Source organism: Bartonella sp. MR110HLJHH (assembly GCF_042194225.1).
Lineage (GTDB): Bacteria > Pseudomonadota > Alphaproteobacteria > Rhizobiales > Rhizobiaceae > Bartonella > Bartonella grahamii.
In genome coordinates this window covers 288358-346028 of sequence record NZ_JBHIMQ010000001.1, presented here as the reverse complement: position 1 = coordinate 346028, position 57671 = coordinate 288358, and the positions used below count along the sequence as shown (strand labels likewise).

At 37.4% G+C, this 57671-nt stretch carries 27 protein-coding genes, 3 tRNA genes and 1 pseudogene (1 of these 31 running past the window's edge); 10 read left to right on the top strand and 21 right to left on the bottom strand.

Annotated features, from left to right (window positions below; all coding sequences use genetic code 11):
* Positions 1-6130 (bottom strand): annotated as a pseudogene (locus ACFIKB_RS01275) (hypothetical protein); its annotated part reaches 1439 nt to the left of the window's first position; the annotation flags it as partial.
* Positions 6131-7529: 1399 nt separating this feature from the next.
* On the opposite strand from ACFIKB_RS01275, the gene ACFIKB_RS01270 reads away from it, so the two are divergent.
* Complete coding sequence (locus tag ACFIKB_RS01270; protein WP_375652674.1) at positions 7530-7679, top strand: hypothetical protein; 150 nt, start codon at positions 7530-7532, stop codon at positions 7677-7679.
* Positions 7680-7757: 78 nt separating this feature from the next.
* Here the strand turns inward: ACFIKB_RS01270 and ACFIKB_RS01265 are convergent, their stop codons facing one another.
* The 10 genes from ACFIKB_RS01265 to ACFIKB_RS01220 form a co-directional block, all read right to left on the bottom strand.
* Positions 7758-13223 (bottom strand): Vomp family autotransporter, encoded by a 5466-nt coding sequence (locus tag ACFIKB_RS01265; RefSeq protein ID WP_375652611.1) that lies wholly within the window; start codon positions 13221-13223, stop codon positions 7758-7760.
* 842 nt (positions 13224-14065) lie between these two features.
* Positions 14066-14200, bottom strand: a complete 135-nt coding sequence (locus ACFIKB_RS01260; protein WP_375645021.1) for a YadA-like family protein — start codon at positions 14198-14200, stop codon at positions 14066-14068.
* A 98-nt stretch (positions 14201-14298) separates the two neighbouring features.
* Positions 14299-14610 (bottom strand): hypothetical protein, encoded by a 312-nt coding sequence (locus ACFIKB_RS01255; RefSeq protein WP_375645022.1) that lies wholly within the window; start codon positions 14608-14610, stop codon positions 14299-14301.
* A complete protein-coding gene (locus tag ACFIKB_RS01250) occupies positions 14585-14908 on the bottom strand; it encodes a hypothetical protein (RefSeq protein WP_375652673.1) in 324 nt (107 codons plus the stop codon). Before ACFIKB_RS01250 ends, ACFIKB_RS01255 begins: the two co-directional genes overlap by 26 nt.
* A gap of 146 nt (positions 14909-15054) precedes the next feature.
* A complete protein-coding gene (locus ACFIKB_RS01245; RefSeq protein ID WP_375652609.1) occupies positions 15055-15405 on the bottom strand; it encodes a hypothetical protein in 351 nt (116 codons plus the stop codon).
* A 400-nt stretch (positions 15406-15805) separates the two neighbouring features.
* Positions 15806-16363 (bottom strand): hypothetical protein, encoded by a 558-nt coding sequence (locus ACFIKB_RS01240; protein ID WP_375652608.1) that lies wholly within the window; start codon positions 16361-16363, stop codon positions 15806-15808.
* On the bottom strand, positions 16363-16515 hold the full coding sequence (locus tag ACFIKB_RS01235; protein ID WP_375636678.1) for a hypothetical protein: 153 nt from the start codon (positions 16513-16515) through the stop codon (positions 16363-16365). The genes ACFIKB_RS01240 and ACFIKB_RS01235 overlap by 1 nt, the downstream gene beginning before the upstream one ends.
* A gap of 758 nt (positions 16516-17273) precedes the next feature.
* Positions 17274-23108, bottom strand: coding sequence for a YadA-like family protein (locus tag ACFIKB_RS01230; RefSeq protein ID WP_375652607.1), 5835 nt, complete (start codon positions 23106-23108; stop codon positions 17274-17276).
* A 634-nt stretch (positions 23109-23742) separates the two neighbouring features.
* Entirely contained in the window at positions 23743-29451 is a 5709-nt protein-coding gene (locus tag ACFIKB_RS01225; protein WP_375652605.1) for a Vomp family autotransporter, read from the bottom strand.
* A gap of 939 nt (positions 29452-30390) precedes the next feature.
* On the bottom strand, positions 30391-30894 hold the full coding sequence (locus ACFIKB_RS01220) for a helix-turn-helix transcriptional regulator (RefSeq protein ID WP_375652604.1): 504 nt from the start codon (positions 30892-30894) through the stop codon (positions 30391-30393).
* 147 nt (positions 30895-31041) lie between these two features.
* Between ACFIKB_RS01220 and ACFIKB_RS01215 the strand changes: the two genes are divergently transcribed.
* On the top strand, positions 31042-31323 hold the full coding sequence (locus tag ACFIKB_RS01215; RefSeq protein ID WP_375652603.1) for a hypothetical protein: 282 nt from the start codon (positions 31042-31044) through the stop codon (positions 31321-31323).
* Positions 31324-31843: 520 nt separating this feature from the next.
* On the top strand, positions 31844-32113 hold the full coding sequence (locus tag ACFIKB_RS01210; RefSeq protein WP_375635456.1) for a hypothetical protein: 270 nt from the start codon (positions 31844-31846) through the stop codon (positions 32111-32113).
* Between the two features lie 320 nt (positions 32114-32433).
* Here ACFIKB_RS01210 and ACFIKB_RS01205 read toward each other — a convergent pair whose 3' ends face one another.
* The 3 genes from ACFIKB_RS01205 to ACFIKB_RS01195 all read right to left on the bottom strand — a co-directional run bounded on the left by ACFIKB_RS01205 (position 32434) and on the right by ACFIKB_RS01195 (position 35676).
* A complete protein-coding gene (locus tag ACFIKB_RS01205) occupies positions 32434-33645 on the bottom strand; it encodes an MFS transporter (protein ID WP_375635455.1) in 1212 nt (403 codons plus the stop codon).
* Between the two features lie 480 nt (positions 33646-34125).
* On the bottom strand, positions 34126-34776 hold the full coding sequence (gene tmk, locus ACFIKB_RS01200) for a dTMP kinase (RefSeq protein WP_375646996.1): 651 nt from the start codon (positions 34774-34776) through the stop codon (positions 34126-34128).
* Positions 34777-35358: 582 nt separating this feature from the next.
* Positions 35359-35676: a hypothetical protein gene (locus ACFIKB_RS01195; RefSeq protein ID WP_375635453.1), complete on the bottom strand. Its 318-nt coding sequence runs from the start codon at positions 35674-35676 to the stop codon at positions 35359-35361.
* A 180-nt stretch (positions 35677-35856) separates the two neighbouring features.
* Between ACFIKB_RS01195 and ACFIKB_RS01190 the strand changes: the two genes are divergently transcribed.
* The 3 genes from ACFIKB_RS01190 (at position 35857) to ACFIKB_RS01180 (ending at position 41368) form a co-directional block, all read left to right on the top strand.
* Complete coding sequence (locus ACFIKB_RS01190) at positions 35857-37047, top strand: hypothetical protein (protein WP_375652672.1); 1191 nt, start codon at positions 35857-35859, stop codon at positions 37045-37047.
* A complete protein-coding gene (locus ACFIKB_RS01185) occupies positions 37044-38249 on the top strand; it encodes an ATP-grasp domain-containing protein (RefSeq protein WP_375652601.1) in 1206 nt (401 codons plus the stop codon). Before ACFIKB_RS01190 ends, ACFIKB_RS01185 begins: the two co-directional genes overlap by 4 nt.
* Positions 38250-40147: 1898 nt before the next feature.
* On the top strand, positions 40148-41368 hold the full coding sequence (locus ACFIKB_RS01180) for an MFS transporter (RefSeq protein ID WP_375652600.1): 1221 nt from the start codon (positions 40148-40150) through the stop codon (positions 41366-41368).
* Positions 41369-41829: 461 nt separating this feature from the next.
* Here ACFIKB_RS01180 and ACFIKB_RS01175 read toward each other — a convergent pair.
* The 4 genes from ACFIKB_RS01175 to rplU form a co-directional block, all read right to left on the bottom strand.
* A tRNA-Ser gene (locus tag ACFIKB_RS01175) sits at positions 41830-41919 on the bottom strand.
* 477 nt (positions 41920-42396) lie between these two features.
* Positions 42397-44928 carry a phosphoenolpyruvate--protein phosphotransferase gene (gene ptsP, locus ACFIKB_RS01170; RefSeq protein WP_375635450.1) on the bottom strand — a complete coding sequence of 844 codons (2532 nt, stop codon included), beginning with the start codon at positions 44926-44928 and terminating at the stop codon, positions 42397-42399.
* 1412 nt (positions 44929-46340) lie between these two features.
* Positions 46341-46610: a 50S ribosomal protein L27 gene (rpmA, locus tag ACFIKB_RS01165; protein ID WP_273787451.1), complete on the bottom strand. Its 270-nt coding sequence runs from the start codon at positions 46608-46610 to the stop codon at positions 46341-46343.
* A gap of 12 nt (positions 46611-46622) precedes the next feature.
* Positions 46623-47102 carry a 50S ribosomal protein L21 gene (gene rplU, locus ACFIKB_RS01160; protein WP_375635449.1) on the bottom strand — a complete coding sequence of 160 codons (480 nt, stop codon included), beginning with the start codon at positions 47100-47102 and terminating at the stop codon, positions 46623-46625.
* A 285-nt stretch (positions 47103-47387) separates the two neighbouring features.
* On the opposite strand from rplU, the gene ACFIKB_RS01155 reads away from it, so the two are divergent.
* Positions 47388-47477, top strand: a tRNA-Ser gene (locus ACFIKB_RS01155).
* A 315-nt stretch (positions 47478-47792) separates the two neighbouring features.
* Here the strand turns inward: ACFIKB_RS01155 and pgi are convergent.
* The 3 genes from pgi to ACFIKB_RS01140 all read right to left on the bottom strand — a co-directional run bounded on the left by pgi (position 47793) and on the right by ACFIKB_RS01140 (position 53917).
* Complete coding sequence (gene pgi / locus ACFIKB_RS01150; protein ID WP_375644403.1) at positions 47793-49457, bottom strand: glucose-6-phosphate isomerase; 1665 nt, start codon at positions 49455-49457, stop codon at positions 47793-47795.
* Positions 49458-49646: 189 nt separating this feature from the next.
* The gene (locus ACFIKB_RS01145; protein WP_375652599.1) at positions 49647-52781 is read right to left on the bottom strand and encodes an efflux RND transporter permease subunit; all 3135 of its coding nucleotides are present in this window, start codon (positions 52779-52781) and stop codon (positions 49647-49649) included.
* Complete coding sequence (locus tag ACFIKB_RS01140; RefSeq protein ID WP_375652597.1) at positions 52778-53917, bottom strand: efflux RND transporter periplasmic adaptor subunit; 1140 nt, start codon at positions 53915-53917, stop codon at positions 52778-52780. The genes ACFIKB_RS01145 and ACFIKB_RS01140 overlap by 4 nt, the downstream gene beginning before the upstream one ends.
* A gap of 368 nt (positions 53918-54285) precedes the next feature.
* Between ACFIKB_RS01140 and ACFIKB_RS01135 the strand changes: the two genes are divergently transcribed.
* The 3 genes from ACFIKB_RS01135 (at position 54286) to rpsU (ending at position 57135) form a co-directional block, all read left to right on the top strand.
* Positions 54286-54362 (top strand) — tRNA-Arg (locus ACFIKB_RS01135).
* A gap of 679 nt (positions 54363-55041) precedes the next feature.
* Positions 55042-56715, top strand: a complete 1674-nt coding sequence (locus ACFIKB_RS01130; protein ID WP_375635445.1) for a formate--tetrahydrofolate ligase — start codon at positions 55042-55044, stop codon at positions 56713-56715.
* Between the two features lie 186 nt (positions 56716-56901).
* A complete protein-coding gene (gene rpsU, locus ACFIKB_RS01125; RefSeq protein ID WP_012754552.1) occupies positions 56902-57135 on the top strand; it encodes a 30S ribosomal protein S21 in 234 nt (77 codons plus the stop codon).
* Positions 57136-57671 lie beyond the last annotated feature (536 nt).

The following is a 57671-nucleotide window of genomic DNA, read 5'->3' as shown; positions in this document are numbered from 1 at the left end:
TCCGATCCGCACCAGCCTTATTAGCAATAGTGATGCTCGTACCTTCTACTTCGCCACCAATATTGATAACCTTTGTCGTTTCATCCTGCTTAACAAGGCTATCGCCTACGACTTTGCTAATCTCCTTGTTAATCTCGTTATGAATGTTCGTGAAAGAACTGCCAACGCCTGCAAAAGCTTCCGCTACACTATCATAACTCTGCTCTTCAACAGTACTCCCATCTTCATTGATTGTTTTAACCTTGAATGTAGGAGCGGTCCATTGACCATTCTCATACTTGGCGCCACCACCTAAAGACGTAGCAACCCCTGTGCCAAAGCTATGAAGCTGTGAGCCATTAACGGCATCATGTGAATCCTCGGCAATATTACCATTGCCAACATTATGCAATCCAACAGTACCTGTTTTGGGATCTCCAAAAGTCACATTGCTTTGTTTCGCTTTAGGTGCTGTTCTGGTAAGTGTACTGACCTCTTCTGTATCTTCTTCCTCATCATAAAAAACTGCTACAGAGCGCACTTCTTCAATTTCATTCGTAAGTGCATCCACGTTCTCATCAAGCTGACCTTTGTTAACAGCTTCATTAGCATGCTCTGCATCCTTCACGCCAGAAAGTATTCTATCCTTACTTTCCTTATCAGAAATACTGATATTCGTACCTTCTTTTTCACCACCTATCTTGATCAGATTGGACTTTTCATCAAACTTAACAAGACTATCACTTACCACATTGGTAATATCGTTTTTAATATTCGTGAAAGATGTACCAACATCAGCCAAAGCTTCTGCTACAGTATCATACTTCTTCTCTTCTTCAGTACCATCATCCTTAACAGTCTTAACCTTGAATGTAGGAGCGGTCCATTGACCATTCTCATACTTGGCGCCACCACCTAAAGACGTAGCAACCCCTGTGCCAAAGCTATGAAGCTGTGAGCCATTAACGGCATCTGTGGAAGTTTCACTGATAGATCCAGCTGCAAGAGACGTGATCTTGCTGTTTTCTTGTGTCACTACAACTGTGCCGTCTTCTTTTTCTTCCTTCTTTTCATGCTGCGCGACAAAGGCATGGAATTTATCATTCCATAACAAGGAATCATGCGCAACTCCTTGAGACACTTCCTTAATGCGCGCATTCACAGTCTTGATATTTGTATCAAGACCTGCAAAAGCAGTTCCAACACCTTGGAACGAACTCTCTGTCACAACGCCATCTGTGGCAATGTGTGATAATTTATAGGTTGGCTGTGTAAGAGCTCCATTTGTAAATGCAGCATCTCCACCTAAAAATTTGGCAACATCCTCACCGATTGTGTTAACCTGACCACCTGTGATTGCATCATGTGAATCCTTGGCAATCTTACCATCAGCAACATTATGGAGACCTACAGCTGTCTTATCTTTACCACCCAAGGTGATATTCGCATAATCAATTTTATCATCCTTTTTATCGTAATGAACAACTGCTGATTCATCAGACTGAAGACTGTTGGAAAGATCCGTTAAACCTTTCTCAAGCTGTCCTTTGTTAACGGCTTCATTATCCTTGGTCGCTGCCTTCACACCAGAAAGTGTCCGATCCGTACCAGTCTTATTGGCAATATTGATTTCACTGCCTTCTACTTCTTTACCAATATTGATAACCTTTGTCTTTTCATCCTGCTTAACAAGGCTATCGCCTTTCACATTGGCAATTTCATTGTTAATTTGTTTGGTAATCTCGTTTTTAACATTCGTGATAGAACTACCAACTCCAGCAAAAGCAGATGCTACATCAGAATAATCCCCTTCTCCAGAGCTGCCATCTTCCTTGATTGTTTTAACCTTGAATGTAGGAGCGGTCCATTGACCATTCTCATACTTGGCGCCACCACCTAAAGACGTAGCAACCCCTGTGCCAAAGCTATGAAGCTGTGAGCCATTAACGGCATCTGTGGAAGTTTCACTGATAGATCCAGCTGCAAGAGACGTGATCTTGCTGTTTTCTTGTGTCACTACAACTGTGCCGTCGGCTTGCTCTTCCTTCTTTTCATGCCGCGCTACAAAGGCTTTATCAGTTTTGCTCCACAACAAAGCATCGCCTTGGACTGCTTGCGTAATATTCGTTAGTTTGTCATCAAACTTTTTAACCTCATTCATTAGATGTGTATTCACATTCTTGACACTCGTATCAAGACCAGCAAAAGCTGAACCAACATCGTTATATGAACTAGTCGTTACTGTACCATTGTCAGTAATATTAGAGATCTTATAAGTCGGAGCTGTAAAAGAACCTTCTTTAAATGCCGAACCACCACCAAGATAGGTAGCAACCTTATCATTTGTCTCAAAAAGCTGTGAGCCATTTATGGCATCATGTGAATCCTTAGCAATCTTACCAGTTCCAACATTATGTAATCCAACAGGGCCTGTTTTGGGATCACCAAAAGTCACATTGCTTTGTTTCGCTTTAGGTGCTGTTCTGGTAAGTGTACTGACCTCTTCTGTATCTTCTTCCTCATCATAAAAAACTGCTACAGAGCGCACTTCTTCAATTTCATTCGTAAGTGCATCTATATTTTTATCAAGCTGGGCTTTATTAACCGCTTCGTTGCCCTTTTCTGCATCCTTCACGCCAGAAAGTATTCTATCCTTACTATCCTTATCGGCAAGAGTGATTGTCGTACCATCTTTTTCGCCACCAATCTTGATCAGTTTCTTCTCTTCATTCCACTTAACAAGACTATCACTTCTCATAGTGTTAATCTCATTATGAACACTCTGGAAAGAATTACCAACACTAGAAAAAGCATCCGCTACATTCTGATAAGTCTCATCAGTAATATGGCCATCAGAACCGATTTGTTTGACCTTGAAAGTAGGAGCTATCCATGCGCCTTCTTTATTATATCCAGCGCCACCGCCAAAATAACTACCAACCATTTCACTCATAGAATAAATCTGAGAGCCATTAATGGCGTCCGTTGAATCTGCTGTAATCTTGCCAGCCGCAAGCGATGTGATCTTGCTGTTTTCTTGTGTCACTACAACTGTGCCGTCTTCTTCTTTTTTCTTCTTTTCATGCTGCGCGACAAAGGCATGGGATTTATCATTCCATAACAAAGCATCGCCTTGGACTGCTTGCGTAATATTCGTTAGTTTGTCATCAAACTTTTTAACCTCATTCGTTAGATGCGTATTCACATTCTTGACACTCGTATCAAGACCAGCAAAAGCTGAACCAACATCGTTATATGACGTTTCTGTTGCCTTACCATCTTCAGCAACATTTGAGATCTTATAAGTCGGAGCTGTAAAAGCACCATCTGCAAATGTTGCACTACCACCAAAATAGGTAGCAACGGTATTGCCTAGTGAATGAAGCTGTGAGCCATTAATGGCATCTGTGGAATCTTTCGTAATAGCTCCTGCTGCAAGAGACGTTATCTTGCTGTTTTCTTGTGTCACTACAACTTTGCCGTCTTTTTCTTCCCTCTTTTCATGCTGCGCTACAAAGGCATGAGCAGTTTTGCTCCAGTTCAAAGAATCATGCGCAACTCCTTCTGAGACTTCCTTAATGCGTGCATTCACATTCTTGATATTTGTATCAAGACCAGCAAAAGCGGTTCCAACACCTTGGAACGAACTCTCTGTCACAACTCCATCTGTGGCAATGTGTGATAATTTATAGGTTGGCTGTGTAAGAGCTCCATTTGTAAATGCAGCATCTCCACCTAAGAACTTGGCAACATCCTCACCGATTGTGTTAACCTGACCACCTGTGATTGCATCATGTGAATCCTTGGCAATCTTACCAGCGGCAACATTATGGAGACCTACAGCTGTCTTATCTTTACCACCCAAGGTCACACTACTATAATTAGTTTTACCATCTGAACCTTTATCGTAATGAACAACTGCTGATTCATCAGACTGAAGACTGTTCGAAAGATCCTTTAAACCTTTCTCAAGCTGTCCTTTGTTAACGGCTTCATTGTTTTTTGTCGCGTCCTTCACGCCGGAAAGAGTCCGATCCGCACCAGTCTTATTGGCAATATTGATTTCACTGCCTTCTGATTTAGCACCAATAGTGAGGAGATGCGTTGTTTTATCTTGCTGAACAAAGCTTTCGCTTTCCACTTTGTTAACCACATTGTTAACCTGCTCAGTCAATTTATTCTGAACATTCGTGATAGAACTACCAACTCCACTCAAAGCAGATGCTACATCAGAATAAACCTTATCTTCAGAAACACCATCATCCTTAACCGATTTAACCGTGAATGTAGGAGCGGTCCATGTGCCACCATCATACTTGGCGCCACCGCCAAAATACTTAGCAACCTCGCTGCCAAGCGAATAAAGCTGACTACCATTAACAGCGTCCGTTGAATCTGCTGTAATCTTGCCAATTCCAACATTATGCAATGCAACAGTGCCTGTTTTGGGATCACCAAAAGTCACACTGCTTTGTTTCGCTTTAGGTGCTGTTCTGGTAAGTGTACTGACCTCTTCTGTTGTATCTTCTTCTACATCGTAGAAAACTGCTATAGAACGCACGTCTTCAATATTTTTAGAAAGAGTGGTTACGTTTTCATCAAGCTGACCTTTGTTAACAGCATCAGTATCATCAGTACCTTTTGCCAATCCTGTTATCTTTTTACTGCCAGCACCAATACCAGCCGTCGTTATTTGCGGACCACCCGTAATTACTAAGCCGGTGGCATCTAGGGTATTTGTGCCTGCCTTTAAGCTCGTTAATGTAACATCTTTAGCCAAATCAAATTTTAGCTTATTATCCTTATCACCTTTTGCAATCTGAAGATTTGTACTTCCAGCAGAAAAATCTACATCACTATCCATAAGAACAGTTGTAGCATTTGCACCGCCAGCAGAGAGTTTCCAACCGTTTTTTCTTACAACATCTTCTAAGTCTCTCAACTGCCTAACATTCACAGCATCGGCAACCTCAGAACCAGCTGCTACGCCTGTAATTTGTCTGGTTATACCCTTACTATAATCACCAACACTCACTGCGCCCCGCGTACTTTTCCATTGCGATGAGGTATTTGTTGCAGGACCCTGCAGCAAAGGAGTATAACCAAAAACACCAGCAGCCCTATCAGCTACAGAATCGCTTCCTAGAGCAACACTATCTTTAACTGATGCTTTTGCTCCACTACCAAAAGCAAGCGCACCGCTAGAGAGTTTACTAACGCTGGTCTTGCTACCAAGAGCGACTGAATTTTCTGCATCAGCTATAGCATCTGCAAAATCTTTGCCAGTAGTGTTAATTTTTAAACCTTTTATAACCGCTGCTTCTTGTGCGGCTTTTAACTGTGCAAAATTTACTGCATCAGTCTCTTCAGTACCCGTTGCAACTCCTATTATCTTTTTACTACCAGCATTAACACCATCAGTCGTTATTTTTGGGCCATTGGCAATCACTAAGCCTGTTGCATTTAAGGTATTTGCGCCTGTCTTTAAGCTCGTTAATGTAACATCTTTAGCTAGATCAAATTTTAGCTTATTGTCTTTTTCGCCCTTTGTAATATTTAAGTTGCTACTTCCAGCAGAAAAGTCTACTCCGCTATCCATAAGAACAGTTGTAGCATTTTTATCTCCAACAGAGAGTTTCCAACCGTTGTTTTTCACAACTTTTTCTAAGTCTTGTAACTGCCCAAGATTTACAGCGTCGTTGCCTTCAGTACCCTTTGCCACTCCCGTTATCTTTTTACTGCCAGCGGTAATACCACCCGTTGTTATTTTCGGACCATTAGCAATCACCAAGCCTGTTGCATCTAAGGTGTTGTTTCCTGTTTGTATTTTATCGATTACAATGCTCCGAGCGAGATCAAATTTTACATTATTATCCTTATTGCCTTTTGTAACCTTTATGTTATTACTTGCAGCAGCTAAATCTACCAATTTATTCGATTCAACCGTTGTAGTATTTGCTCCCGAAACAGAGAGTTTCCAACTTCCGGCAGCCTTTTCCAATGCTTTCAACTGCGCTACATTTACTGCATCAGTATCTTGAGTACCACCTGCAACACCTACAATTTGTCGTGTTATACCCTGTCCTACGCTACCAATACTAAGCGCACTTTCAGTACTGCGCCAAGCGAGAAAACTTTCCGGTGTCGGCATAACGCCGAATGGCCTATATGCATCAATCTTATCGCCTACAAAAGCTTCACTCTTATTCCCTAAAGCAATTCCACCCGAGGTCGACTTCGTACTAGAACCAATAGCAATTCCACCAACTGTAGTTGTCACCGCTGCCTTGTAACCAATAGCAATACCATGTTGCATATTTACTTGCGCACTACTACCTATCGTCACAGTATTAGTTCCGACACTAATCCCGCTATCCCTAGTATTTCTAAGCAGTGAGTTCACATCAACTCTAGCCTGTGGTCCCATATTAAATGTTGTTACATCATTATTGAATCCAGTAGATTTATAAGTGCTCTCTAAAGCAGGTATAGCAAAAGAACTCTCATCACTCGTCCCTGGAAGAGTTCTGGTTAAAAAATTTGCATAATCATCAGCAGCATTAATCTTTTCTAATCCGGCTTTATTGAGTGCTGTTAAATAATTGTCTTTTGAAACAGAAGAGGCATTCAAACCAGCAACAGAGATGATGCTTTGCGGATGAGAAACACCAGCACTGTTAACACCCTCAAGAAATGTGTTTCTAAAATCAGAATTTGCTGAAAAAACAGGTGTAACATTCGATAAAAATGTAGCCGCTGCAGCCAACGAAAGAACTTTAACAAAAGAAAAACGAGAACGTTTTAATTCACTCGCTGCTTGTGGGGCATATAATTTTTTCATAACAAAATCTCCAATGAAAAAACTTAAAAACACCTCCAAAACATAAAAAAGACACATTTTAGCATTATTGACCTCTTTGGAATTGAGAATAGAGGATTATTGCCTAGAGTGTGAACATTTTGAGTCTTTAATCTTGTTTTGTTTGTGCTTTCTGTGTTGAGACCTAAATGTTTGTTTTTTGATTATGTTTTGTGGACATAAAAATAACACATTTAGAGTCTAAGGGTTTAATCTGCTGTTTTTTTCTAACTAAAAAAGAGGTCTTGAATATTTAATCTTACTTTTTACTTGGTCGTCGTTACTATAAAATCTTTCAAAAAAGGTTTTAGTATGTGTTTTCCTAGTTATATACTTTAGTTTTATTAAAAAGCATTTTTTGTTAATAACAAGTAAAGTAAAAAAAGATTGTAATATGTTCGAAATCTAGCTTGCCTCGGATAATCGGCTTTTTAGTTAGGTTTTCTCTTTTTAAAGTATCATATAATGATATATGCGCGGTCTTGTGATGTACCTTCTATCTTTACGCACTACTTATCCCCCCTTTGAAAGTTATTTTATCAAAATGAGTCTTACTAATATACATTTCCGCATTACTATAGACTGTTCAAGAAAATAGCAACATAAAAATATGACTTTTTAGCAATATGGATTCTACTGTGATCTTTTTTCAACAAAATATAGAAAAAGCTTCTATAAAACCTCAAAGTTTATAGCCTCATCTGTTGCTTTAGGTCCATCAGCTACTGCGGAGGGTCTAAGTTCTATTGCTGTAGATTGGAATGCGCAGAGCAAAGGAGATAATTCAGCTGCTTTTGGTGATCTTGTATATGCATCAAATATTATGCTTATCTCTAGATAAATACTGTAGCGTCTTAAAAAAATCACCCTCATTTCAATCAATAAGGGTGAAAATTTTATTAAGTTTTCGTTGTTCTTATTATTTTATTTTCAGAGTGATTGCACCACCTATTCCCCAATGACCACCAGCACTCGTGGCAGAGAGATTAGAGCGGATTTTTCCGTTTTCAGATGTATAACCAGCACCAAGAGCAAATGCGGATTGTCCACGCCATGCGCCGCTACCAAATGAGACACTCAAAGATCCTGGTTCGTCGAAGTAACGTAGGTTGGACGCTGCTAGACCAACAGCTGCTGCTTGCCTTGCTTCTTTGCGTACGCTCTTAATGTCATAACTTAAAATATTAAACTTCATATCTGTATATTGGTGAGCCCGATCAACGGCATCATCAATAGCATCGATAACGATATTATTCACTCGTTGATCTGTGTAATGCTTTGATTGATCAAGAACGATCTTCATCTGCTCTTGGGTATAGTCGTGAAGTTGACCACCATTTACAGCTTCTTTCGAACCTTGTTCAATACGACCATCCGCAACATTATCAATCATAACAGGTTCGCTTTCATTCCCACCTTTTAGAGTGATCTTATTGGTCTTTTTACCATCAGCATCTTTATCATAGTTAACTGCGCCATCAGAAAGATTATTAACCGTGTTTTCAATATTATCAACTCTGTTTTCAATATTAAAAACCGTTTTACCAATATCCGTAACCGTAGTGGAAATATTGTCGACTCTGTTTTCGATATGTTTAATATCTTTCTCAACGCCCTTGACACGTTCGTTGGTCTGCCAAAGCTGTCCGCCATTGACTGCATCTTTTGAACCTTCTGCAATTTCACCATTTGCTACATTGATAATATTACTTGGTTGACCATCATGGCTAGCATCATAGGCTTTTTCCTGCTCATTCCAATTTAAACCATTGGACGAAACATTGTTTTCAACATTTTGAATGCGATTGTTTATCTTGGACATACTCTCACTTACGCCGTCAAAAGCATTGGCAACGTCATGATATGTCTTCTTCTCACCAGAACTACCGTCATTATTGAATTGTGCTATCTTGAAATTAGGAGCAGTCCATTTTCCATCATTATAGCCAGCGCCACCACCAAAATACGCAGCAAGCTGATTACTCATCAAATAGAGTTGCGAACCATTTACAGCATCGGTTGAGTTAGCAGAAATGTCTCCATTAGCAAGAAACTTAATTTTGCTATTGGTTTTTCCCTCTCCATGCTGTGCTACAAATGCCTTTTCTTCTTTGCTCCACAACAAGGCATCGCCTTTAACTTCTTGAGTAATATTATTGATTTGTTGTGTAAAATCATTTGTCACATTTGTCAGATGGGTATTCACATTCTTTACATTTGCATCAAGCCCACTCAAAGCTGAGCCAACATCAGTAAAGGTTTTCTGAACCACCTCACCATCCGCAGAAACTGTAGATAAATTATACTGTGGTCCTTTAAAGTTACCATTCTCGAATGAGGCATCACCACCAAAATAGTTTGCAATATCTCCAGATATTTTTTCAATCTGGCTGCCATTGATCGCATCATGCGAATTTTTAGCAATTGTACCAGCTTTGACATTAAGGAGAGCTACTGGCTCTTTATTTTTATCGCCACCTAAAGTTATACTACCATAATTAACGGCACCATTTTCTTTATCGTAGAGAACTGCAGCAGCAGTTGTGAGATTAATATCCTTAGAAATCTTCTCTATACTTTTATCAAGCTGTTCTTTGTTAACAGCTTCATTGTTCGCAACAGCTGCCTTCACACCGGAAATTATACGAGCATCACCCGATTTGTTCGCAACATTGATTTTAGTCCCACCTGTTGCTTTACCAACAGTGATAGTACCTTCATTTTCCTCCTGCTTAACGAGGCTATTTTTTGTCGCATTAGTGATTTGATTTTGGATATTCGTGATAGAATTATCAACAGTACTAAAAGCAGATTCAAAATCATTATGTGACTTACCCTGAATAGTGTAAGTGGGAGCTTTACCGTTAGATACATCTGCACCACCACCAAAATAACTTGATATATTTTTAGAAATTGTTGAGAGATTATTTGTAACAGTGGTAACATTCTGATTAGTAGCAAAGAGCTGCGAACCATTTACAGCATCCGTTGAATCTTCAGTAATATCTCCTTTGGCAAGAAACTTAATTTTGCTATTGGTTTTTCCCTCTCCATGCTGTGCTACAAATGCCTTTTCTTCCTTGCTCCACAACAAGGCATCGCCTTTAACTTCTTGAGTAATATTATTGATTTGTTGTGTGAAATCATTTGTCACATTTGTCAGATGGGTATTCACATTCTTTACATTTGCATCAAGCCCACTCAAAGCTGAGCCAACATCAGTAAAGGTTTTCTGAACCACCTCACCATCCGCAGAAACTGTAGATAAATTATACTGTGGTCCTTTAAAGTTACCATTCTCGAATGAGGCATCACCACCAAAATAGTTTGCAATATCTCCAGATATTTTTTCAATCTGGCTGCCATTGATCGCATCATGCGAATTTTTAGCAATTGTACCAGCTTTGACATTAAGGAGAGCTACTGGCTCTTTATTTTTATCGCCACCTAAAGTTATACTACCATAATTAACGGCACCATTTTCTTTATCGTAGAGAACTGCAGCAGCAGTTGTGAGATTAATATCCTTAGAAATCTTCTCTATACTTTTATCAAGCTGTTCTTTGTTAACAGCTTCATTGTTCGCAACAGCTGCCTTCACACCGGAAATTATACGAGCATCACCCGATTTGTTCGCAACATTGATTTCAGTACCACCTGTTGCCATACCAATGGTGATACGACCTGCATCTCCTTCCTGTTTAACGAGGCTATTTTTCGTTGCATCCGTAATCTGATTTTGGATATTCGTGATAGAATTATTGACAGAACTAAAAGCAGAACCCACATCGTGATATTCAGTGTTCTGAATCGTATAGGTTGGTGCTTTATTAGCAACCACATCTGCACCACCGCCCAAATAACTTGATATATTCTTATTTGCCCCATTAAAAGCCGTAACTAAATTAACAACTGTCTGATTGGTGTTAGCAACTGTCTGATTGGTCTCAAAGAGCTGCGAACCATTTACAGCATCCGTTGAATCTTCAGAAATATCTCCATTGGCAAGAAATTTAATTTTGCTATTGGTTTTTCCCTCTCCATGCTGTGCTACAAATGCCTCTTCTTTCTTGCTCCACAACAGAGAATCTTTAGAGACACCCTCAATTTTCTGAGTAAATTCATTGGCTACATGTGTTAAGCGGCTATTCACATTGTTGATATTATCATCAAGCCCTGTCAAAGCAGAACCAACATCAAAATGGTCCTTATTTACTGCTACACCATTTTCAGAAATTTGCGATAAATGATAGTGCGGACCAAACAAGATACCGTCCTGAAAGTCCGCATCACCACCAAAAATGGCTGCTACACTTCGATATATTTTTTCAATCTGGCTACCATTGATCGCATCATGCGAATCTTGGGAAATTGCACCATCTTGTACATTATGGAGAGCAACTGGTGCCGTAGTCTTATCACCACCCAAAGTTACACTATTATAATTAACGGCACCATTTTCTTCATCATAGAGAACTGCAAAGCTATTTGCTTCTTTAATGACCTTAATACTGTCCGTGATATCTGCAATTTCACCATCAAGTTGTTTTTTATTAACAGCTTCATCATCCTTAACTGCTGCTTTCACACCGGAAATTGTACGAGCACCATCTGATTTGTTTGCAATGTTAATCTCTGTACCTTCTATTTCCTTACCGATGGTAATACGATTTGTCTCTTTTTCTCGCTTAACAAGGCTATTGCTTTTTATGGTGTCAACAACATCTGCAATCTGACCATCGAGTTGTTTTTTATTAACAGCTTCATCATCCTTAACTGCTGCTTTCACACCGGAAATTGTCCTATCTTCACCCAATTTGTTTGCAACATTGATTTCAGAACCACCTGTTGCCATACCAATGGTGATACGACCTTCTTCTCCACCATCTTGCTTGACAAGACTATTTCCTGCTATTTGATTTTTTATCTCTTGTAGCTGCGCAAAATTCACTGCATCATCAGCTTCTTTCCCAGCTGCTACTCCTGTAATCTTTTGTTCGCCAGCATCAATACCATCCACAGTTATTCTAGCCCCACCAGCAAACAGAAAGCCATCACTACTCATAGAGGCGTTCCCTGCAGTGACACTTGCCACTGTAATATTCTTAGCTAGATCAAATGTTACATTATTGTTTTCCGTACCTTTTGTGATCTTAAGGTTGTCACTTGCAGCCGACAAATCTACAGTATCTTTTATACCAACGGCTTTAGCATTTTCACCTCCAACAGACAAATTCCAACCTTTGTCGACGTAAATTTCTAACGCTTTTAGCTGTGCAACATTAACGGCATCATAAAATTCAGTACCAGCTGCCACTCCTACAATCTGGCGCGTTTTTTTTGTGTTAACATCACCAACACTCACTGCAGCTAGCGTACTTTTCCATGCAAAGTTGTCAGAAGTTGCAGAACCTTTAGCTAAAGAACTATAACCAAGTTTACCAGCAGCAACATCAGCTACAGACTCGCTCCCAATCGCAACACCTGAATCTACATTCACTTTTGAATAAGCACCAAAAGCTACAGATTTCACACTGTCCGCCTTAGCACGATGTCCAATAGCAATTGATTCTTCGCCCGTCGCTATTGTACGTCCCTCAGGGGGGGTCGGGTTATCACCCCATCTACCTTCACCACCTATTGCGATACTTTTTTTACCTACAGCGTACGCCAAATGACCTACAGCAACAGTAACGCTATTATCCACCTGCGCACCATAACCAACAGCAACCGAATCTGAGGCGTTTACTATTATCTTGGCACCAAGAGCAGTAATATCACTCCTTGCATGGAGTTTTTCGAGCTTTGTTATATCATTACCAAATATGACATTAGTACCCTCTACGTCACGTTGCAGTCCGGTACCGCGCTGCATTCTAGCCATAGAGTCATTGCGCAAAGGATTCAATGCATCAATAATCGCTGTATTCTCACCACTCTGTGAACTGATGATCAATTTTTTATATTGCCCGCCTGTATCTAATGTTCTTTCCAATGAGTTTTTGCCATCTGTCCTCAAAACATTCACAATAGGATCATCATTACTTATACCAGAAAGGGTTTTGGTTAAAAAATTTGCATAGTCATCAGAAGCGTCAACTTTTGGCACCATTGCCACATTCAATGCTGTTAAATAATTTTCCTTATCACCATCATAGTAATCATACGCAGAGATAATGCTTTGCGGATAAACCACGGCAGCATTCTTCACATTTTCAAGAGATTCTTTTGTTAAATCGAGATTTGCTGAAAAAACAGGAGAAGCATTCGATAAAAACAATGCCACCGCAGTTCCTAACGAAGCCACTTTAAACAATGATGATCGATGATGTGAACGAGAAAAACTCAAATCACGCAGATTTTGTGTAGTATATAATTTTTTCATAATACCCCCCTTCATAATAATAGATTAACAACACAAAAAAGGTATGCTCTAGAACTCTAAAGCTTTCTTATTTCCTTTGCGTGTTCCTGCTTTTACAGCGTGTTTTAGGACATAAATAAAATTAAGACATAAGCTGTTGTTTCTACAGCGCCTTTAGAGGGTAGTTAGAGGCAAGTTCGTGAAAGTCAATTTAAGGAAGGTAAAAAAAACGCTTAATATTAGAATTAATTTCGTTTTTTCTATCAAAGGTTGTGTGCCGTTTTTAGCTTTGACCTCTTTGAAAGAGGTATAATTTTTGTGCCTATTGATCATCCGCTTAGGCATCAGTTTATTTTTCGTGAATAAGATTTTTTATTTCATTAGAGGATTGATGAAAGATTTTTACTAAAATGCCCCTGCTTTGATGAGGCAAGGGCAAAGAGCATATTTAAAAAAGTTTTTTGCTTATCAGTTCAGTATTAAATTAAGCCTAACACCTACACCCTAATGACCACCAGAACTCGTTGCGGAGAGATTGGAGCCAATTTTTCCATCTTCTGACATATAACCGGCTCTGATAGCAAAGACGGATGCACTACACCAATGCATCCGTACCAAATGAAATGCTTAAAGACCAAGGGTATCTTCATAACTTAAATTCGATACTGCTAAACCAACGGAGGCCGTCTGTCTTACTTCTTTCTGAACTGCCTTACATCATAAAATATTGTAACTCATGTTAATTGCTGCTTATGTTCACCGTAACGGTACCTCATGCGCGCACCTACTATACTCTCCCATCTCTCATTAAGACCAATAAAAACAAAATGTTAATAAAGTTAATGGTTAGAATTTGTTTATTGTCAATTCACTATTGCTCTCAGTCCTATACCTATCCCAAAATGATCTCCAGCACTCGTTAATGATATATTTGAGCGAATTCTTCCACTTTCAGACATATAACCAGCGCCAAAGGCAAAAGCTAATTGACTCTGCACAACCCCTTACCAAAAGAAAAACTTATTTTTCCAAGAGTATCTTCATAGCTTAAATCAGACACTGCCAAACCTATGGCTGCGGCTTGTCTTTCTTCTTTTCAGATATCCTCAACAGCATAACTTAACGTTACAAACTTCATATCCGTATACGAATAAACCTCTTTAACACCATCCTTTACAATATTAGACACTTTCTCATCCGTATATTCTTTCGCTTTATCGAGAATCGTATATGTCTGCTTTTTCGTATAATCATGTAACTGATCACCGTTTACTGCTTCTTTCGAGCCTTCTTCTACCTTTCCACCCTCTACATTGATAATCTTACTCGCCTTCTTATTCTTATCAACGCCACGACCTGCATTAAATGCATTAGCAATATCGTTATAGCTTTTTTTCGTCTTTTCCATGCCGAGCCACAAATGCCCCTGCTTCATTACTCCATAACAAAGCATTTTTCTCGATGTTGCCAGAAATTTCATTATGAAGCTTCGCGAAAACACTATTTATGCCAGCAAAAGCTGCTGCAATATTATCATAGCTGTTCTCTTCAAAGGTTCCATCATCTTTGAAAACTTTCAGCTTGGAACTTGGTGCTGTCCATTCTTCATTCTCATATCTAGCACCACCGCCAAAATATTTTGCAAGCGTTTGATTTAGTGAATAAAGCTGACCACCATTGACAAAATCAGTGGAATTTTCCGTAATTTTATTTGCTACATTATGAAGTGCAACGGGAGCTGTAGTTTTTCCAAAAGTTATACTTTCATAATTAATAGTGCCATTTTCATCATTTGCTTTATCATAATGAACAACAGAAGAATCATCAGATTGAAGATCATTAGCAAGTTTCTCTAAACTTTCTTCAAGCTGTTTTTTATTAACAGCATCATTGATGCTTTATCTCTCTCTGCTTTCTTAACACCAGAAATTATCCGTAATTTATCACTTTTATTCGCAATATCGATTTTATCACCATCTATATCCTTACCAATGGTAATGTGTTTTGTTGCTGTATCCTGTTTTACAAAAATACTCACTGCACCAGTATTGCGAGTTCCTTCTGCAATATTTGTTACTTTTTTACTTGCCGCATTAATACTACCGGTAGTTATTTGTGGGCCATCAGTAATTACTAAGCCTGTTGCATCTACTTTTGTTTTCTCTCCTAATGTTATGCTTTTTAATGCTATATCATTGGCCAAACCAAATATGAGCTTATTTTCATTGTCCTTATCTCTTTTAACCCTGAAGTTACTTCTTCCGGATGAAAATTTATTGTACTATCTAGCATCCACATCTTTAGCTGCCTCACCAGCAATAGACAGTTTCCAACATTTTTTCTTACGACTTCTTCTAAATCCTGCAACTATCTAAGGTTCACTGCATCGGCAGGTTTGCTACCAGCTGCTACGCCTATAATTTGTCGCGTTATGTTCTTACTAGGAACACCAATACTCTCTTGCACTTTTCGTACTTTTCTATTGAGATTCGGTGTTTTTGGACGGTCCTTGCAGAAGAGACGTATCCTCAAAAAACGCCAGCAGCCCTACCAGGCACAAAGTTGTTCCTGATAGCAACACCCGCCCATCATCAACCGTCACGTTAGAATAGGAACCTAAAACGATACGTCCAACCCCATTTGCTTTTGAATAGAAGCCTATAAAATAGCTTCTTGAGCAAATGCATATGCCACCCAAGAGCAATCGAACCATACCCTAGGGCTTTAGAAACGGCTCCTACAGCTATTGAATAATCACTCTTTGCAGTTGTATAATTATTATCTCCATATCCGCTCTTCTTATTATATTCACCACCTATTGCGACACTGCTTTTCCCCAAAGCATGAGCCATATTGCCTACAGCAACGCTCCATTCTTTTTCCGCTTGCGTTCCACTACCTAAAGCAATACTTGTGTTTGGAGTACGTTGCATACCTGTAGATCGTTGCATTCTTGTAATGAAATCATGTCGCAAGGTGTCAGATCCATCGATAATCCTTGCATCTTCGTTGTTTTCAGCACTTATTGTAATTGTAGAGTTATTGTTCATCACCAATTGCAGACCGGTAAGAAATCTCTTACTAAAACCATCCTTACTCTTAATAGAAAGCGTATTGACGAAAAAATTGATATAGCCACTATCATCTGTAGAATCATCCACTATTGGTGCCATTGCTGTGCTGTATTAAGTGCTGTTAAATAACTTGCTTTTAATAAATCAAAACCTTTTGAGAGAGCCCCAATGCTGTTAGAGTTAGCATACGCAGAAAGAAGTATTTTTCCTTGAGAATAGCTCTTTGCAGCTTTTGCCATGGCTTTAAGCAGCTGTTCTATTATGTCAATTTTTTCGCCAAAACAGGAATAGCATTCGACAAAAAAACAACTATAACAACTCCCAATGAAAACGTTGCTACAAACAACCGATAAAATAAACGCCGAAAACTTGAGCTATTTCCCTTGAATATGATTCAATAATTTTTTCATAACAAACCCTCAATAAAAACCATGCCTAAAACATAAAAAAGACATATTTTGAATTGTAAGAATTTGCACTATTTGCTTTTTATACTCGTAATTAAGTTAAAACAATTTGGAGAAATTAAAATTTTACTATGAAGCTACAAAAAAGGAAACTGATTAAAAAACATAATATTTTTAACTATTCTATTTTTAAGATAATTTGTCATTTAAACAACAAGACTTTCAATGAAAAATTATAACGATACCAATATAAAGCATACGTTTAACACTACACGAAAATAAAAGCTAAAACTGCCTCTTTTTAATAAAGGGTATATTCGTATTTATATTGCTTTAAGCACTTTAATAAATCAAAATAACAAGATAGATCAATAACCTCATTACCTAATTATCAAAAAAATAGTAATCAATTTTTTGAATCTTTGCTACTGATGTCTTTTATTCTCAAAAAAGTTGTAATAGGCTTTTTATATAATTACGGGAGTTTTGTACATTTAGAATAGCTTTAAAGGGCTCTGAAAGAAGATAAAAAAATTGCCCTTTTCTTAAATAAGAAAAAGGCAAATCAATTTTATGGATTTAGTCGTTTATTAGTTGAGTATCACATTAACCCCTGCACTTATACCCCAGTGACCTCCAGAAGTGGTAATTGACAAGTTGGAACCAATATCACCGTTCTCTGAAGTATAACCAGCCCCAACAGCAAACGCGGATTGACTACGCCATAAACCACTACCAAATGCGAGTGTTAATTTTCCAGGAATATCACTATAGCGTAAACCAGCTACCGCTAAACCAACAGCTGCTGCTTGTCTTGCCTCTTTTCGAACATCCTCAACAGCATAACTTAATGTCGAAAACTTCATATCCGTGTATGAATTAGCCTCATTAACTCCATCTTTTACAAGATGAGAAATTTTCTCATCCGTATACTTATTGGCATCTTCAAGAACCGTCTTCATCTGCTGTTCTGTGTAATCATGCAACTGACCTCCATTAACAGCTTCTTTCGAATCCTTTTCAATCTTTCCATCCGCTACATTGTCTATTAATACTGGAGAACTGTCATCTCCACCAACTAATGTAACTTGATTGATCTTTTCACCTGTTTTTTTATCTCTATCATATTGTACAGATCCCTCCGTAACTTTAGTTTCAATATCCTTGACCTGATCTGTAATCATCTGCTGAGTTTCCCAAAGCTGACCTCCATTAACTGCTTCTTTGGAATCTTTGTCTACCTTACCGTCCTCTACATTGATAATCTTACTAGGACTCTTAACGCCCTGATCATCAGCGTGAGAAGCATCATAGCTTCCTTTTTCTTCATTCCAATTCAGACCATTAGACGCAACATCCTTTTCAACTTCTTTTATACGATCGTTGATAGTGCTCATGCTGTCATTAACAACATCAAATGCTTCAGAGACATTATTACGCTCCTCTTTATCACCTTTCGTACCATCCTTATTAAAGACCTGAACGTAGAATTTGGGTCCTTGCCAGTTTCCTTCCTTATCATAACCAGCTCCTCCACCAAAATATGAGGCAAAGCTCTGTTGAAGAGTATAAATCTGACCTCCATTAATCGCATCACTCGAGCCTGATGCTATAGAACCAGCCGCAAGTGATGTGATTTTGCTGGCTTTTCTGTCATCCCCTTCCCCATGCAGAGCTACAAAAGCTTTGTCACCATCGCTCCAAGATAAAGAATCTTGTGCAACTCCTTCTGAGACCTCCTTAATACGATCGTTAACATTCTTGATATTCTCATCAAGTCCTTTAAAGGCAGAACCAACATCGGTATGCGGTTTATCTGTTACTTCACCATCTTTATCAATACTAGATAAATTATAAGTTGGCCCTTTAAAAGCACCATCCTTAAATTCAGCATCTCCACCCAAGAATTTTGCTACATCCGTTGAAAGGATGTAAACCTGTCCTCCATTGATAACATCCGTTGAGTTTTCCGCAATCGATCCTGCGGCTACATTATGCAGCGCAACAGGTTTAGCATCCTTCCCTTTACCAAAAGTTACATTTGTATAATCAATTTGATCATCTGTTGTTTTATCGTAAAGAACAACAGAAGAACTATCAGACAGAAGGGTATCAGAAAGATCCTTCAAACCTTTATCAAGCTGTCCCTTGTTAACCGCTTCATTGTCTTTTTCTGCCGCCTTCACACCAGAAAGGGTTCGATCCTTACCACTCTTGTTTGCGATATTGACTTCATTTCCTTCTACTCCTTTACCAATGTTGATAACATCTTCATTTTTCGTAACAAGAAGATTACTGATTACATCGCTGATCACATTTTGAATCTTTGTGAAAAGTTTACCCACACCTGAAAATGCATCTGATACATTTTTATAGCTTGATTCAGCTTCAGTGCCATCATCATTGATAGTTTTGAGCTTAAAATCAGGAACATTCAATTCCCCATCCTTATATTCAGCGTCATTAGAAAAATATTTTGCAACCTTATCGCCCAATGAATAAAGTTGAGAACCATTTACTGCATCCGTCGATTCTTTCGTAATATCTCCTATAGCAAGTGATGTGATTTTACTGGCTTTTCTGTCATCCCCTTCCCCATGCAGAGCGACAAAAGCTTTGTCACCATCGCTCCAAGATAAAGAATCTTGTGCAACTCCTTCTGAGACTTCCTTAATGCGAGCATTCACATTCTTGATATTATCATCAATTCCTTTAAAGGCAGAACCAATATCGGTATGCGGTTTATCTGTTACTTCACCTTTTTCATCAATATTCGATAAATTATAAGTTGGCCCTTTAAAGTTTTTTCCATCAAAGGATACATCTCCACCTAAAATTTTTGATAAATCCGAAGCTATGGTATTAATCTGACCACCCGTGATTGCATCATGTGAATCCTTGGAAATCTTACCATCAGCAACATTATGGAGACCTACAGCTATCTTATCTTTAGCTTTTCCTAAAGTCACACTACTATAATTAGTTTTACCATCTGAATCTTTATCGTAATGAACAACTGCTGATTCATCAGACTGAAGACTGTTCGAAAGATCTTTCAAGCCTTTATCAAGCTGTCCTTTGTTAACGGCTTCATTGTTTTTCGTCGCGTCCTTTACACCAGAAAGAGTCCGATCCGCACCAGCCTTATTGGCAATATTGATTTCACTGCCTTCTACTGCAGCTCCAATAGTGAGACGATGCGTTGTTTTGTCTTGCTGAACAAAGCTTTCGCTTTCTACTTTGTTAATCACATTATTAACCTGTTCAGTCAATTTATTCTGAACATTCGTGATAGAACTACCAACTCCAGCAAAAGCAGATGCTACATCAGGATAATCCTTATCTTCAGGGCTGCCATCTTCCTTGATTGTTTTTACCTTGAATGTAGGAGCGGTCCATTTCCCATCCGCATAGCTGGCACCACCACCGAAATACGAAGCAACCCCTGTGCCCAATGTATGAAGCTGTGAGCCATTTACTGCGTCTGTTGAAGTTCCACTGATTGCCCCGCCAAGTAGACCGGAAAGTTTCCGCCCTTCATTACTTTTGTTCAAAATACTGATTTCGCTACCACCAGTTTCCATACCAACAGTGATAAGACCCGTTCCTCCATCACGGAGACTGCGCGCTAAAGTCTTCTCTGCTACTTGCTTAACAAGAATACTGTCTCTTACATTAGCAATTTCAGTATTTGTTGCCAAAAGTTGTGAACCATTGACCGCTTCGGTTGATTCTGCTGTGAGTGCGCCATTTTGAATGCCTGTTATCTTCTTACTGCCAGCGTCAATACCAGAAGTGGTTATTTTCGGACCTCCAGTAATTACTAGACCTGTTGCGTCTAGGGTATTGGTGCCTGCCTTTAAGCTCGTTAATGCAACATCTTGAGCCAGATCAAATTTTAGCTTATTGTCCTTATCGCCTTTTGTAATCTTAAAATTTTTACTTCCAGTTGAAAAATCTACTGTATCATCTATGCTAACGGCTTTGGTATTTTTATCATCAACAGAAAGTTTCCAACCTTTGCCTGCGTACGCTCTTAGTGCTTTCAGCTGCGCAATGTTGACGGCGTCAGTATCTGCATAACCCGCTGCCACACCTGTAAGCTGTCGTGTTATCTTATTCGGAGTATCACCAATACTAAAAGCTCCTTGAGTGCTCTTCCATATCACACCATCATCTGTTGATTTGCTCCCTATGGAAGGATCATAGCCAACAGTGGACGCTGGGTTACGAGAAACAGATTGATAACCCACAGCAACACCACCAGGAACAGCAGCTTGTACTTGTGCATTTGAACCTAATGCCATACTATTTGCACCAAATGCATTTGAAAGTCCACCTAACGCAATACTATTTTCTCCATTTGCCGCTGCAAAACTACCTAATGCAATACTATTTTCGGCATTTGCATTTGAAAGATTACCTATAGCAATACTTCCTTGCCCACCTTTCCCCTCAGCGGCGGCAATTTTAATGCTCTTCGATTCGGCATGCCATTTAAAGACACTATCATCGGTAGCTTTTTTAATCTCATTTTTAATCTCATTGTGAAGATTTACATAAGACTTACCCACACCCTCAAAGGCTTTTGCTACATTCGGAAAACTTTCTTCTTCAATCTCATTCGTCTCAGAATTAAAAGTTTTAATTTTGAACTTTGGATCATCCCATTGGCCATTCGTAAATTTAACACCACCGCCTAAATATCCAGCTATGTGGGTAGCTACAACATTCAACTGACTACCATTTACCGCGTCTTTTGAATCTGCACTAAGATCACCAGGTGCAACACCCGTTATCCTTTTATTTCCAGCATCAATACCAGCAGTGATTATTTTCGGACCATCAGTAATTACTAAGCCCGTGGCATCGAAGGTATTTGTACCTGCCTTTAAGCTCGTTAATGTAACATCTTGAGCCAGATCAAATTTTAGCTTATTATCCTTATCACCTTTTGTAATCTGAAGATTGGCACTTCCAGCAGAAAAATCTACTACGCTATCCATAAGAACAGTTGTAGCATTCTTATCTCCAACTGACAGTTTCCAACCGTTTTTTCTTACAACATCTTCTAAGTCCCTCAACTGTCTAACATTCACTGCATCGGCAGGCTCAGAACCAGCTGCTACGCCTGTAATTTGTCTGGTTATACCCTTACTATAATCACCAACACTCACTGCGCCCCGCGTACTTTTCCATTGCGCCTCTGTGTTTGTTGCAGGACCCTGCAACACAGAAGTATAACCAAACTCACCAGCAGCCCTATTGGCTACAGAATCTCTTCCCATAGCAACACCATCATCTACCGAAACTACAGAATCGACACCTATAGCAATAGCTCCATCTCCCTCTGCTTTCGAATAGAAGCCTATAGAAATGGCGTGCTTATTAAGTGCATATGCACGATGACCAAGAGCAGTAGAACCATACCCCAGGGCTTTAGAAATGGCTCCTACAGCTGTTGAATAATCGTCCTTCGCAGTTGTATAATCATCATCTCCATGTTCGCTCTTCTCATTATATTCACCACCTATTGCGACACTGCTTTTTCCCAAAGCGTGAGCCATATTCCCTATAGCAATACCATATTCACCTTTCACATTCGCCTTAAAGCCTAGAGCTGTACCTCCCCCATCCTCTACTGTTGCATAACGACCAACGGCAACCGAGTCACTCTTTAATATCTTTGTGTCTGCCCCAATGGAAACGTTCCCACCGCCACGGATCTCCGAGTTAGCACCTATGATAACAGATGCCGCTAGCTTTTTATCTTCTTCAGCGAAGACCGCCTTCGCTTTATAACCAATAACAACACTGTTCGTGGTTTCCGAAGTAATATCATTACCCCAAATAACATTATTTCCCGATACATCACGTTGCATTCCCTCTGTTGAACCACTCCGTAAGATATTAGACACATTAATAATATCTGTATTCTCATCATCCTGTGCAAGCTGTTGGTCTAAAGAGCTATCAAGCACAAATGATCGTGGACTAACGAGAAACTTTTTATCTTGCCCCCCCGTATCTAGGGTTCTTACCAATACATTTTTGCTATCCGCTGTCAAAACATTCACGACAGGACTATAATAGCTCACACCAGAAAGGGTTTTGGTTAAAAAATTTGCATAGTCATCAGAAGTATTAATCTTTTCTAATCCGGCTTTATTGAGTGCTGTTAAATAATTGTCTTTTGAAACAGGAGAAGCATTCAAACCAGCAACAGAGATAATGCTTTGCGGATAAGAGACACCAACACTGTTAACACCTTCGAGAAATGTGTTTCTAAAATCAGGATTTGCTGAAAAAACAGGTACAACATTCGATAAAAATGTAGCCGCTGTAGCCAACGAAAGAACTTTAATAAAAGGAAAACGAGAAAATTTTAAATCGCTCCCTGCTAATTTTGTATATAATTTTTTCATAATGAGCTCCCCAATGAAAAAATAACTATAAACATAAAAAAGACACATTTAAACGCTATAAAGTTCTTTAAAATTGGCTTTTCTAAACATGTTCAAGAGTTTAGTACCTGACTGAAAAGATGGTTAAGTTGTGTTTTTCGGTTTTATGGTTAACGTGTTTGGCTCTTTTACATTTCCTAAGAAAGTAAATTTTTTTAAAGTGGTGATTAGCTTTTTTAAGCTTTAAACTTATTGGTTGTTTTTTGCAAGGGGTAGAGTCAGTTTAGTATATTGTTTTTATAACTTCTTCCAGTAAAGTTGAAATACATTTGAATATACGCTCTTTTCTTATTATAAAGTTTTTAATAGATTTCTAAAGAGTGAAAGGTTTTTTCTATCTGTAGAGTGCTACAGATTTTTCAGATTAAAAAATTAAAGCAGAAAATAATCAATTATAATTTATGAAAAAACTCATTATCTTATTTTGAAATAAGAAGTTTACTTTATTGAAAATGTACGGTTTTTCTGTTTTTTAAACCTGTATTTATCATTATAGCGCTTATCAATTTATATATTTTTTACATATGTAAAAACAATTCACCCCTGCCTCATGAGACAGGGGTGAAAAGAAGTTTTTTATGTATTTTGTTTATTATCAGTTCAATGTCATATTGAATCCCGCGCCTACACCCCAGTGACCTCCAGAAGTTGTTGCAGATATGTTAGAACGGTATTTTCCATTTTCTGAGGTGTAACCTGCACCAAAAGCAAATGCAGATTGGCTACGCCATAAACCAGTACCAAATCCAACGCTTAATTTTCCAGGTGTATCATTGTAGCGTAAGTTAGACACTGCTAAACCAATCGCAGCTGCTTGTCTTGCCTCTTTTTTCACACTCTCAATACTATAGTTTAAAACATCAAACTTCATATCTGTATATTGCTTAGCCCGATCAACAGCATCATCAATCGCATCAATCGTGATATTATTTATCCGTTGATCTGTGTAGTGTTTGGATTGATCAAGAATTATCTTCATCTGTTCTTGAGTATAGTCATGGAGTTGACCACCATTTACAGCTTCTTTCGACCCTTTTTCAATTTTACCATCAGCTACATTATCAATCATAACAGGTTCACTAGGATCACCACCCGCTAATGTGATTTTATTGGTTTTTTTGCCGTTTTCATCTCTGTCATAACGAACAGCATCCTTTTCAATGCTGTCAACTCTATTATTGATGTTCTCAACTTTGCCATCAATATTGATAACTACATCACTAATATCATCAATCGTATTGTAAATGTTATCAACTTTGTTGTTAAGATGCTTAACATCTTTTTCAACACTCGCGACACGTTCATTGGTTTCCCAAAGTTGTCCACCATTAACCGCATCTTTCGAACCTTTTTCAATTTTACCATCAGCTACATTGATAATCTTACTCGGCTTACCATCGCGACCAGCATCATAGGCTTTTTCTTTATCATTCCACTTTAAAGCATCTGAATCGACCTTGTTGATGACATCATCAATACGGTTATTAATATTTGACATCCCGTTATTAATACCACCAAAAGCCTCAGCAACATTATTATACTTATTCTCAACAATTTTGCCATCCGCATTGACTTGAGAAATCACAAAACTAGGTGCTGTCCATTTGCCATTCTCATATTTAGCACCACCACCGAAATAATTAGCAAGTTGACTGCTCATGAGATAAAGCTGGTTACCCGTAATAGCATCCATTGAACCTTTAGCAATCTCACCATCCAAAAGATACTTAAGCTTGCTGTTTGTTTTCTGTCCATCTTTTTCATGACGTGCAACAAATGCCTGTTCTGCATCATCCCACAACAAAGCATCTTTAGAAATCTTTCCTATGCTTTTATCAAGTTGGTCTTTGTTAACAGCTTCATCACCCTTTTCTGCTGCTTTTACACCAGAAATAGTGCGTCCCAAACCGCCAACGCCTGCAATATTGATCTCAGTACCAGCTGTTTTCGCACCAATGGTAATAACGCCTGACACACCTCCGTCTTGCTTAACAAGATTATTTTCTTTCATTTCAATAATCTTATTATCAAGATTCGTAATAGAAATATTCACATCAGTAAACGCATCTGTAACATTATGATATGTTTTATCCTGAATAATGAAGGTTGGTTCTATACCGGCAAGTACATCTGTACTGCCACCAAAATATTTTGATGTATTTACAGCAACTTTTTTCAGATCATCTGTTACAGCGCTAACATTCTGATTAGTCGTAAAGAGCTGTGAACCATTTACTGCTTCAGTCGAGATTATCGAAAGTGTCGCATTTTTCACACCAGAAAGTGTCCGCTCCTCATTTTTCTTATTTGCAATGCTGATTTTAGTACCACCTGTTGCCTTACCAACGGTAATAAGACCATTCTCTCCTTCTTGCTTCACAAGGCTATTTTCTGTCACATTATTAATCTGATTATAAATATCTGTGATAGAATTATCGACACCTTCAAAAGCATCAGCAACATTATGATGCTTTTTCTCAACAATAGTGCCATCCTCATTACGCTGAGAAATTTTGAAAGTAGGCTTTTCCCACTTTCCATCCTCATAGCTAGCTCCACCGCCAAAATAATTAGCAATCTGACTACCCATTGAATAAAGCTGAGAACCATTGATTGCATCAGTGGAGTCTTCAGTAACCTCCCCCTCTGAAACACCCGTAATGATCCGTTCTCCATCAGTACCTGTGATATCAATTTTCGTACCGCCTGTTTGAAAACCAATGGTGATAGGTCCAGACTCTTCTTCTTGCTGAACTAAACTATTTTGTTTTATATCCAAAATCTGATTATGAATATTCGTGAAAGAATTATTCACGCCTTCAAAAGCATCAGCAACATTTGAGTAAGGCTGCTTAGAGGAAGTTCCATCATTCTTGAATTGGATAACATTGAAAGTAGGAGAGTACCAATTACCATCTTCACCATATCCCGCGCCACCACCGAAATAAGAAGCAACGTCCTTCATTGCAAGGGCTAAATGATGATTAACATTCCTGATATTTGTATCAAGCCCTGACAAAGCTGATCCAACATCATTGTGTTCCTGCTGTTTTACCTGACCATTTTCATTAATAGTAGTTAAATTATATCTCGGTTTTCTAAAGACTCCATTCTCGAATGAGGCATTACCACCAAAGAATTTTGCAATATCTCCAGATATCTTATTAATCTGGCTACCATTTATCGCTTCTGTTGAATCTTCTGAAATCTTTCCATTTTTTACACCCGCAATGGTCCGCACTCCATCAGTACCTGTGATATTAATTTTCGTACCGCCTTTTTCTTTACCAATGGTAATAAGCTTTTCGTTCTCATCCCATTTAACAAGACTATTACCTGTTACATTGTTAATCTGATTATAAATATCCGTGATAGAACTATTAACATTCTTGAAAGCATCAAAAACATTATTAGCCGTTTTCTCTTGAATAATATAATCTGGTTTAATACCGTTAAGTATATCTGTATCCTCACCACCAAAAAAATCCGCTATAGTCTCTGTAATACTTAAAAGCTGTGAACCATTTATTGCTTCTGTTGAGTCGTGGCTGATTTTTCCAGATGCAACGCCGAGAATAATTCGCTCTCTGTTTTCATTGTTTGTAATATCGATTTCGATACCACCTTTTTCGTCACCAATAGAGATATACTTATGCTGTCCAACTTCATGCCATTTAACAAGAGTGTTTTCTGTTATTTGATTTGTTATTTGATCTTTTACTTCGTTCAACTGAGAAACATTTACTCCTTCATCATCTGCAACCCCATTTGCCAATCCTTTAAGCTTTTTATCTCTAAGATCAATGCCACCCAAAGTTATTTTTGGCCCCAGATCATTAACAAACCCAAATCCTGATTCATTCATAAGAGTGTTCCCCGTTGTAACACTCGTTACTTTAATATCATCAGCCAAATCAAAGGTGACTTTATTGACGTCGCCATTATCATTGCCTCTTACAACTTTGATATTATTGTGGTTATCCTTATCTGCAGCAGCAACAAAATTTACTGTACTACCAGCTTTAACATCTGTAGCTTCCTCACCATTGACAGAAAGCTTCCAGCCTGTTGCCATCCCTGCTGTAAAGTCTTTTAACTGCTTATAATTTACAGCATCGGTATCTTCTTTCCCTGCCGCTACTTCTTTAATCGTTTTATCACCAGCACTAATACCATTAACAGTTATGCTCGGCCCATTACCATCAGTAAACATAAAGCCATTATCACTCATAATGCTTCTGCCTGTAGTGACACTCGTCAATTTAAGATTATCATTCAAAGAAAAAGTGACTTTATTATTGGCTTTTTCAATGTTTATATTTTTGCTTCCATCCCCACTCGCAGCCGCAACAATATCTACTGTACTCCCAGCTTTAACGTCTGTAGCATTTTTACTATCAACAGAAAGTTTCCAACCGTTTTCTGCAAGTGTTTTTACATCTTGCAACTGTTTATAATTCACTGCATCGGTATCTTCTTTCCCTGCCGCTACTCTTTTAATCGTTTTATCACCAGCATGAATGCCATTAACAGTTATGCTCGGCCCAGTACCATCAGTAAACATAAAGCCAGCAGCACTCATAACGCTTTCTCCTGCTGTGACAGTCATTACCTGAATATCATCAGCTAGATCAAATGTGACATTGTGATTTTCGTCTTTTTCAATCTTAATATTCTTTTTGTTTTCATTGCCAGCTGCTTGGAAATTTACTGTGCCATTTGGTCCAATAGCTGTAGCATTTCCACCATTAACAGAAAGCTGCCAGCTCGTTTTGGTTGCCTTTTCTATATCTTTCAGCTGTCTATAAGTCACTGCTTGGTCATCTTCAGTCGCGTCTGCTACTCCCGTAATCTGTTGCTTGCCAGCATCAATACCGTCTATAGTTATAGTTGGTCCCTTATCGATCATAAAGCCATCGTCACTCATAGAACTTTGTCCTGTAGTGACACTAGCCAATTTAAGAGTATCACTCAAAACAAATTGGACTTTTTGCTTATTATCTCCACTTGCCTTTTGAATCTTTAAATTGTCTTTTCCTACTTCTGTACTTTGCACTGAAAAATCGACTGTACTGCCTGGATTAACATCTGTAGGACTTCCATCGTTAACAGAAAGTTTCCAGCCTCCTCCTGCTCCTGCCATGACATCTCTCATAGCTTTCAACTGAGCAACGTTGACGGCATCAGTATCTGCACTCCCCGCTGCCACCCCTGTAATTTGTCGCGTTAGCGTACCGTTACCCCTGCCACCAACTTCACCAACACTGAACGCGCCTGTGGTGCTCTTCCATGCTATATCGGTTTTTGTCGAGTTACCATTCGAGATAGGGTCATAACCAGCAACCCCCTTGTCTCTATCAGAGATAGATCCTCCACCCACAGCAACACCATCCTTAGAAAGTACTTGCGAATTTACACCAATTGCAACCGAATCCTCCGTTTCAGCATAAGCCTGCGTACCTATAGCAATCGCATTTTGAGCCTTCGCTATTACTTTTCTGTTAGGATCAACTGATTCAGTTCTGTCAGAGCGCCTGCTCCCTATTGCAATAGCACCTGAAGCTTGAGCTTCAGCCTCTGAACCTATAGCAATCGCATAATTATTTTCTGCCCTTACCCTTGTCCCCATAGCAACACTATTTTTACCTAATGCAGTTGCAAGTCCCCCAACAGCAACTGCAGATTTCCCCGATGCCTCTGAATCAACACCCATAGCAACACTTGCTATACCACTTGCAAGCGCAGAAACACCAAAAGCTTGCGCCCCCCCAGCCTTTGCTGTCGCGCCCGCACCAAAAACAGTTGAATAATTCCCCGTCGCAGCAGATCCACAACCAGTTGCAAAAGAATAAACACCATAAGCCTCAGGCGTAGCATTACTGATACCAAAAGTCGGTGTCCCCATATAAGCACCATTATTGGACGTAATTCCATCACCAGCCCAAATAACCTGTTGAGTGGTCGTGCCATAAGGACTACGATTATTAAAAACTTTCTCACCAACAAATCTCTCATATTGCTCTACTGCAGTTATACGAGAAGTATCCTTTATTGTCTGCTGTTGTTTACCCCCACGTCCAACAACATTATCCGCACCACAGAAATTATCATCACCAGCTAAAACAACACTGCCATGACTGCCATGCGGATACACCACCTCAGGACCAATCGTACTCATAGTTTTTGCGCCTGTTATCGCGAGATTCGCAGCCAAAATAGGCGAAACACTTGATAACAGTGCGGTCATTACTGTTCCCAACGAAACAGCTTTAACCAAGTTTGATGTTGAATATAATTTTTTCATAAGAACCTCCTCCAACAGAGTCCAATATCATTACAACGCGCAAAAACCTCACGGCAAAACCCTGTTTGCGCCCCCCAAAAACGAATAAATTAAAGATAAAAGCCACCCCCCGCGACAGTGATTTTCATCACAGAATCACCCTAAAATCTCTGAAAAGATATTGATCTAGAAAAGTCCCCAACCCTTTTAGCTAGAGGGATTCAAGCTAAAAAATAAATCAAAACACAAGACTTTGAAAATACAACGTAATCTCCATTCAAAAACACTGCGATTTATCTCTTAACAAAAATAGTTTCACTAAAGAGCAATTCTGTTTTTTAGATAAAGCGCCTCAGTAGAATGGCAAGAGTATAAAAATAATTTTTTATAAATTTGTCAAAATACTTCTCAATAAATTAGCTGTTCTTATAAGCACAAATTTATGATTTTTTTAACTTATAGCATAATGTAATGGATGACGATTATCATAATAACCTCACTCTTTTCTGCGAGGTAAGCTGTTTCAATATATGGTACATATCTTTAAAAGAAATCTTTCTTAATATAATGATGTACGCTCTGTAAAAAGTTTCAACGTGCTCATCTCATCATCTTCATAAAAAGACAAAAGCGCGCCTATAAATAGTCTTTCCTTCTTCTCTCTTATATGTCTGTAACCCTTTTATAGGAACAAAACATCGTCATTGTATTTTCACTGTTGTATAATTTTTTTGTATTACTAACTGTAATTCTTTTTATAAGCAGTTTTATCTTTATTAGAGCAATACATTAATTTATAACGGTAATTTATCATTATTTCATGTTGAATAAGAGATTTCATGTTGAATAAGAGACCAAAAAAAATCGTGAGATTTTCTTATTTAAAACCTGTTTATACCGTAAAAAATCAAAAAAGTTTTATTTTTTAAAAAGGCTGTTCATTCGTATCTTATGACGTTTCTAGATGTGCTTTTCAGTTTCGATTTTACGCTTTAAATGCAATTTTAAAAGTGGCAAAGTGGCTTCGACTTCTTCCATATCATTGAGGTTTTGAATAAGCTCTTGCAATTTTCCATAAAGCTCTGCTGCTAATTCCGCAACATCTTCAGGAGAAAGATCTATTTTTGCATCATGATAGGTCGTATAAACCAAATGTCCAAGCTTTTTCATCAGCCCAGCAGGAATCGCTTGTGGTTTAAAACCAGCTGCTTTCGCCTTTGCCATATCTGAAAACATCTCGCCATTGCCCGTTACAAGCCAGTTTAAATTGACTTTTAATTTCTGTGATAAAACAGCCAAAAATTCTACATTGGGAAAGGTCGTGCCTCTTTCAGCGTGATCATAAATGGCTTTATTAATACCTAAACGGATTGCTATTTGGTGTCTACTAAATAGCAAACTTTCTCGTATCAAACGTAATCGCTTTGCTTGTTCTGTTTTGGGTTCAATCTCTTTTTTTGCCAAATTATACAATAATACAAATATTGCATTGACTTAATTCAATATTTGTATTATACCTCTTGTTACTGCCCCTTATGTTAGGCAAAGATCTACATACATAACCCCACAAAAATGGATGTTACAGTATCCGTTTAAGCAGGAGCGAAAATTATGACAATTACACAAAAAATGCAATCGCCGTGGTATTTTACTGAACTGCGCCACTGTAATATAACCTTGGAAGAACTCAAGCCTATCAGAGGCTATTTTCCAGAGTCAAAAACATTTGGACACAGCCTAATGAAAAAGCTAAATGCGCCACTGCCAACTCTATCAGTTTGCACGCCAAGCAAATTCTTGCCAACTGCTTTCTCAAAAGTCACAGTCATATTTTTCAGAAGCAAAAAGCCCAACACAGGTTCTCTCACTCAACAGCCTAGTAAACCTGCTTAAACCTCTTTGCAAGAATCTATAAATACACTTCCCAAAGTTTTTACATTACAACATAAGGTAAAAAGTTTATCAATGTCTAAAAATCAATATAAAACAGGTAAAATAATTGGTATTCTACAAAAAATGAGATCATCACTCGTTATTAAAAAGTTAGACGTTTACAAACCATATTTGCTTATTTTATATATTAATGGTGCTAAGTTAGCTGTAATTGGCAATAGAGATTTCAGGGTGTTTGGTTTATCGTCAGAATGCTCCTCCTCTATGCATATTAAAAGCCTTTTAGCAATGTATTTTAAATGCTATAAGTTCTATAGTAAACACATTACCATCCATATTTACAATTGGCGCTTCAAAATCTTGAAGTAATACAGTCTTTAATAGACATTGATTTAAAAGCGCGTATTTTGCAGAAAATTGACAAAACCATGAGGTTCGTATACATGGCAATTCTAAGTGATAATAGTGGAGTGATACTTAAAAAAGCTGTATGGGAAACCGCAACGCGGAGGAATTAAGCATGACCTCTTTATGCGATAAAGAATTATCTGATACATTGGTTGGTCTTTATGACGACTATCAACACGGTTTCGACATTGGAGAAGAGCTTAAATTGTGCGTGGATTTGGCGTTATCTCTTGAATTGGAGCTCAGTATTCACCGTTTAAGTGAAACAGATGCTGTTTTAAAAAAAGAGATTGTGCAAACCTTACATCGTCGTAGAAATACCCATTCCAATGAAGATGAAATTGATACAATTTTTCATATGGATTTTGAAAAACAAAAATAATGCAACACTCTCCCCGTATGATAAGATATTACCTTATCGCTTTACTTTCTACTGCGCTTAAACAAAAAAACTTTCAAGAAGATTTAAAATGTTGCGTTTTCGTCTTCTTAACAACAGTGAGATGAATTAAAGAAACGCAGCAATTCTTGTGGGTCGTTATCAAAAAATAGAGAGTATTCTCTAGCATACATCAATTTATGCTTTATTCATTAAGCACCAATTTTTACATTTTCTCACTTCCCTGTAAAAGCAAAATATGAAATATGCTGTAGCGTAAATGTTTATAAAATAGCGTGTATTACCACACTTATAAATGTAATTTATTGTTTTTCATGTTTATAAAACAGCACTATGAATACTCCAACAAGTGCAAAAATGCTTTGAAAAAAATATATCGATTGAGGTGATATGCTACTGTTATCGCGTGCCATAATGAGATAGACTGCGAGGATCAAGCATCCAGAGATACCATTAAAACTTGCCTGCAATCTTCCTTGGTATTCAGGATCACAAGAGAGTTGTGATAAAGAAATCGAAAGAGCCCAACTCGAAAGTCCAAATCCAATCATAAAGTAAACAGGAAAAACAACAAAATTGTGTGTATTAACAGAGAGAATAGCGAGACCAATAGCCATAAAAGCTAATAAAATGGCTAATGTTTTCCTTATGGATAAAACTTTACAAAGAAGTGGTGAAAAAACCGCACCTGTCAATACGCCCATAGAATAAAGCACCTCAAATATTGCAAAGGTCCTGCTATCCGCATGCAAAACCTCTTGTATATAAGGAACGAGAATAACAGGAATGGTCATCAAAAGAGTCATAATAATCATCTGGCTTACATAAGGTACAAAAAGAGCCGGATTCTGTTTAAAATAATGAAGTGCTGCTGTATAATTTTCCCACCAATTTTGCTGGTTTTGATTTTTAGATCTTCGGTTTTTAGGTACCTTCATTGCAAAATTAAATAAACCAGCAATAATAAAGAATATACCACCTATTAGAAGAGTTCCTTTTGTTCCTGCATAGGACAGTATCAATCCACTTAAGCCCATACCTGCGATAGTGCCAAGTTCATAAATCATATCGATAGTCGCATTTGCATTGATGAGCTGTTCCTTCAGCACAATACTTTGAATTAAAGAAATAGCTGATGGCATATAAAAAGAGATAAAAATACCCAAAAGAGCAGATAAGACCATCAATTCAATTTCTATACCAAAATGCCATAGCATTACCCAGCCAACGATTACCAAACCTCTCACAAGATTTGAAATAATAATTTGCGTTTTACGATTATATTTATCCGCCAATATGCCCAAAATAGGGGCAAAAATAATGCTAGGCGTCCAAAGAAAAAGCATCATCAACGCTACACCACGGATTGAACTCGTCTGATTGTAAGCAAGCCACGACAATGCAATATAATTTAGTCCATTTCCAAATGTAGCAAATAAGCCACTCAAAGTAAAATAGAGAAAAGTTCTATTTTCAAATAAAGCAATGCGTTCCTTCAAATTTGAAGTGAACATAAATTATCCTCTAAAATAAATACCCGTCGATATGCATGATACATCCTGTTTAAAAACATGCATTCCTACGGTTTTCATTTTAGATCATTAAATTTAAGAAAGCAAAATTCCTTTTTTGAAGCTTTTAAAATCTTTGTGCTGTTGTATGATTAATTCTTCTATGAAAACAAAACATTTATGCACTAAAATATGCTCGAGTACATCCCTCCATGTCGTTATTCTATCACCACACTTCGTCTCTAAAAGAATAAACATACTATTATTCTCACGATAAATATTGATAACTTTTCTACTCCCCTTCTCTAAATCTTTTAAAACAAGCCCATTACAGTTAATTTTCCAATTAAAATATATAACGTGATATTTTTCCTGAGCAGTTAAATTATTGCAATCATATCTCTAAAGTTTCAGATTTAGAATACGAATACATAAGAAGGATTTATCGTGGATAAATTGATTAATAAATGATTTTATTCATAATCAAAAACAAACTTCATCTATATGACGTCGTATTTGATGATGAATTAAAGAAACAGAAGCAGTTCCATCAATTGTTATAAACCGCTCATCTATTTCTGATAAAACTTCGTATACTTCATAAACTTTTTCAATAAAAGAGAGTTGTTCTTCGTATTTTAAGTTTAAACCATCCCTTTTCTGCAACCGCTCCAGTATAGTAGTGGGCGGTAAATGAAGATAAAATGTAATATGAGGTCTTGGAATAGATTGATTTAATTTAACTACACTTTCAACAGAAAGCTCTCGAGCATAAAAATAAGCAAGACTAGAATAAACATATCGATCGCTAATTAATAAATTTTGCGATAACATTAAGGAAGGTTCAATAATTTCAAGCGTATGTTTGCGTCTATCTGTCGCTGATAAGAGTGCTAAAAGCAACGGATCAATTGCTTTTCCATTATCTAAGTAATCTCTAATTTCTGGATTATTTCTATACCAATAACTGGGTTGAAAAGTTTGTATTATATGTTTTTCTGTTGAATAATGGTGAGCAATTTCTTTTGTTTGTGTTGTCTTTCCACTCCCATCAAACCCGCATAAGACAATAAAAGAACCGGAAAATTTCTTTGGAGACCACATGGAATTATAAACTTTTTTATCAAGATACATTTTGTCTATATACTCTCCATAAGTTAAATTGTTTTATGTCTAAAATCTCTTAATGTTTAATAAGATGTTTTTTTACTCGTCTCTAAACAGAAAAACACAATACTCCCGCATTTGTATAACTTATTAACTTTATGATAAATGGCGGTATATAGACTTATTTTTAAGATAAGATTATATTTTAGACAACTGAAAATGAGATTAAGTATTTTTGAAAAATATATTTTTTGTTCACGCTACATAACCTGCCATTTTTTAACGAATTCTAGTAGAGTTTCTGAGGATTACTCCTATAACGTCGTGTAAGCGTATAGAAATGAGTTCGATCTAAGTATATTATTGCCCCTAAGGGCTGATACTAGATTGCGCTACACAGGAATCTAACGAAATCAACTCTATATTTTCTCAAACCACTGCCCACGCTATAAGCATTCGATATCCGATTCCGTCAAAAAGCAGCAGAGCAATTCTCAGAAAACATCGCTGAGATATTGAAATATGCCTTGCAAAAGCGTTTGAATCAAATGTTTCACTATATTTTTCGGTATATTCATAAACTGAAACTAAGAATATTATAATAAGACTTCAAACAACGACGACGCCCAAATCGGCCGTGACAAAGCCTCCTAAAACTGAACCAATAATACCTTCTCTATGAAAAAGACTACCATATAAAGGTTTTAATACAACCGCACACCTTAGCGCTAATGCCATAAATGTTTCTGATAGATAACGAAGTTTATTGTCACAACAACATCTAACAACCGTCAATAACAAAACCTCAACCTTGAGTATAAACAAAATCAACTTGAAAGCGCGAAATATATCTCTAGGACATAGTTCTTTATTGGCAAGCCACCTGCCAAGAGACGCAGTAAAAATACCAGCCTCCATCCTACTCATTCTCCTGAAAATAAGCTATCACTAGCATAAACATCAGCGTTCAATTTTTCCTACTGAAAAAACTTGACATGCCCAGCCATGTATATATGTATTTATTATTCGTAAACATGTGTGCTGATTTATAATACTGCGTGTTTTTAAGAGATTTCGAAATGGGGGGATGATGTGCCCAAACAACTGATGTTTCGGTTTTATGGGCTTGTTGTCTTGCTATATCTTTCTGATATGGTTCTATTCTTAAGTAATCTTTGGAATGCTTATCGCATAACATCCTCATCGATTTTCCTAGGCATAACCATGGCTTTGGGCACCCTTACGCCTTACCTTTTAAAAAAAAGCGGACTTGTGCGCATTAAAGCCTCCCTGAGGTTGGTCGATTTATACAAAAGGCGGATCATTATCTATAGCCTTCTTTTATTGATTGCACTTTTCCATTATGCCGATTCCCCCTTTGGTTTTATCGCTGTCTCTATCTCTATCGGCTATCTCTCTTTGATTACCTTAAGCACTCTCGAGACTTATAATACTAAACTCGCACTTGGTGGTTATATTAGCGCCCAAAAGGCTTCCCGCATTATGCAAACAGTTGTGCAAATTGGCGCTTTTTTGGGAGCAGCACTGAGTGGTTATCTCTTAGAAGCGACCAGCCCTCAAGGAGCAGCGGCTGAAATTGGCTATAATGGTTTGATTGTGGCACTTTGTGTGTTTGACATCATTATAAGCCTTATAGCCGGATATATCATCTTTTGCGATGAATATAAAGCTACCGATACCACAGCACTTGCAACCGATAAGAAGTCCGTACCTACACCGCAAGCGAATGGACTCTCCCAAGAGCTTAAACTTTTATGCGTCTGCATAGGACTTATTGGCTTTCATATTTGCGCTTATAATACGCTGGCAACCATTCTTTTTCAAAGTGTGAAAAATTTTGGCTCTGAATATTATGGGCTTTGCAGTGCGGTCGCGGGCTTGGGCGCTTTTTTGGCTGCTTTTATCAAAATCCCTCGCTTTGAATTTATTCTCCCAGCCCTTATGTTGAGCGTGGCTGATCTTATTTTTAGCACCACACAATCGCCCTATTTGGCTGTGGTCTTTTGCTTTTTTATTGGCTTTTCAATGAATACCATGCGAATTAATGCCCGAAAACATACGATTGAAGCGACTAAAACAGAAGCTCAAGCAGAGCTGGTGGGAAGCTATAGCGGCATGCTTTATACTCTCTCCCAATCGGCAGGTTATGTTATCCTTGGTCTTCTTACAAGCTCTGCCCTTATGGGCCCTCAAGCAGCTGTTTATCTTCTACCCCTTATAGGAATGATAATCTTTATTTATATCCTTTTCTTTTTATCGCGGCAGGCCACAGCATGAGCAAATCCATTCTTATTGTCGACCCTTTCTCCACGGGTGCCCTCTATGGCCCTGCTTTGCAAAAATTAGGCTATACTTGTTATGGTGTTGTCTCTCAACAAGCTCCTTTTTCACACTATATGCTTTCTTATCAGGGAAAAGGCATGGCAGAAGCGAAACTTCATAATGTAGATGAGATCAAGACACGCTTTCCTATCGGTGCGATAGAGGCCGTGGTGGCAGGCGCCGAAGGGGGTATTTATTGTGCAGATCAATTGGCGGCTTATTATAATTGCCCTGGGAATAATCCCTCAACCACCGATTGGCGACGAAAAAAGGCAGTAATGCAAAGGCGCCTTTGTGAAAATGGTTTATCTTACATTCGGTCGAAGATTCTTACAAAAGGCGATTGTGCTATCGATGATTTTGAAAGTCATAGCGGCTATGTGGTAAAGCCAAATGATTCTGCTGGGAGTGATGGCATTTTGTTTTTCTCCAGCCGTGAGGAAGTGGCGGCATGGTCCTCTCGAATCGACTGGACGCAAAAAAATATTTTTGGCGCACCTAACGAGGCTTATTTGCTCCAAGAAAGATTGGAGGGAGAGGAATACATCGTCGACGCCGTCGTAAAGGGAGAGGCTATAAAAATATGTAGTTTATCACGATATAAAAAAGGTATTCATAATGGAAGTGCTTTTGTTTATGAATCGCTTGATGTGCTTGATGCTCAAGATCCTTCTTATGCCCCTCTTATCTCTTATGCAAAACAATGCATTCGCGCGCTGGGGATTGAATATGGACCCGCGCATATGGAAATCATGCAAACAGCTCGTGGTCCAGTGATGATCGAAGTAGGAGCCCGCCTCCACGGAGGAATTGCACCCACCTTGTTCGCACATTGCTATGAAGATGATTTACTTGAAAGCTCCGTTAATCTTATTGCAAGAGTGTTTTCGCAAAAACCAAGCCACTTTAAGAAAAAGGGGCGTATTATCTTTCTTATCAACAAGATCGACGGTCATATTATAAAAGATGTTAACTTATGGCAGCAAAAGCTTCATTCTTGGGAAAATGTGGTTCATTTTATGCTCTTTTTTAAAGAAAACGAGCCCCTCCCCCTAACCGTCGATTTAAATACCTGCCCAGCTATTATAGCAATTTGGGGACACAGTGATGATGAATTATCAGCTTTGGAGAGGATCATTCGTAGCAATTTCTTATAAAATACAATAATTGGAAAGAAAACATAGATTCATCAGCGTAACTAATTGAAAATATAGACAAATATTAAAAATTGATCAAGCTTAATGGATTAAACAACAAGGAAATAATTTTGTTTACAGCTTTATTGTCGAGCATTCGCGGATGGATTCTGGTATTATCTCTATCTGGAACTCCCTACAGGCATGAAGCAGAAAAGTTATCAAGCATACTTAGTATACCTAATGACAACTGCTATTACCATACGTGATGGCTCTAATGTAGGTGGATTTGAACTTTTAAATAATTTCTTAACTCTTGCATCACTCTATTTCCATACTTTTTAAATAATATTCAATAACTTAAGTAAAATAAATATTTTTTATTTTGGGTTTTGGTGTGTTGTTAATCTAAAGCATGTGAAGAGAATATATTAAAGAATTAAAATATTTATATATCGAGATTGAAGATGTCCTATTTTACCAAAAGAAGAGCTATTATGACACAGGTGAATTTAGCTATTAATCTTTTGTTGCAAACAAGTGGAAAAAAAATGCTGAACGTAGAAAAAGTTGCATAAGAATCTTTAACAAAAATGATTAAAATTTAGATAGAATTACAAGGTGTGAAATAAAATTGGTTCCATCAGTGCTGCAATTTTTTCTGGTTAATTTTTTCTACCGATATCGTTAAGGCTTTCTTCTAATGACATCGCCTATCATTAGAGGGAGATATATGATTGTTTTTCGAATTGTGACAGCACACAAATTTCGTGATTTATTTTGCCCATCAAAAAGATGTTGGTTAGTTGAGTAAGTTAAAAAAATACATAGCATTCCGTATAATGCCGTGTGTATGTATAAAACTTTTCAGAATGATCGTGTTAATAGCAATGTTGAAGGAGTGCCTTTTTGGGAAAGATTATACAGCAATTACGAGTATCTCTAGGAAGAAAAGCGCTGATTTTTAGAACAGAGAGAAACATTGATCATAACAGTTTATTAGGCTAAACGCAGAATATTTATCCTAATAATTGATGATCGAATTGTAACAGTATAGGTTTTTGATCATCATAAAGAAAAAAGTAGAGAGCATGTTTCTTTTAGTTAAGGAAGAGTGTTGCTCATTTTTCTTTCTAAAAGTAAGCAAATTCAAAGATAATTTTTTTGTTCTTATAATGGTGAGAAAATAATTGTCGAAGTCCGTGAAGGAGAGATTCCAATACATTATTACAAAGTTTAATAAAAGCTGGAATACTTAAAAACTCTTTAGTTGCTATAATGATTTAAGAATACCAGATTAGGATACGAGCAATTCAAGAGCTCAAACCTTTGTGATAATATTGGTTTAGAATTACATCCTGTTCATTCAGACGAGATGAGCCGATTATTATATGTCATAGAACCATATGGGCGGGAAATTAAAAAAAAGCTTATCCAGAATCTGACTTAAAGGTTTTGGGAACTTTAGTAGTAAGATTGGTTTGGTCTCATGTTACCCAAAAATTAGCACCCAATCTTGTTGTGACTAGACTAAATTTAGAAGATCTGCTCACTGAAAGTTTTTATAATATTATGAAATGATAAAAATATTAATATTTCTTCTTGTCCCGTACACGAAACGGATGCTATTTGTATTTGTTATCCTTTGCACCATTGTTCGAAATATATTTTAGATGGTTGTCACTTGAAATATGTCTTGGAAAATTATTGGAAAGTAATTTCCTATTATTTGTCTCAATCTATGGGCGCAACGTTATCAAGTATAGAATCCATACTGACAGATGACTTGCAAAAAATAAGTCCCTATAACGCATTTGAACTAAAATTTTATGAAAAACTGGAATTTAGTACCGAACCATCTTCGACAATGGAGAAAATCATAAAATGGCTCGAGTCTCTGTTTAAGAGTGAGAAAGCTATTGCGTAATTCTGTTTTTCTTATGATTTTGATTGGTTGTTTGACGAGTTTTTGTGCTAGTGGTGTATTATCTATTGGCCTTTCTTTGTTACAATTCCAAGATACAACTGGAAAAGCATCTGCTACTTTAAATGTTGTTAATTTAATCGCAATTGGAATTGCAGGCTTATGTTTGGGAAATGTGTTGGTGCGCTATCAAGGCTTTATAATTGGGTTTTATAGTCAAATTATTTGCGCTTGTTTATTATCGTTCTTATTATTTATAAACAATCCGGCACTTATTTTATTTGTATTTTTTTTACTTGCTCTCTTGATGGGGGCTGATAATCCAAATAACAATAGTGCCTTGAATCAGCTGGTTCCAGCTCCCAAACAAAAAGCTGGAATTTTTGCATTTTATACTAGTTGCTGTCAGTTTTTTGTTATTATATCCCCATTGCTTATATATTTTATAATTGCGCATTTGGGGCACAAAATAGCCATAGCCTTTATTGTGTTTATTTATCTTTTGAATGCCAGCCTATGGTTTCGTATAAAATCTATACAACAAATAAACAGAGTAAAAGAGCTATTAAAAAAGCCATCTCAAAAAGCTTATGGAGTTGGTTTTAGGTGCCTTTGGCGGGTTTCTGCGTTGCGTTTTTTAACGATTAATCGTATTTTGAATAATTTTCTCTATACGGGGCCTATTGTTCTATTGCCACTTGTTCTTGCATCTATAACATCAGATAATACAAAATTTACAGCTATTCAAAATACTATTTTTGCTTTGTCAGCACTGGGTTTTGTAGTCAATGGTCTTATCTCATCCTATTATTTACGAAAATTTCCATTTTTAATTCGTTTTTTTGTATGGGGAACACCGGCTTTTGCAGTGATCGCAATCTCTTTTGTTTTATATTTAAATTTTACTCAATATTCCCTTTATATTATGGGCTTTTTATTAGGTATTGGGCAATTTTATTTTAGGGTATCGGGAATAACAATTGGACAAGCTATCACACCTAGTGAAAATTTAGCCGAGGTGATTTTGGCAGGCGATGCCAGTGTGCGCATCATAACAGCTTTATTCTCTATTGTGCTTTTATATGCCGGAAATTTTTTTTCATTTTCTACATTATACGTCCTGTGTATATTTATAGGTTTTTGCGCCCCTTTATTTATTTTACACGGACTATCTATTTACATACAAAGCTTAGAAATAAAAGAAAGCACCGCATGAATGATCTTCAATTATTATATTACGTCAGCCTTTTTTGATTATCGTATAGATAAAAATTTTGTACAAATATTCATGACATTAATTTTAAATGAGCACATTGCGTGAGAAAAGCTGAGGTGTTCGTTACCTCTCATGTGGATAAAACGCATTTAGCCCGTTAATCGGAATTGCAAATAGCACTATGATCACCATTAATTCTGAAACTCTATCAGAAGTTAGTGATAATGGCAAAAATCCCTTAATGATATTTGAAGAGATCGTTTATGCTAGATCAGGTTATCTAAAGATCGAGAGGAGAGTAACTTAGAAGTTATAAAATTCATGGAAATTCAACTGCAATTTCTAGGTATACATAATGACAGATACAGATCAGCGCAAACTGGTCAATTGCAAACAGTAAAAAAATCCTGAGCTTTTTAAGCTATGTCATATCAAGCATATGAAAATTCGTTTTAAATTAATGGCGGAGAGAGAGGGATTCGAACCCTCGATATGGTTTCCCATATACACGCGTTCCAGGCGTGCGCCTTCAACCACTCGGCCACCTCTCCAGAAGTCTCGCACTATACCCAGAAAGAAATAACGTGCAAGCCTAAATTATACATTCAAAGTTCAAAAAACAAATTCATTTATTAAAGTAAGAGCTTATATCTGTTGAATAACAAGCACATCCTTTCTTTTTAAGAAAAAACTTTTTCCGTGGATAGGTTTGTATAATACAATAATGGGAATAAAAAGATTGTCACATCTATCTCATACGGTGTCTATGAATGGTATAAAATCTATTGAATAGCATCATCTTTCCTTAAATAAAAAGTACAAGCCAAGTACCATCACGCTATTCATCCCCTAATGTTGCAACATCCCTTGCTATGTGAGAGAATGCATAAAAGGCATTTATTCTTTCTTAAAGTGTTTTTATCCACACGTTACTCCTCCCTGTAACGTATAAAAGAATAATGTTTTATAGCACTAACGATCTGATTACTCTGCAAAATGAACTAGCTCGTTCCCCTTAATGTTCTTTATCACCTTATATCCTTGCTTAGAGCACGTACAGCTCGTGCAGTTTCACATTGTAATGCTTTTTGTGCTAAAATTTTCATATCTTCAAAACTATGAGTCTGCAAACACGCCTTTACTGGAGAAATATCGCAAGATATCATAGAAAGCTCATTAATTCCCAACCCAGTCAAAATCATTGAACCAAAAGGATCTCCAGCCATACCACCACATACGCTAACCCAACACTTATGTTGTGAAGCTCCCTGAATAGTCTGATAAATCATACGCAAAACTGCTGGATCAAGGCTATCAGCTTCAGACACAAGGTACGGGTTTTGCCGATCAACAGCCATTGTATACTGTGTTAGGTCATTGGTTCCAATTGAGAAAAAATCAACATGGGCGCTCAACACATCTGCCATAATGGCGGCTGCTGGAACTTCGATCATAATACCAAGTTTTAATTTTGGTGCATCAATATCATTGCGGATTTCTTCTGCAATCTTTTTTATAGTAACAATCTCTGAAACAGACATTACCATCGGAAACACAATCCATAGATCTCCGCCTTCTTTTGCTGCTCGATACAAAGCACGTAATTGAGGCACCAAAAGATCACGTCGACGTAACAAAAGCCGCGTCCCTCGAACACCTAAAAAAGGATTGTCCTCTTTAGATAAATGTAAATGCGTAACCTGTTTATCCCCACCAATATCGAGTGCACGAATAATTAATGGCTTATCTCCTACAGCTGTAATCATCTCCCGATATATATTAAATTGTAGCTCTTCATCCGGAATATGAGGATTCTCTAAAAACAAAAATTCCGTGCGCATGAGTCCAACACCTTCAGCCCCCAAATCAAGCGCAACAGGAACCTGATTTGCGTAGTTGACATTAGCCATGATACGAATTCTTTGACCATCTGTTGTTTGCGCTGGTAATCTACACGCACTTATTTCACTGACACGTTTTTGCACAATAGTATCAATATGCCTTTGAGCATCTTCAACGTCTTCAAGCGTAGGATCAAGGTAAATAAACCCGTTATCGCCATCAATAATAGCCTGAATATCAGACTGTATCGCTAAAATATCACCACCTGCAGCAACAACCATTGGAATACCAAGAGTACGCGCCAAAATAGCTGTATGAGATAATGGACCTCCCCATGCTGTTGCTAATCCTTTTACCTTTGTACAATCAAGTTGTGCTACATCAGAAGGAGAAAGGTCATTTGTAACTAGAATTACACCATGTGGAATATCATTTAAAAAGAACGATCTATAGGATGGATTGATTTCACCTAAAACACGTCGACCAACATCAACTAAATTAACAGCACGTGCTGCTAACAAAGGATTATCTACCTTAAAAAACATATCTGAAAATTGACGAACCGCTCTATCCCAAGACCAAGCGACACCATGACCTTCTGCTATAAAACGACAAGCTTGAGCTATTAAATTTTCATCTTCAAGCAAAACCATTTGCGCAGAAAAAATCGCAGCAGAATCTGCTCCCATACGCACTGTAATATCAGAAATCACAGATGCCATTTTATGTTTTGTTTTTGTAAGAGCATTTTCAAGACATGCCGCACCAGCTGCAAAATCAATTGGCTGGTCTATTATGGAAATATCATTTTGCCTTAAAACAAAAATCTTACCAAATGCTAATCCTGAACTTGCTCCAACACCAGAAATGCCTTTTTGCATAGAGCGTGGATACCAACCATGAAAAGCCTTTGTTTGAGATTCCATTGCTCTCATCAGGCATTTTTCACTAATACTCACTTTTTTTGCAATAGCAATGGCATCATTGAGAAGTTGTGCTCCTTCTGCAGCATCTGTAGAAAAAATCAGAACATCACCGTTTTTTGCTCCTAATTGCAATAAACCAACCAAATTTTTCATTTCAACGGCATATTGACCATGACGAACTCTGATAGAATTTTGAGCCTTTTTCGCAAAATCAACCCAAAGAGAAGCTGGTCGTGCATGAAGACCACTTGGATAATCTAAAGTCCATTCCTGACACACCGAAAGGTCACCAATAAAAGTTTTTTCTATCTTCATATCTTGATCAAACAAAGTTGTAACAATTTGCTGTTTGTTCATAGTTGTTGCAAGTACTTCAAGCTGTTTTTTATCAAATAAAAGAGACGTCAATTTTTTACAAATTTCTCTATAGCGATCTGGACACGCTGCAATAGCAATAACCAAATGTGCTTTCTTGCCATCCTGCCACTCAACACCAGCAGGAACCTGTATAACAGCAACAGCGTCCTTGATAATTAAATCACGATTTTCAGCCATACCATGGGGAATGGCTATACCGTTTCCAAGCCAAGTATTGGTTTTTTCTTCACATGCGAGCATGCTTGCCAGATAACACTTATCAACCGCACCAACCTGCACAAGCAATTCAGCAGCAGCATAAATTGCATCATTTTTATGATCAAAAGTAGCTGCAAGTTGTACAGATCTTATAGACAAGATTTCACTCTCGATAAAATCTACATTCATTGCTTCTGCTTTCTCACATCTTATCATGAATTCAAATTGCCTCACATTTGAACACCAATATCTCTGATAAATTCCTTTTCAAAGCTGCATTTCCCAAAATACAAGCTATAAATACCACCACAGCTCTCTTTATATTTTACGAAATGTAGCTAAGTGAGGTGCTTAAATACCTCAATATAACCGATAATACAATTGGATATTATCATCTAGCGAGGTGCTTAAAAGCATCATAAGCAAGTCTGCCTCTTACTCTTTTACTTTACAAAGACAAAACCCCGATTTTTACAGCACCAATCACCTAAAAAACTATGTTTTAAAAACGCTCTCATTATCCCAAGTTATTCAACATAACTTTTCATTATTCTCCCTAAAAGAAAGCATCCTTCCCAATCATCTGTAACTTCAGTTAATATTTTAACTGATTCCTCAAAGTTTATTTAACCTATTATCCCTCTTTATAAATTCATTACATAATTATAAATTGCTCCATGCAACTTATCATCTTTAAAATTCCGTGCAGCTCATCCTATGATGCTAACTTATTGATATATAACATCTATGTATTTTAAGATACTCCTTTACTTCAATCAATATCGCAAACACACAATATTCTCTGTCGCATATTTGCAAAGTACGAGCATCACCCAAGCACCATCATCAACTACTAAAATCAAGAAAAACGCTACAAATAAGATAAATAAAGTAAAAAATGAAAAGCAGTTATTGCCTTAACCCTAGCTCTTATGCTTGTTTATTTTCAAAAATGTACAATACAATAATAATGAAATCAGAAAAAATATTCTTGAAGAGCGCTGATTGCACATTGGTTATTTTTATATCTTTAAACAGCGTCCTCCTTAAAAATATAATTTCACTCTCGATTTACCGAAAACTCCTTAATGCACGTCACTTTCAAAGTAGTTTTGACTGCCATCTTATGGATTTTTTATCCCTATATCCTTTTAAATGAATAGCCCCACCTATCCACACCACCACCTAAAAACAGTATGACAACTCATCAATACTACAATGCCAATAAAAAGATCCATCTTTATCAAAATGATTACATAAATAATGCTTTCATTAAATTTCTCATAATTTCCTGAAAACAAACTGCTTCTCTTATAAAGAAATTACTAAACACTTCTTCATGCATAAAAAGAAAGTCTCTCCTTACTATTATTATACAGAAATTTATCAACAAATTCTATCATAATATCAATACGTTCAGTACTAAATACTAACATAATACCGCACAAGTTCCTCCCCTCATTGAGAAAAGTCATTTCCCCAATTCCACCTTTTTCGTACATCTTCTACATTTATTATAGTACCAAAACAAAAAGGGAAAGATGAAATTCTATCTTTCCCTTTTAATACTTATAAAACCACAACTACAATTCAATGGAATCCCGTTGATTGCTAGAGAGTGTTACAGATTACTCTGCTGCCTCCACCATAGGAATGACTGAAACATAGGAACGATCACCCGCTTTGCGTTGAAAAGAAACCTTTCCATTTGATAATGCAAAAAGCGTATGGTCTTTTCCAATGCCGACATTGTTGCCAGGATGCCAACGTGTACCACGCTGGCGAATAATAATATTTCCAGCAATAACGGTCTCACCACCAAATTTTTTAACGCCTAGACGTTTCGATTCTGAATCGCGACCATTACGCGAGGAACCACCAGCTTTTTTATGTGCCATAGACGCTCTCCTTTAATCTTTCTTACTCTTTGATGCTACAGACGCTTTCTTCTGTGACGCAGTCTTTTTTTCAGCTGTTTTTTTAGCCGTCTTCTCAACAGAAGCAGTATCTTTTGTTTCTTTTGGTGCAGTTGCCTCTTCTTTTATCGGCTTTGCAGCTGCTTTTTTAGTTTTTGAACCACCCATTAAAATTTCTAAAACACGAAGCTTCGTAAATTCTTGACGATGACCACGCGTGCGTTTAGAATTTTGACGACGGCGCTTCTTAAATGCGATAACCTTGCGCCCACGTGCCTGTTCTACAATCTCAGCTGTCACCAATGCATCAGCAACGACAGGGGTACCAATAACCGCATTACCTTCTTGCCCAACCATCAATATGTCATTGAATTCAACAACATCACCCGCATTTCCACTAACTTTTTCAACTTTCACCACTTGATTAGCAACAATGCGGTATTGCTTACCACCAGTTTTAATGACTGCGAACATTTTTTATCCTTCCGTTCACTCCAGCTCTTATTTAATTTCTGCCTTGAAATAAGGGAAAATAGGCTGCTTTTTATCAGTCGTAATAGATTTTAAAGAAGGATAAAACCTTCTTCAACACAAATATGCGCAGATTTCCCCACGCTCATGTTCCGTATATATGAAGGAATTTCTATTCTCTGTCAATAAAGTCCCATAAAAAAGAAAAAAAGGTTGTACCAAAAACAATTGAAGGTTATCTACCCCTTATACACTCAAATAGTGCCGATTTTTGTTTCACTTTATTATGGAGAGATGGCTGAGTGGTTGAAAGCACCGCACTCGAAATGCGGCATAGGGGCAACTCTATCGGGGGTTCAAATCCCTCTCTCTCCGCCAAAGTTTATAAAGCGATATTATTAAAATGTCTTTAATCGTAGCTTGCCGGTGGATTCTGTATATTTTTACCTAGTGTAGTTTGTCAGCAGGTTTTGTATCAATCCATTTTTCAAAAGATCTTCAAGACTTTTCAAAGCTCTTTATCGTTTGTGCGAATAAATTCTCATTATTACAATTTTTTCACTTTTTGGTTTTCTGTTACATAAATATAGTTCAGATAATAAGAGAATGCATAGTAAAATCAAAGAATTATCTCATATTTCTCTCTCATTCTACTTTTGCTTAGTTAGTACAAAATCTGCTGTCAAATTATATTTATTTTGCACGTCTTTCTTGAATATGTGCTAGCAACCCTAATGTTGAACTATCGCGATTATCCGCTTGACTTTCTCCACGAAGAATTGGTAGTAACTCATTTGCTAATTCTTTACCAAGTTCAACCCCCCATTGATCAAATGAATTAATATTCATTAAAATCCCTTCAACAAAAATGCGATGTTCATAAAGCGCAATAAGACGACCGAGTGAAAAAGGTGTTAATAAATCTTGAACCAACGTAATGCTGGGACGGTTTCCTTTAAAACTTCTATGAAGTGCTAAATGATCTGCTTCACCCTCATCAACTCCATTTTTTATCAAGATATGCCGAGCATCTTCAATACTACGCCCTTTCATCAATGCTTTTGATTGTGCTAAACCGTTTGCTAGCAACATCTCATACATAGAATGTAAATTTTGCTCATGCCCTTTTATAAATAAAATAAATTCTACAGGAATAATATCTGTTCCTTGATGCAGAAGCTGAAAAAAAGCATGTTGACTATTTGTTCCTGAATCCCCCCAAACAATCGGACCACTTGAAAAACTTAATGGTTTTCCATCCAGCGAGACTTGCTTACCATTTGATTCCATATCAAGCTGTTGTAAATAAGCTGGAAAATGTATTAAACGCTGTGCATAAGGAATGATAGAACGTGATGAATAACCACAAATAACACGATGCCAGAATCCTAAAAGAGCAAAACGAATAGGAATATTTTTATGCAAAGGCATAGTTTTAAAATGTTGGTCCATTTGCAATGCACCGTTGAGAAATTGGCGAAAATTTTCACCACCTATTGCAAACATAACAACAAGTCCAATGGCTGACCAAATTGAATAACGCCCTCCAACCCAATTCCAAAATTTAAAAACTCTTGTGGAATCTATGCCAAATTCTGCCACTTTATCAAGCGCACTTGAAACAGCAACAAAATGCGTACCAACGGCTTCTTCTCCTAAATGTGAACAGATCCACTGACGTGCAACTTGAGCATTTACCATTGTTTCAGCCGTTGTAAAAGTTTTAGAAGCAATGACAAACAGCGTTGTTGCTGGATTCAAAATAGAGAGAGTATCAGAAATATGGGCACTGTCAGCATTAGAAACAAAATGACACTGTGGACCATCATGATAAGGTTTTAAAGCATATGTAACCATTTCAGGACCAAGATCAGAACCACCAATACCAATATTGACAATATCACTTATTCTCTCGCCGCTGTTTCCCTTATAGCTGCCATCACGTACCTTTTCAGAAAATCTTTCCATATCTTCAAGGACGTCTTGAATATCGCGAATAAGATTATGACCATCCAACATGAAAATTTCATCAGCAGGTAAACGTAATGCAATATGAAGAACTGAGCGTTTTTCAGTTGTATTAATCGCCTTACCAGAAAACATTGCATCACGCCGGCCTAACACATCTGCTGCGACAGCTAAATCATCTAGAAGTTGCAATGTTTTAAATGTCACACCACATTTTGAAAAATCAAAAAGAAGATCATCAAGTCTGAGGGAAAAATGGGAAAAACGCTGTTCATCTTCTACAAAATGTCGACGAATATCATAGACCCCATCCTTTGCGGCATGGTTTCTTAAAGCTTTTAATGTGGCTTCAAAAGCCTTTTCATTTCGAATCGAAAAGCTATCTCCCATAAGCTTATCCTATACGGTTATTGATAATGAAATCTATGCCCAAACCATAACAAAGCAGAAAGCGTCTCCTTTATTGCTCGCTATTTTCACTGCTCACATAAAAATGAAGGAATATACAAAATAAAAGGATAAGATCCGAAAATGATATTTTTACAGGAATAAACTTTCAAACCTTTTCTATCAGATACATCATTTAACTTGATTGAGTTCTTTTGTTAAGCGTAAATCTTCTTCTGCTTTTGGTCTTATAAAACGCCCCAAAAAAAGATAAACAACCGGTGTGACATAAAGCGTAAAAATAGTTGCTAAACCTAAGCCACCAACGATAACCCAACCTAAAGCTATACGAGCTTCTGCGCCAGCACCTTTGGCTAAAACCAAAGGAATACCTCCTAAAATGGCACAAATCATTGTCATACAAACTGGACGAAGTCGAATATTTGCTGCTTCTTCTACGGCTTCACGCACGCTTCTTCCCTGATCTCGTAATTGATCTGCAAATTCAACAATGAGAATACCATTTTTTGCCATAACGCCAATTAACAAAATTAGTCCAATTTGGCTGTAAATATTAAGACTCACACCACTTAATAGCATAGCAATTACAGCACAACCAATCCCTAATGGGACCGTAGCCATGATAATGAATCCTGAAATAAAGCTTTCAAACTGGGCAGCCAAAATCAATAAAATAATCAAAAAAGCAATGCCAAAAACAATCATAAAATTGGAAGATGTTTCATTAAGCGTTTCAGCTTCTCCTAAGGGAACCACGTAGATTCCTTTTGATAACAAAGGAGAAGCAATTTTCTGTACAGTTTGATAAGCTTCCCCTAAAGCGATACCTGGAGCAAGATTTGCGCTTAAAATAACAGCGCTCATGCGTTTTTCCCGTTTTAATTGGGGAGCGATAGCTTTTTCATGTAAATGCGCAATAACCGATAAAGGAACATATCGATTGTCTTTAGTCTTTAAGAAAATATTTTCTAAATCACTGGGACTCTTCATAGAATTTTTACGCGATATCAATTTAACATCGTAAGAATGATCATCCACGTTAATGGAACCAATCTTTTTACCATCCAACATTGCTTGTAATGTATCGCCCAAATTGGTGATATCAATCCCTAAATCGGAGGCTTTTTTTCGATTGATTTCAATAAAAAATTGTGGTTGTGTTGCATCAACAGTAAGACGTGGTCGAATAAAACGCGGATCATCTTGTAAAGCACTCACCAGCTTATCAGCAATGGGTTGTAGTGTTGCATAATCGTTGCCAAGAATTGCAAATTGTAATCCTTGCCCAGTTCCTCTCACACCTAGAGAATTTCCCTCCGCAGCAAACACAAAAACTGCGGGAAACTGTCTAACCTTTGCATTAACATCCTTCACAATTTCTTGCTGACTACGTGAACGTTCATCCCAAGATGAAAGCAATAAAACCAAAAAAGCAGTATTGGGTGAACCACCAATACCCGCAATAGAGTAACTGTTAGCAATCTCCCCTGCATCACGTAATGGCTGTAGACTTGCTTCAATTTGCTCTACCTGTTCGTTCAAATATTGTGTTGAAATACCTTGTGGTCCATTAATAACCAAAAAGATAAGAGCTCTGTCTTCTGCTGGAGTTAATTCCTGTTTCAGCTTCATATAGCCTCCGACACAAAGACCCGCAAAAATAAGTGAAGCAAAAATAACAGACCAAGGCTTTTCTAAACACTGATGCAAACTGTAAGTATATGCCTTATGAAGAAAAGTACCTAATTTATATAAAAAAGTAAAATGATGGGACTTTTCTTCTTTCTCCTCAATATGTTCTTTGAGAAAACGTGAAGCCAACATGGGACAAAGCGTTAAGGCAACAATTGAAGAAAGCAAAATAGAAATTGCCAAAACAAAACCAAATTCTCTAAAAAGCGCTCCAACTTGCCCAGGAAGAAAGGAAATAGGAACAAATACAGCCACTAAAGTCAATGTTGTTGCGACAACAGCAAAAAAAACTTCACGTGTTCCTAACACCGCTGCAGCTCTGGAACCTAACCCCATATTGCGCCATCGAACAATATTTTCCAGAACAACAATGGCATCATCCACAACAAGCCCTGTTGCTAAAACAAGTCCTAAAAATGTGAGAATATTTAATGAAAATCCCACAAGATAAATAGCTGCAATGGTACCAATTAAGGCAACAGGAAGAGATAAAGCAGGTATCAGTGTTACACGAATGTCTCTGAGAAAAAGAAAAATGACTAAAATAACGCTCAAAATAGCAATGACCAACGCAACCTCAACCTCATGAAGGGCACTTTTAATAAAAATTGCATCGTCATTAATAACGTCTATATGTACAGAAGAAGGAACAATACTTTTGAGATTATCAACAACGGCTCTTACACCTTGAGAAATATTAAGCGTGTTGGATTGTGCTTTCCGCACGATACCTAATCCAATACCTGTCTTTCCATTGATACGAAGAATAACCGTTTCTATATCCGGCGATAAAGTAACATGCGCAACATCGCCAAGATGCACATGAGGCTTTAAAACAACTTGTTCAAAAGATTCTGGTGTTGTTAGACGTGCAGTGGCACGGACAACTAAAGTTTGCTTAGAATTGCGTAATGATCCTACTGGCACATCCGTTGTCATATCAGCAAGAACACGTGAAATATCTGCTACAGTTAATCCATAACTTGCAAGTTTTGCTTGATCTATATCAATCTGAAAAATCTTTGTGCGAGCACTATCAACCTGTACATCACCAACACCATCAACAGCAGAAATTGCATCAACAATCTGATCATTTACAATCGTTGTTAAATCATCAATACTCATTGTTGGTGACGTCACAACCAAATACATCATGGCAGCAGCATTCGAATCTGCTTTAATGATCAGAGGGGTATCTGCATTTTTTGGTAAAGAATAAGCAATACGAGACAGAGCATCACGAATATCAGATGCCGCTACATTCAAATCAACACCGACATTAAAATTAATCTGCACACGAGAGCGTCCAAAAGAAGATGTTGAAGAAATTGTCTTAACACCTGAAACACGAGAAACAGCATCTTCTATAACTTTTGTTACTTCACGATCAATGGTTTCTGCTGACGCACCAGAAAACATCGTCACAATCGTTGTTACTGGAGTATCAACATCGGGTAATTCTCTTACATCAACATTCAACCATGCTGCAAATCCTGCAATGATGATCATAGCATTTAAAACAAAAGTAAAAACCGGTCTGCGAATAAATAAGGCAATGAGACCACCTTGCTCCACCTTTGACATAGGATGTTTTGTGCTCAATTCTTGGCTCATTGTATATCCGTTCCATAAACCGCTGATAATTGCTGTTGGTGGGACTTTGGATCATCAATAGTTACTTTACTTCCTGGATAAAGCATTTGCACCCCTTGAATGACAACTTGATCACCCTTTTCTAGGGAAGCTTTCACGAAAACCTGATCCGCTTTATGCTGAATAATTGATACGGGAATAGACTCTACTTTTCCTTCTCTCACACGCCAAACGAATGACCCTTTACTATTCCATTGAACCGCAAGAGGATTAACGACAGGAAAAGAACCACCATGAAATTGCAATACAACAGAAAAGGACATACCAGACATGAGCGTATCTTTTTCATTATTGATTTCAACCTGAGCATGAAGCGTGCGACTTTCTGGATCAACAATATTATCAATCGCATAAATATGACCAACAAAAGATTTATCTGGCTGCGCAGTTAATGTTGCCGTTACCTCATCTCCTTTATGGATGCGCGACACATATCGTTCAGGGGCCCATATATCGACCAAAATACGTTCTCTATTCTCAATACGCCCTATTACGGTATTAAGGGTCACGTTATTCCCCACATCAACGGGCAAAATACCAACAACTCCAGGAATCGGTGCACGAATTGTTCGCCGATCGAGATCTAATTCAGCATTACGCAACACTAAATTTGCGTTATCCAACTCTAAACGTGCTGTAATTTCTTGAACTTCCGTTGCTGTATTGCTGGCGCGTAATTTAAGAATGCGCGAAAGCGTTAATGCATTATTATCACGTTGTACTTTTGCTTTTGCAGCCGCTATTTCCTCTTTTTTAGAATCAAGCTTTGCAATCACATCATCGACTTGTACTTTTGTACCAGCTGATACAAAAAGCTTATCAATAACACCTGAGGATAAAGGGGTAAGATCGACTTCTGCAAGAGCTTTTCCACTCCCAAGAACGTTAAGTTGTTCATAAAAATCTTGAACTTTTACAAGATCAACGACAACATTCGCCGGTGGTCTTCCCATTTTTTCCTTTGAAGCTTTATACGATACTCTTGTTTTATCCACCATAGAAATGGGTTGTTCTGCACTCTTTTTTCCAGCCCAATAAGTAACCGTTAAAACGACGATTAAAAACACCAACGGAAAGCTCTTTTTTAATAACGCCATACATCCACCCTTGCTGTGTCATGTTCATCTGAAATAGTTTTCAACAGTAATATCGGTGTTTTACACAAAAACCAAACAGCGGGTGTATATATATCTTACCCCCCACCGCAAAAAACACATCTCATCTTTGCTTGACTATCTTTCATAGATTAAAACGTCAAGTTAACTATCGTTCATATTGCTTTGTACAGTCACAACAAAAAATGATTATATCAAAACCAACTGAAACCATAATATATTATATCCTTTTTTAAAATATCTCATAAAAAAGAGAGTTTTTTTTATTACTATCCAAGTTTCACTTGCATTTCTTTAATGAAACGATTAGGAACCCTTTGTCATAGATAATGTAAAAAACTGAAATGTATGCACCCGTAGCTCAGCTGGATAGAGCACCAGACTACGAATCTGGGGGTCAGGAGTTCGAATCTCTTCGGGTGCGCCATCTATCAATAATATCTTCTTATAAATTCAGGCTCTTTAAATTCTTTATTTTGTGATTTATTTTTGCCTATCTTTGTTTTTTGTATTTTGTTACTTCATTCTGTTGTGAGTCGTTTCTTTAGCCATTTTGCTAGAATAAGATGTTATGAGTCCTTCAATTCAGCTCCAAGGTGCTTTTATTAGCTAATAATCATAACGATTGCATAAGCAGCGTGTGTTGTTTTCTTTTTTCGATCTATGCGCTTGTTTTTAGTCTCTTCCGGATTATACTCTTTAATCAGTTAGATAATTTTTTGCGTGCTTATTTCTAATTTTTCCATAACTAGATGTTTCTGGATATTTTATTCCTAGCAATCCCATCTTAATAGGGACTTCAGATGTGCCGCCATAAAACACTTATGGTATCCATTAATATCATTAGCATTTTGTTGCAAACCAAAGCTTCTTTTCGAGATATTTTTAATTGAATTAAACATATTTTTACTGCTTAAAAGCAAAGAAACTCTTTTTCCTAAAAAACAATGAAACTCTTCTCGTGCTTCTTTAGCATTATCTCTTGCATAGCATATCATCGACTTCTATGATATCCTAACACTTTCTGTTCTCTATGAATTCTTCTAATTAATCCATGGGGTACAGATCTCGAACATTAATAAAAGCTAAGTTTAAAGAATTTTTCCATGCCTAAAACAGATATTGAAATTGCTCGCACTGCTAAAAAGCAGCATATTATTGAAATTGCAAAAAAAATTGGTATCTCACATGAAAATCTCATTCCCTATGGCCATGATAAAGCTAAAATTTCTTCTGAATACATAAAATCGCTTGATAAAAATCCAGATGGTAAACTTATCCTCGTCACAGCTATCAATCCCACACCTGCCGGAGAAGGCAAAACAACAACAACAGTTGGACTAAGTGATGCTCTTAATCTTATTGGTAAAAAAACAATAGCTACCTTGAGAGAGCCGTCTTTGGGTCCCTGTTTTGGTGTAAAAGGTGGTGCTGCTGGTGGTGGTTATGCACAAGTCGTTCCAATGGATGACCTTAATTTACATTTTACCGGTGATTTTCATGCTATTACAGCTGCTCATAATCTTCTTGCCGCAATGATAGATAATCATCTTTATTGGGGAAATACTCTAAACATTGATCCACGTCGCATTGTTTGGAAACGCGTTCTTGATATGAATGACCGTGCATTGCGCGATATTGTTATTTCATTAGGGGGCATAACAAATGGTTTTCCACGCCAAACAGGTTTTGATATTACTGTTGCGTCAGAAATTATGGCACTTCTTTGTCTCTCTGAAAATTTAGAAAACCTTACACAAAGACTCAAAAAAATTATTGTTGCTTATCGTTATGATAAAACGCCCATCACCGTTTCTGATCTCAATGCAGAAGGTGCAATGGCAGTTCTTCTCAAAGATGCTATACAACCCAACCTCGTACAGACAATTGAAAATAACCCTGTTCTCGTTCATGGAGGACCTTTTGCCAACATTGCTCATGGTTGCAATTCAGTTATAGCAACAAAAACTGCTTTAAAACTTGCTGATTATGTTGTCACAGAAGCAGGGTTTGGAGCAGATCTTGGAGCAGAAAAGTTCTTCAATATCAAATGTAGGCAAGCAGGTATTGTACCAAATGCTACAGTAATCGTCGCAACTATTCGTGCATTAAAAATGAATGGTGGTGTAGATAAAAATAACCTGACAGAAGAAAATATCACCGCTTTAGAAAAAGGAACAGCCAATCTTTTACGACATATAAAGAATATGGAGCACTACGGTATTCCTTGTGTTGTGGCTATCAATCATTTTGACAGCGATAGCGATGCTGAAATAAAAACATTACAAAAAATAGTTGCAACAACTGGACACAAAGCTATTATCTGTAAGCATTGGGAACAAGGTGGAAAAGGCGCTATAGAACTTGCACAAGAACTCGTTACCTTGATTGAAGAAAAACATTCTCATTTTAAAGTTTTATATCAAGATAATATTCCACTCGTTCAAAAAATTAATTGTATTATAACAAAGCTATACGGTGGGCGTGGCGCCATCATCCCAGCCCCTATTCTCAAACAACTTGAATCTTGGGAAAAAGAAGGTTTTGGTGCCTACCCTATTTGTATGGCAAAAACACCTTATTCTTTTTCTTCTGATCCCAAGCAATATGGTGCTCCTGTTGATTTTGAAATTCCCGTACGTGAAGTTCGTCTCTCCGCAGGAGCTGGCTTTATTGTTGTCATTTGTGGAGATGTTATGACCATGCCGGGACTACCCCATTATCCCACGGCTGAAAAAATTCATCTTGACGAAAATGATCAAATACAAGGACTTTCATAAATTTATAACCGTAAATTCTATCATTCATTATAAAAAGCGTTTTATTGCAAAAAGAATAGAATTTTAAAAAGCGATATAGACAAATGTCTTATTTATATGATATAGGTGCTTGTCCTTTTGGATATGCCTTTAAAAGGATGTAGGTTTTTCCTATCATTTATGACACTGAAAAAAGCAGGATAGATAGTGCAAGTACTCGTTCGTGATAATAATGTTGACCAAGCGCTCCGTGCGTTGAAAAAAAAGATGCAGCGTGAAGGTATCTTCCGTGAAATGAAAATGCGTAGTTATTATGAAAAGCCATCTGAGAAGCGTGCTCGTGAAAAAGCTGAGGCTATTCGTCGTACACGTAAGCTTGCTCGTAAGCGTGCGCAAAGAGAAGGTTTTGTTAGTAACGGACGAACTGTTGCGGTAAAGTAATATACTTTATGTAATTGCATAAGTAGTAGATAATAAGCTTCCAGAAAATTTTATCTTCATAGGCGATTGCAATAAATTGCTTGTGTACGGTTTTTTGTGTACAATGTTATCTAATATGTTAGTTATCTGAAAATAATAAGGTTTCTGTCATAGGGGTGTTTTTTTCACTCTTATATTTCAAAAAACAGATAACAAACTACGCTTTAGATATTTAAGCGACTTATTCTTATGTGAATTGAGTGTAAGGTGTTTTATTATCACTTTTCGCTATAATTTTTCTCCTTCCGGATATCTCTTAAATAACTGTTTCTTTATGTACAAATTTCATGATGATTTTCTTTTTTTGTCATTAAATATTCTACATCTTTCGAACATCCTAGGTCAGATTGCAAAACAAAAATAACTATCGCAATATGCGATTGTGTGTAAAAATATGATATCAAATGCATAATCCTCTTTCCCTTCAGTTATGTAACAAAACGATATAATTCCATAACTTTTTATATCTCTTGACTCTGTCTCTCTAAACGATGACG

What these genes read in the sequence shown, in the direction of transcription:
- ACFIKB_RS01195 (WP_375635453.1), bottom strand. Translation starts at nt 35,676, where the DNA reads ATGAGTAGGATGGAGGCTGGTATTTTTACTGCGTCTCTTGGCAGGTGG.
- ACFIKB_RS01140 (WP_375652597.1), bottom strand. Translation starts at nt 53,917, where the DNA reads ATGGCGTTATTAAAAAAGAGCTTTCCGTTGGTGTTTTTAATCGTCGTT.
- ACFIKB_RS01185 (WP_375652601.1), top strand. Translation starts at nt 37,044, where the DNA reads ATGAGCAAATCCATTCTTATTGTCGACCCTTTCTCCACGGGTGCCCTC.
- ACFIKB_RS01145 (WP_375652599.1), bottom strand. Translation starts at nt 52,781, where the DNA reads ATGAGCCAAGAATTGAGCACAAAACATCCTATGTCAAAGGTGGAGCAA.
- ACFIKB_RS01265 (WP_375652611.1), bottom strand. Translation starts at nt 13,223, where the DNA reads ATGAAAAAATTATATACTACACAAAATCTGCGTGATTTGAGTTTTTCT.
- tmk (WP_375646996.1), bottom strand. Translation starts at nt 34,776, where the DNA reads ATGTATCTTGATAAAAAAGTTTATAATTCCATGTGGTCTCCAAAGAAA.
- ptsP (WP_375635450.1), bottom strand. Translation starts at nt 44,928, where the DNA reads ATGATAAGATGTGAGAAAGCAGAAGCAATGAATGTAGATTTTATCGAG.
- rplU (WP_375635449.1), bottom strand. Translation starts at nt 47,102, where the DNA reads ATGTTCGCAGTCATTAAAACTGGTGGTAAGCAATACCGCATTGTTGCT.
- ACFIKB_RS01190 (WP_375652672.1), top strand. Translation starts at nt 35,857, where the DNA reads ATGTTTCGGTTTTATGGGCTTGTTGTCTTGCTATATCTTTCTGATATG.
- ACFIKB_RS01215 (WP_375652603.1), top strand. Translation starts at nt 31,042, where the DNA reads ATGACAATTACACAAAAAATGCAATCGCCGTGGTATTTTACTGAACTG.
- rpmA (WP_273787451.1), bottom strand. Translation starts at nt 46,610, where the DNA reads ATGGCACATAAAAAAGCTGGTGGTTCCTCGCGTAATGGTCGCGATTCA.
- ACFIKB_RS01210 (WP_375635456.1), top strand. Translation starts at nt 31,844, where the DNA reads ATGACCTCTTTATGCGATAAAGAATTATCTGATACATTGGTTGGTCTT.
- ACFIKB_RS01130 (WP_375635445.1), top strand. Translation starts at nt 55,042, where the DNA reads ATGCCTAAAACAGATATTGAAATTGCTCGCACTGCTAAAAAGCAGCAT.
- pgi (WP_375644403.1), bottom strand. Translation starts at nt 49,457, where the DNA reads ATGGGAGATAGCTTTTCGATTCGAAATGAAAAGGCTTTTGAAGCCACA.
- ACFIKB_RS01230 (WP_375652607.1), bottom strand. Translation starts at nt 23,108, where the DNA reads ATGAAAAAATTATATACAAAATTAGCAGGGAGCGATTTAAAATTTTCT.
- ACFIKB_RS01255 (WP_375645022.1), bottom strand. Translation starts at nt 14,610, where the DNA reads ATGGAAAAGACGAAAAAAAGCTATAACGATATTGCTAATGCATTTAAT.
- ACFIKB_RS01205 (WP_375635455.1), bottom strand. Translation starts at nt 33,645, where the DNA reads ATGTTCACTTCAAATTTGAAGGAACGCATTGCTTTATTTGAAAATAGA.
- ACFIKB_RS01235 (WP_375636678.1), bottom strand. Translation starts at nt 16,515, where the DNA reads ATGGCAAAAGCTGCAAAGAGCTATTCTCAAGGAAAAATACTTCTTTCT.
- ACFIKB_RS01225 (WP_375652605.1), bottom strand. Translation starts at nt 29,451, where the DNA reads ATGAAAAAATTATATTCAACATCAAACTTGGTTAAAGCTGTTTCGTTG.